We start from the raw sequence: 57671 nt of genomic DNA, 5'->3' as shown, positions 1-57671 counted from the left end.
TCCAGCAGCGCACTGTGCAGCTTGCCGCCGAGCAGCTCGGTGTGGGGCAGGGCGCGGCGGTAAAAAATCGCGTTGCCTTCGCGACGGGTGGCCACCAGGTCGGCCTGGGCCAGGACCTTCAAGTGATGGCTCATGCCCGACTGACCAATGGCGAAGATCTGCGCCAGTTCCAGCACGCCGAAGGAATCGTTGGCCAGCACCCGCAGTACGTTCAGGCGCAACGGGTCGCCAGCGGCCTTGCATAAGGCAGCCAGTTCATCGCCATCGTCGGGACGCAGGGAGGGCACGGGTAGGTTCATAAGGCCAGCAGTCTAGTGATGGGTGGAAATCATCGCAAGGTCAATATCAAAAAGTTTTGATATTGGTCGATAAGTGGCGGTTATAAGCGAGCGCTATCCCTCTTAGACGAAGGGGCGGCCGAGTTCTGCAGGCGATTGCCGCGCAAACCACAGGAAAAACACCCTCAAGTGACTATCTGTCATTGCCCGCAGGCGGTGGCTGAGGGAAAATGCCGGTCCTTTTTTCCGTTTCTTTTATTCAACCCTCAGGAGAACAGCGATGCCCAGCCGTCGTGAGCGTGCCAACGCCATTCGTGCCCTCAGCATGGATGCCGTGCAAAAAGCCAACAGCGGCCATCCCGGTGCCCCGATGGGCATGGCGGATATCGCCGAGGTCCTTTGGCGTGACTACCTGAAACACAACCCGAGCAACCCAGCGTTCGCCGACCGTGACCGCTTCGTGCTGTCCAACGGCCACGGCTCGATGCTGATCTACTCGCTGCTGCACCTGACCGGCTACGATCTCACTATCGACGATCTGAAGAGCTTCCGTCAGCTGCACAGCCGCACCCCGGGCCACCCGGAATTCGGCTACACCCCAGGCGTCGAGACCACCACCGGTCCCCTGGGCCAAGGCCTGGCCAACGCCGTCGGTTTCGCGCTGGCTGAAAAAGTCCTGGGCGCGCAGTTCAACCGCCCCGGCCACGACATCGTCGACCACCACACCTACGTATTCCTGGGTGATGGCTGCATGATGGAAGGCATTTCCCACGAAGTTTCCTCCCTGGCCGGCACCCTGGGCCTGGGCAAGCTGATTGCCTTCTACGACGACAACGGCATCTCCATCGACGGCGAAGTCGAAGGCTGGTTCACCGATGACACCCCTAAGCGTTTCGAAGCCTACAACTGGCAAGTGATCCGCAACGTCGACGGCCACGACCCGGAAGAAATCAAGACCGCCATCGACACCGCCCGCAAGAGCGAGCAGCCGACCCTGATCTGCTGCAAGACCACCATCGGTTTCGGCTCGCCGAACAAGCAAGGTAAAGAAGACTGCCACGGCGCCCCACTGGGTGACGCGGAAATCGCCCTGACCCGTGAAGCGCTGAAGTGGAACTACGGCCCGTTCGAAATCCCGGCCGACATCTACGCCGAATGGGATGCCAAGGAAAAAGGCCTGGCCGCCGAAGCCGAGTGGGACCAGCGTTTCGCCGCCTACTCCGCCGAATTCCCTGCGCTTGCCAATGAGCTGGTGCGCCGTCTCGCCGGTGACCTGCCTGCCGACTTCTCGGAGAAAGCCTCGGCCTACATCGCCGAAGTCGCGGCCAAGGGCGAGACCATCGCCAGCCGTAAAGCCAGCCAGAACACCCTGAACGCCTTTGGCCCGCTGCTGCCTGAGTTCCTCGGCGGTTCGGCCGACCTGGCCGGTTCCAACCTGACCCTGTGGAAAGGTTGCAAAGGTGTTTCGGCCGAAGACGCCAGCGGCAACTACATGTACTACGGCGTGCGCGAGTTCGGCATGAGCGCCATCATGAACGGCGTGTCCCTGCACGGCGGCCTGGTGCCTTACGGCGCGACCTTCCTGATGTTCATGGAATACGCGCGCAACGCCGTGCGCATGGCCGCGCTGATGAAGAAACGCGTGATCCACGTGTACACCCACGACTCCATCGGCCTGGGCGAAGACGGTCCGACCCACCAGCCGGTCGAGCAACTGACCAGCCTGCGCACTACGCCGAACCTCGATTGCTGGCGCCCAGCCGACGCGGTCGAATCCGCCGTGGCCTGGAAGCACGCGATCGAGCGCAAGGACGGCCCTTCGGCGCTGATCTTCTCGCGTCAGAACCTGCAACATCAGGTGCGCACCGACGCGCAGATCGCCGACATCAGCCGTGGTGGCTACGTGCTCAAGGACTGCATCGGCGAGCCGGAGCTGATCCTGATCTCCACCGGTTCCGAAGTCGGCCTGACCGTTCAGGCCTACGACAAGCTGACTGCCCAAGGCCATAACGTGCGCGTGGTGTCCATGCCATGCACCAGCGTGTTTGAAGCTCAGGACGCTGACTACAAGCAATCGGTATTGCCGTTGCAGGTCAGTGCGCGTATCGCCATCGAAGCGGCTCACGCCGACTACTGGTACAAGTACGTGGGCCTGGAAGGCCGCGTGATCGGCATGACCACCTACGGTGAGTCGGCGCCGGCGCCAGCCTTGTTCGAAGAGTTCGGTTTCACCCTGGAAAACATCCTGGGTCAGGCTGAAGAGCTGCTGGAAGACTAAGGCTGTAAATTGCGGTGGCTGTACTGACGCCTTCGCGAGCAAGCCCGCTCCCACATTTGGAATGCATTTCAAATGTGGGAGCGGGCTTGCTCGCGAAGGCGGTGGCACATTCACCCTGTTACCCAAGGTAATCGAGAACCCCATGCCCCAACCGCGTCCCTACAAAGTTGCACTCAACGGCTACGGCCGCATTGGTCGTTGCGTCTTGCGTGCTCTGTTCGAGCGAGGGCCGGCGGCCGGGTTTGAGATTGTTGCGATCAACGATTTGGCCGACATGGCCAGCATCGAATACCTGACACGCTTTGACTCCACCCACGGCCGGTTCCCCGGCGAAGTACGGGTCGACGGCGATTGTCTGCATATCAAGGGCGACTGCGTGAAAGTGTTGCGCAGTGCCACCCCCGAGGGCATCGACTGGGCGGCGCTGGGCGTCGACCTGGTATTGGAATGCTCCGGTGCCTATAACACCCGTGCCGACGGCCAGCGTTTTCTCGACGCCGGCGCACCCCGCGTGCTGTTTTCCCAGCCGATGGCCAGCGAGGCGGATGTCGACGCCACCATCGTCTACGGCATCAATCAGGATTGCCTGACCGGCGATGAGCGGCTGGTGTCCAACGCCTCCTGCACCACCAACTGCAGCGTGCCGCTGTTGCGCCTGCTGGATCAGGCGATCGGCGTGGACTACGTGTCGATTACCACTATCCACTCGGCCATGAACGACCAGCCGGTGATCGACGCTTATCACCACGAAGACCTGCGTCGCACGCGTTCGGCGTTTCAGTCGGTGATTCCGGTGTCCACTGGCCTTGCGCGTGGCATCGAACGACTGTTGCCGGAACTTGCCGGGAGAATTCAGGCCAAAGCCGTGCGGGTGCCGACGGTGAACGTGTCCTGTCTGGACATCACCATGCAAACCGTCAGCGACACCGATGCCGTGGAGGTCAACCGGATTCTGCGCGACGCCGCCGCCAGCGGCCCGCTCAAAGGCTTGTTGGCCTACACTGAATTGCCTCACGCCAGTTGTGATTTCAACCATGACCCGCATTCGGCGATTGTCGATGCCAGCCAGACCCGCGTTTCCGGCCCGAGGCTGGTGAACATCCTGGCCTGGTTCGACAACGAATGGGGGTTTGCCAACCGAATGCTGGACGTTGCAGAGCACTATCTGCAAATAGCCGCCCCAAAATCCGTTCTCTAATTCAAAGACTCTCAGGAATTGCCACCCATGACCGTGTTGAAGATGACCGACCTCGATCTGCAAGGTAAACGCGTACTGATTCGCGAAGACCTCAACGTCCCAATCAAGGACGGTGTTGTCACCAGCGATGCGCGAATCCTGGCCTCGCTGCCGACCATCAAGCTGGCCCTGGAAAAAGGCGCAGCCGTGATGGTTTGCTCCCACCTGGGTCGTCCGACCGAAGGTGAGTTCTCGGCTGAAAACAGCCTCAAGCCTGTGGCCGATTACCTGAGCAAGGCCCTGGGCCGCGACGTGCCGCTGGTAGCTGACTACCTGGGCGGCGTCGACGTGAAGGCCGGCGACATCGTGCTGTTCGAAAACGTGCGCTTCAACAAGGGCGAGAAAAAGAACAGTGACGAACTGGCCCAGCAATACGCCGCCCTGTGCGACGTGTTCGTGATGGACGCATTCGGCACCGCTCACCGTGCCGAAGGCTCGACCCACGGCGTGGCCAAGTTCGCCAAGGTCGCGGCTGCTGGCCCGTTGCTGGCTGCCGAGCTGGACGCACTGGGCAAGGCCCTGGGTGCGCCGGCCCAGCCAATGGCCGCCATCGTGGCCGGCTCCAAAGTCTCCACCAAGCTGGACGTGCTCAACAGCCTGAGCCAGATCTGCAACCAACTGATCGTCGGCGGCGGCATTGCCAACACGTTCCTGGCGGCAGCCGGCCACCCGGTGGGCAAGTCGCTGTACGAGCCGGACCTGCTGGACACCGCGCGTGCCATCGCCGCCAAGGTCAGCGTGCCGCTGCCGGTGGACGTGGTCGTGGCCAAGGAATTCGCCGAAAGCGCCGAAGCCACGGTCAAACTCATCGATGACGTGGAGGCCGATGACATGATCCTGGACATCGGCCCGCAAACTGCGGCCAACTTCGCAGAGCTGCTGAAAGCCTCCCGGACCATCCTGTGGAACGGCCCGGTCGGCGTGTTCGAGTTCGACCAGTTCGGCAACGGCACCAAAGTGCTGGCCAAAGCCATCGCCGAAAGCTCGGCATTCTCCATCGCCGGCGGCGGCGACACCCTGGCGGCCATCGATAAATATGGCGTTGCCGACCAGATCTCCTACATTTCCACCGGTGGCGGCGCGTTCCTTGAATTTGTCGAAGGCAAAGTCCTGCCTGCCGTTGAAGTCCTGGAAAGCCGAGCCAAAGGCTGAGGCAGATCAGGAAAAGGAGCATTCCCATGATCAAGTCGTTGGCACTGGTGATTGCAGCGGGCCTGTTGGCCGGCTGCGGCAGCACGCCGAGCGCGGCGCCGGCGCCTGGAAAAGCGCTGCCTGTGCAGAAAAAAAACTGCAACCAGGCCGATTGGCAAGCCGAGACCATGCCGGTGATCAACAAGCGCCTGGGCAACGAACGGCTGGAGAAATACGACTCTGCGCCCAACGGTCAGGAACAGGGTTGCCCTTGACGGGTCTGATCAACTAACCGACTGCAACGCAGCCCTTGGGCCTGCGTGCGAGGATTGGCAATGAAAGGCGTTTTCGCCCTGGCAGCACTGGCCCTACTGGCCGGTTGCAGCAGCATGAACATGTTCAACAAGGCAGAGCCTGCCGACAAATGGACGACCTGGACCTGCGACAGCAAGGCCGAGGTCAACTGGCGCTTTGCCAACCCGGCCCGCACCGAAGTGGACGTCCGTCTCGGCGGCTCGCCCCAGGTTTACCGCCTCAAGCAGGACGTGGCGGCGTCGGGCGTGTTGTACAGCAACGACCAGTTGGCGTTTCACACAAAAGGTGAGGAAGGCCTGGTTTACTGGGTTGCCACCGACGATTTGATCGGGCGCGGCTGCAAGGCCCAGTAAACAGAACACGGTCTCAACATTAATGAGACCAAAATGTGGGAGGGGCGGTGCGACGATTCGACTTGCCCCCGATAGCGTTGGGTCAGCCACCCGCGATGTCGACAGGTAAATCGCCGTCGCGGGCAAGTCGAATCGTCGCACTGCCCCTCCCACATTGATACGGTTTCAAAGTGATGTCGGCGTTGAGTCCGGCTCACAAAAAACGATTCAGCCAGCCAGGCATGCAAAGCCTGACCGGCAATAACTTGAATAGCAGCCGCCGCTACGGCAGGCTTGCACGATTAACGACCCTCGACCGGGAGAGACAACACAATGGCACTTATCAGCATGCGTCAAATGCTGGACCACGCAGCCGAGTTCGGCTATGGCGTCCCAGCTTTTAACGTCAACAACCTTGAGCAGATGCGCGCCATCATGGAAGCCGCTGACAAGACCGACTCTCCAGTGATCGTCCAGGCCTCGGCCGGTGCGCGCAAATATGCCGGCGCCCCGTTCCTGCGTCACCTGATCCTCGCTGCGATCGAAGAGTTCCCGCACATCCCGGTGTGCATGCACCAGGACCACGGCACCAGCCCAGACGTGTGCCAGCGTTCCATCCAACTGGGCTTCAGCTCGGTGATGATGGATGGCTCCCTCGGCGAAGACGGCAAGACCCCGACCGACTACGAGTACAACGTGCGCGTCACCCAACAAACCGTGGCCATGGCTCACGCCTGCGGCGTATCGGTTGAAGGCGAGCTGGGCTGCCTGGGTTCCCTGGAAACCGGCATGGCCGGCGAAGAAGACGGCATCGGCGCCGAAGGCGTGCTGGATCACAGCCAGATGCTGACCGACCCGGAAGAAGCTGCCGACTTCGTCAAGAAGACTCAGGTCGACGCCCTGGCCATCGCCATCGGCACCAGCCACGGCGCCTACAAGTTCACCAAGCCGCCTACCGGCGACGTGCTGGCCATCGACCGCATCAAGGAAATCCACAAGCGCATCCCCAACACCCACCTGGTGATGCACGGTTCCTCCTCGGTGCCGCAAGAGTGGCTGGCGATCATCAACCAGTACGGCGGCGACATCAAAGAAACCTACGGCGTACCGGTTGAAGAAATCGTCGAAGGCATCAAGTACGGCGTGCGCAAGGTCAACATCGACACCGACCTGCGCCTGGCGTCCACCGGCGCGATGCGTCGCCTGATGGCCACCAACCCGAGCGAATTCGACCCACGTAAATTCTTCGGCGCGACCGTGACGGCGATGCGCGATGTGTGTATCGCACGTTATGAAGCGTTTGGTACTGCGGGCAATGCTTCGAAGATCAAGCCGATCTCGTTGGAAGCGATGTACCAGCGTTACCTGAAAGGTGAGTTGAACGCCAAGGTGAACTGAGCCTCAGGCGTTTAAAAAGAAGCCCGCAGCGATGCGGGCTTTTTTTTGGCCGGGATTTGATCCGCTTGCAGGTCGCGCTCGGCGAATCGTGTAGGACAGACCCTTAACCCTCAATCGACGTAGGGCACATGTGGGAGCCGGGCTTGCCCGCGATGGCGGACGGTCAAACAGCTTATCCGGTCACTGACCCACCGCCATCGCGGACAGCGCCGACTTAAAGATCAAACAAGCCATCGTTCACTCATGATCAATATCCAGCTTGGCAAACGTCACCCGTGCACCTTCCTTGCTGTCGCCACTGTTGTCCTGCACATACGTCCCCGCCTTGAAATACAGCAGCTTGCTGCCCCATGCCGCGCCAATGCGTTCGTTCCACTCATCGTCGGCGGCGTACACGCTGAGCAAGCCGGCTTTATTGAGGTTGATGGTGTACGTAAAGCTCTTCTCCAGCGGCACATTGGAGGCGACGATGATCACCCGGCTTTCGTCCTCGTCCGGGCGCATGCGGACCTTGGCGACGATGTTGCCGGTCTGGGTTTTTTCCTTGAACTGGTATTCCAGCTTGATCAGCGGTTTTTGGCTGTCATAGGCGTGGATCTGGCCGATGACGATTTTCCCGGAGGAGGGCACCTGATTGACGGTCAATGTGGCGTGTAGATAATTGTCGGCTTCGGGGTAGGTCCAGTTGCGCAGGCGACCATCGGCGTAGGTTTCGCGCAGTTCGCTGCGGGGGTAAATGGCGTTTTCGGTGCGGGTGCCGGTGACGGGTGTCCAGAATTGCACGTTGCTGCCTTCGGCCTGGAAATATTGGTCGTTGAAGCCATTCATCAGCTTTGGGGTGTCGATCGTCGTGGGGGGCGAGCCGACCGGAATGCTTAGGTTCCAGGTGGAAAGATCAATCATGGCGTAGGCCTTTTTACAGATAGGTGTAGGCTTTGGCCCTTGGGCCAGACAGCATCTTTATAGGCGGTAGCCCACCGCTTGTTAATCAATGGCTGGCAAGTTATTGGCGCCAAGGGAATGTCAAAAAGCCATGTTCCGCATGAAACGTGGGCTGTAGAGGTTGACCGTTAGTCGGCTTAGCAGTTTTTGGCGCAATGATGGCACCCTCGTCACTTCTGATTTTCGGGAACCAAGGCTAGAGTGAGACCTCAGTGCTTGCCTGGTTTTTCTGTCAGAACTGACCGGTGCGGCACCTTAAGGAAGAGACGTAGCATGGAATGCGCTCCACACCCAGGCGATGGTGGTTCGGTTCTTCTGGTGGTCGATGACTACCCGGAAAACCTGATCAGCATGCGTGCCCTTTTGCAGCGTGATGACTGGCGGGTGGTGACCGCCGGTTCCGGCCTGGAGGCTCTGGAGCTGTTGCTCCAGCACGAAGTCGACTTGGTGCTGCTCGACGTAATGATGCCCGGCATGGACGGTTTTGAAGTCGCCCGCCTGATGCGCGGCAGCCAGCGCACACGCATGACGCCGATCATCTTTCTGAGCGCCAATGCGCAATCGCCGGCCGCTGTGCTGGAGGGCTATGCCAGCGGCGCCATCGACTACATGTTCAAACCCTTCGACCCGCATATTCTCAAGCCCAAGGTTCAGGCGTTGCTGGAGCACCAGCGCAATCGCCGGGCCTTGCAGCGCCTGAGCCATGACCTGGAATCCGCCCGCGCCTTCAACGCCTCGGTGCTGGATAACGCCGCCGAAGGCATCCTGGTGGTCAGCGAGGCGGGCGTGATCGAGTACGCCAACCCGGCGATTTCGCGTCTGCTCAATGCCACGCTCCATGAACTCAACGGCCAGGATTTCCTGGGTTTCCTGCAAAAACCCCATGTGCCGGCCTGGCTTGAGTCGCAGATGTGCGCCAGTTACCGCCGGGGCGAAACCTGGCGCTTGCACGATGCGATCTTGCGCACCGGCCGTGGTCAGCAGGTGCCGGTGGCGCTGTCCTGTGCGCCATTACCTGCCGAGCGAAAGGCGATGGTGGTGACCGTGTTGGACATGTCCGAAGTTCGCCATTTGCATCAACAACTGGAATTCCAGGCGGTGACCGACCCGCTGACCGGCTTGTTGAACCGCCGTGGTTTTTACCAGGCGGTGGAAAACTCCTTGCTGCGCAGTGATCGGACCGAGCAGTCCTTGGTCTTGCTGTACCTGGACCTCGACGGCTTCAAGCGGGTCAACGACTCGCTGGGGCATGACGCCGGTGATCGGGTGCTGCGCTGGGTCTCGGAACAGTTGCAGAGTTGCCTGCGTTCCTACGACATTCTCGGACGCATGGGCGGGGATGAGTTCACGGCGTTGCTGGAGCTGGAGTTCCCCGAGCAGGCAGCGAAGATTGCCGAGAAACTGATCGAGCGCGTGTCTGTTGGCCAGCAGGTTGACGGTTTGGAGGTGATGCTCGGGGTCAGCATCGGCATCGCCACGTTCCCGGATTGCGGGTCGGACTTGAGTGGCCTGTTGCGTGCGGCTGACATCGCGATGTATGAAGCCAAGCGTGCGGGGCGTCAGCAATATCGCTATTACGATCAGGAAATGAACGGCCGTGCGCGCTCGCGGCTGATGCTCGAAGACAGCGTGCGCAGCGCCATCCAGAACAAGGATTTCACCCTGGTGTACCAGCCCCAGGTGTCCCTGGAGGATGGCCATCTGCGCGGCGTCGAGGCATTGTTGCGCTGGCAGCACCCGAGTGTCGGCGATGTACCGCCGGGGCTGTTTTTGCCGCTGCTGGAAGAGGCCCGGCTGATCAGTCAGTTGAGCGCCTGGATCTACCACCAGGTCGCGTCCCAGCGCCAAGCGTGGCAAGCCACGTTCGAGGATGCGCTGGTGTTGAGCGTGAGCTTGAGCGGCAGCCAGTTCAACATGCCCAACTTGGCGAGCCAACTGCAGCAGGTGCTCGACCGACACGGGCTGCAGGGGCGCCAGTTGGAAGTGGAGATCGGTGAGGACAGCCTGATGCATAACCTCGAAGAGTCCGCCAAGCAGCTCAAGTTGCTGCGCGCGGTCGGGGTGCGCATCGCCCTGGATGACTTCGGTTCCGGCCACTGTTCCCTGGCCCACCTGCGCGACCTGGAATTCGACACGCTCAAGCTCGACCGCCAATTGATCGCGTGCCTGCCGGGCTCGGCGCGGGATGCGGCGATGGCCCGCAGCATTATCGAGTTGTGCGGGCATTTCGGCGTGCTGGTGGTCGCCGAGGGTGTAGAGACGCAGGAGCAAGCTCATTGGCTCAAGGCCAATGGTTGCGCGTTTGTCCAGGGACCGTGGGCGGCGCAGCCGTTGATGGCCGAGGCGGTGGTCGACTGGTCGCGCGCCCGTTCCGGTTGAATTCGCTACACTGGCGCCCATTCGAACCCTGTTGCAGACCTCAATGACCGCACTGAAATACCTCCAGGCCTACCCCGCAGCCCTCCAGGAGCAAGTGCGCCAACTGATCGCCAAGGACCAGTTGGGCGCCTACCTGGAACAGCGTTACCCCGAACGTCACGCCGTGCAGAGCGACAAAGCCCTGTACGCCTACGCGCTGGCCTTGAAGCAGGAGCACCTGCGCAACGCGCCGGCCATCGACAAAGTGCTGTTCGATAACCGTCTTGATCTGACGCACCGCGCCCTCGGCCTGCACACCACGATCTCGCGGGTTCAGGGCGGCAATCTGAAGTCCAAGAAAGAAATCCGCATCGCCGCGCTGTTCAAGGAGGCTGCCCCGGAGTTTCTGCGCATGATCGTGGTACACGAGCTGGCGCACTTCAAGGAATCGGACCACAACAAAGCGTTCTACAAACTCTGTGAGTACATGATGCCGGGCTACCATCAGGTGGAATTCGACCTGCGTGTGTACCTCACGTATCGCGATCTGCAGGGCAAACCCTGACTTTCCAAGGCGGTTGACCATGGATGTGAGCAAGACCAAAAGCAGCTTCTACCGCCGCCTGTACGTGGCGTATTTGATCGACAGCCAGCAGGCCAGCAGCGTGCCGGCGCTGACCGAGGTGACGGGCATGCCCCGGCGCACCGCGCAGGACACGATTGCGGCGTTGGCGGATCTGGATATCGTCTGCGAGTTCGAGCAGGAAGACGGCGCGCGCAATCATGCGGGGCATTATCGGATTCGCGATTGGGGCGCGATTGATCGGGGGTGGATCGAGGCGAATCTTGCGTCGATCAAACAGGTATTGGGTTATCCCTGAGCCTTGGCGGTCGCTGGGCTGACGCTTTCGTGAGCAAGCCCGCTCCCACATTTAACCGCGTACACCGTTTGGAATGCGCGCGAATGTGGGAGCGGGCTTGCTCACGATGGGGCCATCAGGCGCGCCGCATGCCGATGTGGGGAATATCGTCTTCAAGGTATTGCTCGCCCGCCACCAAAAAACCATACCGCGCGTAATAACCCTGCAAATGTGCCTGGGCTGACAGAAAGATCGGCGTCTCTGGCCAGATATCGTCAATCTGCTTGAGCGCTTCTTCCATCATCAGATGCCCCAGCCCGGTGCCGCGTGTCATCGGTGCCACGATCACCCGGCCGATCACCACATCCCCGGCCTGGGTCTCCGGGTCCAGCAGGCGCAGGTAGGCCACCAGTTCATCGTCTTTCCAGGCCATCAGGTGGTGGGTATCGCCTTGCAGGTCCTGCCCGTCGATGTCCTGATAGAGGCACTTTTGCTCGACGACGAAGACCTCGCTGCGCAGGCGCAGAATGGCGTACAGCTGTTCCTTGCCCAGCTCGGTGTGATGTTTACAGACCCATTCGACTGTCATAGTGCGGTTCTCTTGGAAGTGACTGTCCCGGATAGTAAGCGCGGTAGGCACTTCTGTCTAAATCAGCTATTTTTTTCAGTGCCGTCAATCTGCCATCATTGTGTGCATTCAGCGTCGGGTTCTTTGTGTAATCTGAGCTACTGTTAGATCCTCAGGCACTGCCTGAGCCAAGGCCACCACCTGCCCGCCAAGGACTTTAAGCATGCCGCGATTCTCTCGTGCCCTTGCTTTGATTGGAATGTTGTTGATGGCCCCGCCGGCGTTCGCGCAGCGTCTGCGCTTGGTGGCGGATGCCTGGCCACCCTTTACCGATGCCAACTTGGTCAATGGCGGGCTGGCTACCGATATTGTCAGCACGGCCTTGGCCCGCGCCGGTTATGCCAGTGATTTCGAGCAGGTGCCCTGGGCCCGCGCGTTGATGGGCGTCGGCGATGGGCGCTACGACGTGTTGGTCAACGCCTGGTACGACGACGCTCGCACGCATCTGGGGCAGTTTTCCGCTGGATACCTGATCAACCGCTTGGTGTTTATCAAGCGCCGCGACGATCCCATCGAGTTTCAGAACCTTGAGCAATTGCACGACTACCCCATCGCCGTGGTGCGTGGGTATGCGTATTCAGCGGCGTTTGACCAAGACCCCCAGTTACAGAAAATCCCGGTGCATAACTTCGCCATGGCGGTGCGCATGCTCGTCGCGCGTCGGGTACGCCTGACGGTGGAGGACGAATACGTCGCCCGCTATTACCTGGCACAGGAGTCGGCGCGGGTGCGTAGCTCGGTGGAGTTTTTGCCGCAGCCGTTGAGTGAAAACAGCCTGCATATTCTGGTCAGCCTGAAGAACCCCGAGCATGAGCAGATCGTTGCCAGCTTTGACCGCGAGATTGCCAAGATGAAGACTGATGGCAGCTATGCGCGGTTGATGAAGCAGCACGGGATGTAGGGGCCTACGCCGCGCTGGTGTCTTTGATCAGGTGCGCGGCCAGGGTGCGCAATGGCCCCAACTGCCGGCAAATCAACGCCAGTTGCGTCTGCACCAAGCGCTGCCCCTCATCGATCTCATCCGGCATCTGTTCCAGCTCGGCGGCCAACGCTTCCTCGGCATCGCTCTGAATCGCGATCGGCTGTTTATTGGCCAGCCCCGTGGCGATTTCGTCGATGCTCGCCGCCAGGGTTTTCCCCGCGCCGTCGATCAAGTGCTCGCGCACGTCGGCCGGCAGTTGGGTTTCGCGGTGCGCGCCGAGCCCCGACAGGTAGCTGAGCAAGGTGTGGGACAGCACCAGGAAGCGGAAGCCCACATCGGCTTCCTTTCGGAAGTGCCCCGGCTCCATCAGCATATTCGCCAGGGTGGTGGACAGCGCCGCATCGGCGTTGTGAGCGTTGCGTCTGGCCAGGCGATAGGCGAGGTCGTCGCGTTTGCCGGCGGCGTATTGCTGCATGATCTGGCGCAGGTAGATGCTGTTGCAGGTCAGGGTGTTCGCCAGCACTTTGTTCAGGCGCCGGCCTTGCCAGTCCGGCAGGAACAGGAACACGGTCAGGCCGGCAATCACGCTGCCGATCAAGGTGTCGAACAGCCGTGGCAGGAACAGCCCGTAGCCATCGCCCACCTGGTTGAAGCAGAACAGCACCATCAAGGTGATCGCCGCCGTGGCCAGGGTGTAGCGGGTGGTGCGGTTGATAAAGAACACCAGGCCTGCAGCGATGGCGAACATCGATTGCACCAGGGCGCTGGGGAACAGGTCGAACAACGCCCAGGCCACGGTGAGGCCGATGGCCGTGCCGATGATCCGCTGGCCGAGCTTGCGCCGGGTGGCGCCGTAGTTGGGCTGGCAGACGAATAGGGTGGTGAGGATGATCCAGTAGCCCTGGGAGGCGTGGATCGCATGCAGGGTGCCATAGCCGATGGTCAACGCCAGCGCCAGACGCAAGGCGTGGCGGAACAGCAGCGAGGTCGGCGTGAGTTGGGTGCGCAGGCGCGTCCACATTTCTTTGAGGTTGCGCGGGGCGCGATCGAGCAGGTTGCTATCAGTAGCGTCGGCCAGCGCGTCAGGGTTGCTGGCGTCACCCAGCAGGCGGTCGAGGGTCGACAGGTTGGCCGCCAGCGCACGCAAGGAGCGCAGCAGGCCGCGCCAGGCCGGGTTGCTCTGGATGCGCAGGTGTTCCATGGACGCGTTCAGGTCGCCCAGGGCTTCGGCGAAGCTGGCGTCATAGATGAACGGCTGGCGCAGTTGGATCGATTCGGCCAGGGCCTGGCAGGCCTTGCCTTGCTGGCGCAGCAGGCGCTGGCAGCGGAATAGCACGTCGCTATGGAAGAAGGCCTCGGCCAGGGCGTTGTAGGGGTAGTGGGACGAACTGGCGCGTTCGTGGATGTCCTGGGCCAGGAAGTACAGCTTGAGGTAACGACTGACCTTCGAGCCCGGCCGCCCATTGCCGACGCGGTGCAGGATAATTTCCTTCGCCGCATTCAGCGCGGCCACCACGCGGCCGTTTTGCTGGGCCAGCTCCAGGCGTCGCGCCTCCACATCCAACTGGCGGATCGGTTCGAACAGCGACGATTTGAGCTTGAGGTAATGCCCCAATTCGCGAAACAACCGCGCCAGGCTCTGCTGCACCGGCTGGTTGGAAAACAGCACCTGCCACAGCACTGACAGCGCCCCGTACCAGGCGGCCCCGGCCACCAGCAGCAGCGGTTCATGCCAGAAGTCCGTGACGGCGCCGCCGCGTTGGTCCACGCCGATCATGGTGTAGACCGACAGGATCAAGGTGGCCGAAGCAATCGCGCCATACCGTTCGCCAAGGGCGCCGAGCATGGTCAGGCCAAAACTCGCCAGGGCCAGGGCGACGGCAAAGGCCCAGGGATAGGGGAACAGCAACTCCACCGACAGCGCGGCAATGCTGAAACACACCAGCGTCACCGCCAGGGCATTGAGGCGGCCTTGCCAACTGTCGTCGGTCTCGGCCAGGGCGCTGGCGATAATTCCCAGGAACAGCGGGATCAGCAGCGTCATTTCATCTTGGTACCAGCACAGCGCCATGCTGCCGGTGAGGGCGATGAAGACCCGAACGCTGTAACTGAATTTATCCAGCGCCCACAGGCGCCGCATGGATTGGTTGAACGAGGTCGATGACATGAAGGCTGGAGTCTTCCGGGACGATGCCGCTAAATTGGGCCAGTAATGACGCCACGGCAAGCGTGGCGATCACATCTGACAGCAAAATTTATTCCGGCCACAGCATTCTCAATGTGCAATGCAGTCAATGTGGGAGGGGGCTTGCCCCCGATGGCGGCGTGTCAGTCACCTGATGAGTTGACTGGTCCACTGCCATCGGGGGCAAGCCCCCTCCCACATTTGTACTGCGTTGTGTCAGGCGTACTGCGCGGCGGCGTAGCCGGAAGCCCAGGCCCACTGGAAGTTGAAACCACCGAGGTGGCCGGTCACATCCAGTACTTCACCGATAAAGTACAAGCCTGGGCTTTTCAGCGATTCCATGGTCTTGGACGACACTTCTCGCGTATCCACGCCGCCCAGCGTCACTTCGGCGGTGCGGTAGCCCTCGGTGCCTGCCGGCACGAGTTGCCAGCTCGCCAGTTTTTGCGCGATGTCGGCCAGTTCGGCGTGGGTGTACTGCTTCATCGGCTTGGACACGAACCAGGTTTCCGCCAGTAGGTTGGCCATCTTTTTGGTGAAGATCTCACCCAGCAGGGTTTTCAGCTCGCTGTTGGGGCGCTCGGCCTGTTGCTGTTGCAGCCAGGCGTGGGCGTCGTGGTCGGGTAGCAGGTTGATCTCGACCGTGTCACCGGATTCCCAGTAGGAGGAAATCTGCAAAATCGCCGGCCCGCTCAGGCCGCGATGGGTAAACAGGAGGTTCTCGCGAAAGCTCTGGCCGTTGCAGTTGACCAGGCAGTCCACCGAGGTGCCGGACAACTCGCCGCACAAATCCTTGAGCTGGTCGGTGATGGTGAACGGCACCAGCCCGGCGCGGGTCGGCAGCAGTTCGTGGCCGAACTGCTTGGCCACCTGATAACCAAACCCGGTTGCGCCCAGCGTCGGAATCGACAAACCGCCGGTGGCGATCACCAGGGACTCGCAGTGCAGCTCGCCCAACGTGGTCTGCAACTGGTAGCCACTGTCGAGTTTGGCAATCTCTTGAATCGAAGTGTCCAGGTGCAGGCTCACGCCGGTCTGGATGCACTCGTCGAGCAGCATGCCGAGGATGTCGCTGGATTTGTTATCGCAGAACAACTGGCCGAGTTTCTTCTCGTGGTACGGCACGCCGTGCTTGGCCACCAGCCCGATGAAATCCCATTGGGTGTAGCGGGCCAGGGCGGATTTGCAGAAGTGTGCGTTGTGCGAGAGGAAATTGGCCGGCTCGGTGTACATATTGGTGAAATTGCAGCGGCCACCGCCGGACATCAGGATCTTCTTGCCGGCCTTGTTCGCGTGGTCGATCAGCATCACCTTGCGCCCACGCCCGGCGGCGGTCAGTGCGCACATCAAGCCTGCGGCGCCGGCGCCAATGATCACAACTTCGGTCGAGCGCACAGCAATGTCCTCACAAAATATTGATCTGAAATGCAATCAAAACTGTGGGAGGGGGCTTGCCCCCGATGGCGGTGGTCCAGTCAATTAATCAGGTGACTGATACACCGCCATCGGGGGCAAGCCCCCTCCCACATTAGATCTCCATGGGGTGGGAGATCGTTTACAAGATCCGCACGCGCAACGAACGGCCCTTGATCTTGCCGTCATTCAAACGCTGCAACGCCTGCTTGGCGACGCCGCGTTCCACGGCGACGAAGGCCTGGAAATCAAAGATCGCGATCTTGCCGACCTGGGCGCCGGGGATGCCGGCGTCACCGGTCAGTGCGCCGAGGATGTCGCCCGGGCGTACCTTGTCTTTACGGCCGGCGGCGATGCACAGGGTGCTCATCTGCGGCAGCAGCGGGCCACCGCTCTGCGGCTTGAGGTTGTCCAACTGGTCCCAGTTCAGCGGCGATTTCTGCAACTGCTCGATGGCTTGGGCACGGTGCGCTTCGGACGGCGCCACCAGGCTGATGGCGATCCCGGTCTCACCGGCACGGCCGGTGCGGCCGACGCGGTGGATGTGGATTTCCGAGTCGCGGGCCAGTTCGACGTTGATCACCATGTCCAGCGAGTCGATGTCCAGGCCTCGGGCGGCAACGTCGGTGGCGACGAGTACCGAGGTGCTGCGGTTGGCGAACATCGCCAGCACCTGGTCACGGTCACGCTGTTCCAGGTCGCCATGCAGGCCGACGGCGGAGATGCCCTTGGAGGTCAGGTGATCGACGGTTTCCTGCACTTGCTGCTTGGTGAAGCAGAACGCCACGCACGAGGCCGGGCGGAAGTGCGCGAGCACCTTGGTCACCGCGTCCATGCGTTCTTCCGGCGAGATCTCGTAGAAGCGCTGCTCGATCTGGTCATCGGAGTGGAAGGCTTCGGCCTTCACTTGCTGCGGCGCGCGCATGAATTTGGAGGCCAACTGCTTGATGCTCACCGGGTAGGTGGCCGAAAACAGCAGGGTCTGGCGGCGGGCCGGGGTCTTGCTGATGATGTCTTCGATGGCGTCGTAGAAGCCCATGTCGAGCATGCGGTCGGCTTCGTCGAGGATCAGCGTGTTCAAGCCGTCCAGCACCAGCGAACCCTTGCGCAGGTGTTGCTGGATGCGGCCCGGGGTGCCGACGATGACGTGGGCGCCATGCTCCAGCGAGGCGATCTGCGGGCCGAGGGACACGCCGCCACACAGGGTCAGCACCTTGATGTTGTCTTCGGCGCGGGCCAGGCGGCGGATTTCCTTAGCCACTTGGTCGGCCAGCTCGCGGGTCGGGCACATCACCAGGGCCTGGCAGCCAAAGTAGCGCGGGTTGATCGGGTTCAGCAGGCCGATGCCGAACGCAGCCGTCTTGCCGCTGCCGGTCTTGGCCTGGGCAATCAGGTCCAGCCCCTTGAGGATCACCGGCAAGCTCTGCGCCTGGATCTGCGTCATCTCGGCATAACCCAGCGAGTCGAGGTTAGCCAGCATGGCGGCGGAGAGCGGCAACGTATTAAAAGCGGTGGCGATGGTGGTCACGGGACTGGCTCTGCAAAACAAAATGTCGCGCAGTGTACCAGCCCCGTGGGATTTTCCCTGCAAGTTCTCGACGAGACGCCTGCTAGTGTTCGATGTCGTGCTCGCGGCTGACCCTACGTTTGCCGTCTTTTGGCGACAGTTGCAGGAAAATCGCCGCCGCCAGCATCGCCATGATGCCCACGGTGAGGAAGGTCAACTGGAAGGCACCGAGTACGGTGCTCACGCCGTCGTTGCCCGATTCGGCGGTAAACCCGCCAAGCAACGCACCGGCGCAGGCCACGCCGAGGCTCAGGGACAGTTGCGCTACCACCGACAGCAAGCTGTTGCCGCTGCTGGCCTGGGCGTCGTCGAGGTCGATCAGGGTGACGGTGTTCATCGCGGTGAACTGCAAGGAGTTGATCGCCCCCAGTACCGCCAGCATGCCCAGCAGCAGCGGGTAGGGGGTCTGCTCGCTGACCAGGCCCATGCTCGCCAGCATCAGGCCCAAGGCCAGGGTGTTGCCGGTCAACACCACGCGGTAGCCCAGGCGTTCGATCAACGGCCGCGCGATGGACTTGGCCAACATCGCCGCCGCCGCCAGCGGCAGCATGCTCATCCCGGCCTGGGACGGTGAATAGCCCAAAGCCACCTGCAGCAGCAACGGCACCAGAAACGGCAAGGCGCCGCTGCCCAGGCGCGCGAACAGGTTGCCCAGGATGCCCACCGCAAAGGTGCGGGTCTTGAACAGCGCCGGCGAAAACAGCGGGTTATCGATATGCCCCGCGCGCAGCCAGTAGGCCGCCAGGCACGCCAGCCCGCCAAACAGCAGCAACATCACCCGCAGGTGCGGCAGGTGCAATTCGCCCAGACCTTCCATAGCGATGGTGATCAGCACCATCGCCGCGCCGAACAGCAGGAAGCCGCTCCCATCGAAACGCGTGCGTTCGCTGCCGCGCAGGTCGGGGATGAACTTCCACACGGCGTAGCAGCCGATCATGCCCACCGGCAGGTTGATCAGGAAAATCCAGTGCCACGTCAGGTATTGCACCATCCAGCCGCCCATGGTCGGCCCGAGCAGCGGGCCGAGTAGGCCGGGGATGGTGATGAAACCCATGATCCGCACCAGCTCGGAGCGCGGATAAGCGCGCAGCACCACGAGCCGGCCGACCGGCAGCATCAGCGCACCGCCCAGGCCCTGGACCACCCGCGCGCCGACCAGCATGGTCAAGCTGCTGGACAGCGCACACAGCAGCGAGCCAATGCTGAATAGCATGATTGCGCCAAAGAAGATTTTCTTGGTGCCGAAGCGGTCGGCGATCCAGCCCGACGCCGGGATCAGCAAGGCGACGGTGAGCATGTAGGCGATCACCACCCCTTGCATGCGCAGCGGGTTCTCTGCGAGGTCCCGGGCCATGGCCGGCAGTGCCGTGTTGAGAATCGTCCCATCCAGCGATTGCATGAAGAAGGCAATCGCGACCACCCAGGGTAGCCAGCGGGCGGTCTTGGCATCGAGAGGGGCACGATTCGGCATGGGATCCCTTTTTGTTAGGAGGCTATGTGTCGGCGATTATGCGCCATCCGTCGCTCCTTTTCCCACTGGTGGTTCGTCTAAATCCGACAGCGGCGCGTGCTCGCCCACCAGGAAATCCAGCAGCGCCCGGTGGACCGCCAGCGCCGCTTCGCGGGACTCCAGATCGAGCAAATGCCCGGTATGTTCGGCGACGGCAAAGCTGCTGCGGCCCACGTATTGCTTGAACAGTCGGGCCTCGGTGGCCGGGGTGTATTCGTCCAGCGTGCCGTTGAGGAAGTGCACCGGTGTTTCGATCCGGGTGAGCTGCGGCAGGTAGTTGCCATCGCCCATCGCCAGCACCTGGTGGATATGAAAGCGCGCCTGGCGGTATTCGGTGGTGGCCATGTTCGACAGGTGCCGATGGTTGTTGCGCTTGAGCCGCGGCGACAAGTATTTGCCCACCGTTTCGTTGAGCAAATGGCCGACGGCGGACTTGTCATCGGCCTCGATCAGCACGCGCACCCGCTCGACATAGTCGAGCATCGCCGGGTTGAGGTTGGGTGCCAGCGCCATCACTACTGAGCTTTCGATGGAGGGCGGGTTGTGCGCCAGGGTCAGCAGCGTGGAGATGCCGCCCCACGAGGCCGACACCAAGTGGTTGACCTGGAAGCGCTCCACCAGCGCGCGCAGGATTTGTACCTCGTCGTCCTTGGTCACCAGGTCCAGGTCAGTATTGTGTTCGCGCGAATAGCCGGAGAACGGCAGGTCGAACAGCAGCACATTGAAATGTTCGGCGAGGCACTTGCTGGTGCGCGCAAACGAGCGGGTGGTGGACAGCGCTCCATTGACCAACAGCACGGTTTTCCTTTGCGGATGTTTCTGTGGATCGAAACCCAACTGTTCTACGTGGACGTTGTAGTGCTTGAACAGCTTTTCTATGACAAAACTTCCATGGTTCATGTCAACGCTCCAGCTTGCCCTATCCCGGGCAAGGTCATACATCACGTGCGGGCACGTGGGTGGATGGCAGGGTGCCACCAACCGTTATAACGAGGTTTTTTGCAGGCGACAACCGGCCTTGGGCGGGCGGTGAGAGGGGTCTGATTTAGCTGTAGGACATGTCGAAACAAGACGTCTGAAATCAACACAAAACAATGTGGGAGGGGGCTTGCTCCCGATAGCGGTGTGTCAGTCAGTCCATCGAATACTGACACACCGCTATCGGGAGCAAGCCCCCTCCCACAAGGAGATTGCTGTTGGTTAGAGGGTCAGGGTCAGGCGCTTGACCAACGCCCCCGGCAACAGATTGGACGCGGTATTGCGCTGGCTGTAGGTGCTGGCTGACAGCAGCAATTCGCGCTCCGCGGTCAGCGCTTCGAGCTGTGAGCCGAGCAGGCTGTAGACGCTGTCATCGAAGCGCATGGTACTGACCGGCGCCTTGATCTCGCCGTCTTCCACCCAGAACGTGGCGAACCGGGTCATGCCGGTCAGGCGCGCCGCCGGCAGGTCGGAGTAGTTCAGGTACCACAGGTTGCTGATGTACAGCCCGGTGCCCAATTGCTTGAGGATATCGGCCTGGGCCAGGCTGCCCGCCGCCATCTGCAAGGCGCTGGGGGATTCGTCGCTGCTGGCGCCGTTGGCGCCGAGGCCGTATTCGGCGGCGCTGCGCGAATTGACCAGTTGGCCGTCGGCCTGGCCGGCGTTGATCAGCGTGACGTCACTGCGCGGGTAGCCTTCGCTGGAGAACGCCTCGCTCAGGGAGCCGCTGATGTGCTCATCCACCGTCACCAACGGGCTTAACGCCTGCTCTCCGGCATACAGGCGTTGCAGCGAGCTGCCTTTGCTGGCGATGGCCTGCGCGGAAAAACCGCCCCACGTGATGATGCTGATGATTTCTTCCAGCGCCGCCGGGGCCAGGTAGGCGCGGTATTGTCCTGGCGCCAGTGTGTGCAACGGGCGGCCGAGAAATTCCAGCTGATCGCGGGCTTGCTGGAAGCGCGCGGCGAACTCGGCGCTGTTCCAGGTGTGCCCGGCGTAACTGGCTTTCACCGCTTCGCCGTTGGCGTGGAACAGGCTGAAGTCGAAGTTGAAGCTATTGGCCTGGTGCCAGCCGAACGCCCCGTCGGAACTGGCGAAGCCACGGCTGATCGGGCCGGCGGCGTAGAAGCCGACCAGGTCGACCCCGTGTGCCGCCTGGCTGATGTCTTCGAGCACCTGGCCCAGCTGGGGCAGCGGCCGGGCCTGTTCGTTGTGGCTTTGCCAGGCGTTGTGGTTCAGCAACAGGTAAGGGTCATGCGGCAGCAACGGCAAGGTTTCGCGCAGTTGTTGCAGGCCATCGGCGAGGCGTTGGCGATCCAGCGCCGGTTCGCCGCCGAGGGTGATGCCGAGGTCGGCATGGCGACCGTCGTTGATCAGTTTGAGGTTGAGGCTGGCCTGTTGCACCTGGCCGGCCTGACGCACCTTGGCGTGGTTGAAACGCACGAATTCGGACGACTCTGCGGCATAGCCCAGGTGAAATTGTTCTTTGTCGGTGAGGGCTTGCTTGAGCCACTCCACCAATGCCTTGAAGTGGTTCATCAGGCATCTCCCCCGAATACATCAACGTTGCTGAACACACAGGCCGGCGACGCATGGCCGACGCGGATGACTTGGTTGGGTTCACCCTTGCCGCAGTTCGGCGTGCCCAGGACCTTGAAGGTGCTGGCGTCGCCCACGGCGCTGAGGTTGCGCCAGAACTGCGCGGAAATGGCGCGGTAGTTGGGGTTTTTTACCACGCCCTTGAGTTCACCGTTTTCGATCAACTGGCCCCACTCGCAGCCGAACTGGAATTTGTTGCGTGCATCGTCGATGGACCACGAACGGTTGGTCGACATCAGGATGCCGTGTTCGATGCCGCCAATCAGTTGCGCCAGGCTCTGGTCGCCGGCTTCGATATTCAGGTTGGCCATGCGGTCGATCGGCGGGCGGTTCCAACTGCTGGCACGGCTGTTGGCCACGCCGCCCATGCCGGAACGGAACTGCGACAGCGCGCCGCCCAGTGGCTTGAGCAGCAACCCTTCACGGATCAGGAATTGCTTGCTGGCGGCGGTGCCGTCGTCGTCATGGCTGTAGCTGGCCAGTTGCTCGGGAATGTCCGGGTCGAAGGTCACGTTGAGCAAGGGCGAGCCGTATTGCAGGCGGCCGAAGTCCTCGGCCTTGACGAAGCTGGTGCCGGCGTAATTGCGCTCGTCGCCCAGGATGCGGTCGAGCTCCAGCGGGTGGCCGATCGATTCGTGGATCTGCAGGATCATCTGGTCGGGCATCAGCAACAGGTCGCGCGGGCCCTGGGGCGTGTTCGGTGCCAGCAGCAACTGCAGGGCTTCGTCGGCAATGCGCGGCGCGGCGCCGACCAGGCCGAAGCGGTCGATCACATCGAAGCCACCCTGCTGGCCGAAGTTGCTGCCACCGAAGGTGCGCGACTGGCTGTCGTTGCCGTCGTAGGCGGTGACGTTCACGCCGGGGAATACAAAACGCTGGGCCTGGCGCAGCTCGGCACCGGCACTGTTGAGGTAGATCTGCTCGACGTGGGTCAAGCCGAGGCTGACTTCCCAGTTCACCAGGCGCTCGTCCTGGGGCACGGCAGCGGATTCATCGCCGAGCAACTGGTAGCAGTCGCTCAGGGACGGAAAGGCCTGGGCAAGGTTGGGTGACAGGTAGTCGGCGACATCGCTGGATACGTGTTGATCGCGCAGGTCGAGCAGGGCATGGGGCTTGATCAGGCGTGCTTGCTGTTCGGCACGCTCAAGCGCGGCTTGCAGGCCGGGCAGGGAAATATCGTGGGTCGCGGCGTAGGCTTCGACCCCGTTGACGCGCACGGTGAGCATGGCGCCTTCGTCGTGGTTCAGGTGCGGCGGTGCGGCGACGTTCTTGCGCACCGACAGGTAGTGGCCGGATTCGCGCACGTAACGCAGGGAGAAGAAGTCGGCGGTGGTGCGCAGGGCACTGAAATGCTTTTTGAGTGTGGCGTGGTGGTCGAACATGGGGCCTTCCTTGTGGGCGGCTCAGCGCGGGCAGGGGAACAGAGTAGGCCTGGGCTGGGGGGCGATCAAGGAAAGTGTAGGCGTAAGGTTTGCGGTGTTGGGTCGGGCCTCATCGGGAGCAAGCCCCCTCCCACATTCTGACCGTGTGAACCCGATCAAATGTGGGAGGGGGCTTGCCCCCGATGGCCGCGACACGGTCTTTCAGTTACTGCGCGGTCGGCCCCACTTCACGCATCGGCTTGCCCCGCACTGGCGCATCGCCGGCCACGTAGTAGTCGGCGGTGCTGCGCGGCAGCGGCTGGCGGCCACGGATCTTGTCGGCGATTTTCTCGGCGAGCATGATCGTCGGCGCGTTCAGGTTGCCGGTGGTGATGATCGGCATGATCGACGCATCGACCACGCGCAGGCCTTGCATGCCATGCACGCGGCCTTCGCCATCTACAACCGCCATTTCATCGGTGCCCATCTTGCACGAGCAGGACGGGTGGAACGCCGTTTCGGCGTGCTCGCGGATGAACGTGTCCAACTGCTCATCGGTTTGCACGTCGATACCCGGGCTGATTTCGCGGCCACGGAAGGCGTCGAGTGCGGGCTGCTGCATGATTTCACGGGTCAGGCGGATGCCATCGCGAAATTCCTGCCAGTCCTGCTCGGTGGCCATGTAGTTGAAGAGGATGCTCGGGTAGTCCCGTGGGTTCTTCGATTTCAACTGCACGCGGCCACGGCTCGGCGAACGCATGGAGCCCATGTGCGCCTGGAAGCCGTGTTCTTTCACGCCGTTGCTGCCGTTGTAGTTAATCGCCACCGGCAGGAAGTGGTACTGGATGTTCGGCCAATCGAAGTCTTCACGGGTACGGATAAAACCGCCCGCTTCGAACTGGTTGCTAGCGCCGATGCCGGTGCCGTTGAACAGCCACTCGGCACCGATCGCCGGTTGGTTGTACCAGAGCAGCGACGGGTACAGCGACACCGGTTGGGTGCAGGCGTATTGCAGGTACAGCTCAAGGTGGTCCTGCAGGTTTTCACCGACGCCGGGCAGGTCGTGGACCACCGGGATGTCGAGGCTTTCGAGCAGTTTGGCCGGGCCGACGCCGGAGCGTTGCAGCAGTTGCGGCGAGGCGATGGCGCCGCTGCACACCAGCACTTCTTTACGGGCGCGGGCTTCCACGCGTTCTTCGGCGGCACCGATCAGGTAACGCACGCCAACGGCACGCTTGCCGTCGAACAACACTTTGTCGGTCAGCGCGTGGGTGACGATGGTCAGGGTGGAGCGCTTTTTAGCCGTGTCCAGGTAACCGCGTGCGGTGCTGGCGCGACGGCCGTTTGGCGTGACGGTCCGGTCCATCGGGCCGAAGCCTTCCTGCTGGTAGCCGTTCAGGTCTTCGGTGCGCGGGTAACCGGCCTGCACGCCAGCTTCGACCATGGCGTGGAACAGCGGGTTGTTGCCGGCTTTGGGCGTGGTCACGCTGACCGGACCGTCGCCACCGTGGTAGTCGTTGGGGCCGATGTCGCGGGTTTCGGCCTTACGGAAATACGGCAGGCAGTCCAGGTACGCCCAGTCTTCAAGACCGGGCAGTTTCGACCAGTTGTCGTAGTCCATGGCGTTGCCACGGATGTAGCACATGCCGTTGATCAGGGAAGAGCCACCCAGGCCCTTGCCGCGCCCGCATTCCATGCGGCGGCCGTCCATGTGTGGCTCTGGATCGGTCTCGTAGGCCCAGTTGTAGCGGCGGCCTTGCAGCGGGAACGCCAGGGCGGCGGGCATCTGGGTACGGAAGTCGAGACGGTAGTCAGGACCGCCAGCTTCCAGCAGCAGGACGGTGACGCCTTCGTCTTCGGTCAGACGGGTCGCCAGGGTGTTACCGGCGGAGCCGGCACCCACAATGATGTAGTCGTATTCTTGGGACATGAATGCACCCTCTTTGAAGTGTGGTCAGGTCGGGCCTCATCGGGGGCAAGCCCCCTCCCACCTTTGACTGTGTAAACCCGATCAAATGTGGGAGGGGGCTTGCCCCCGATAGCGGCCTCAAAGGCAATACAAATCTCGGCTTTAGAACACCGAGGCGTAATCGCCCAGCTCAACCTGTACCGATTTGATGCGGGTGAAGTTGTTCAGCGAGCTGATCCCGTTTTCACGGCCCACGCCCGACTGCTTGTAGCCGCCGACCGGCATTTTTGCGTCGGACTCGCCCCAGGCGTTGATCCAGCAGATACCCGCTTCCAACTGATGAATGACGCGGTGGGCGCGGTTCAGGTCCTTGGTCACCAGGCCGGCGGCGAGGCCGAAGTCGGTGTCGTTGGCGCGGCGGATCACTTCTTCTTCCGTCTCATAGGTGAGGATGCTCATCACCGGGCCAAAGATTTCTTCACGGACGATGGTCATCTCGTCGGTGCAGTCGGTGAACACGGTCGGGGCAACAAAGGCGCCTTTGGCGAAGTCGCCCTCGGTCAGGCGGTCGCCGCCGCACAGCACGCGAGCGCCTTCTTCCTTACCTTTGGCGATGTAGCCCAGCACGCTTTCCATGTGGGCGAAACTGACCAGTGGGCCGAAGTTGGTGTTGTCATCTTGCGGGTCGCCAATGCGGATGCGCGCAACACGCTCGGCGATCTTGGCTTCGAACGCGGCTTGCAGGTGCTTGGGTACGAACACGCGCGTGCCGTTGGTGCAGACCTGACCGGAGCTGTAGAAGTTGGCCATCATCGCGATGTCGGCGGCACGATCCAGGTCGGCGTCCTCGAACACGATCAGCGGCGATTTGCCGCCCAGTTCCATGGTCACTTCTTTGAGCGAGGAGCTGGAAGCGCTGGCCATGACTTTCTTGCCGGTGTCGGTGCCGCCGGTGAACGAGACTTTCTCGATGCGCGGGTGCTCGGTCAGCCAGGTGCCGACTTCACGGCCGCTGCCGGTCAAGACGTTGAACACACCGGCTGGAACGCCGGCTTCGGTGTAGATCTCGGCCAGTTTCAGGGTGGTCAGCGAGGTGACTTCGCTGGGCTTGAAGATCATCGCGTTACCGGCAGCCAGGGCCGGTGCGGATTTCCACAGGGCGATCTGGATCGGGTAGTTCCACGCGCCGATACCGGCGACCACGCCCAGCGGCTCGCGGCGGGTGTAGACGAAGGAGGTGTCGCGCAGCGGGATCTGCTCGCCTTCGATGGCCGGCACCAGGCCTGCGTAATATTCCAGCACGTCGGCGCCGGTGACGATGTCGACGTACTTGGTTTCGGAGAAGGATTTACCGGTGTCCAGGGTTTCCAGGGCGGCCAGTTCATCGTTGCGCTCGCGCAGGATGTCGACGGCACGACGCAGGATGCGCGAACGCTCCATGGCGGTCATGGCGGCCCAGATTTTCTGGCCTTTTTCCGCGCTGACCACGGCACGTTCAACGTCATCTTTCGTGGCGCGTTGCACGTTGGCGAGAACTTCACCGTTAGCCGGGTTGATGGCTTCGAAGGTGGCATCGCTGCCGGCATCGCTGTAGCCGCCGTCAATGTAGAGTTTTTGCAGGTCGAAACGGGCCATAAAGTCCTCGCAAGTGCATAAGTGGTTGGCGTTACCCGCCGCAAAGTGGGCCATAGGGGTGTGGCAACACTGAGCGGCAGACGTTCAGGGGTTGAGCGTTTATGTGTGCTCTAACTCACCTGCTTGGCCAATTGGAAATCCATGTATTCGTAAGCGATCCGTTGCGCTTGCGCCGTGTCGAAAGCGTCTCCCGACAGGGCGCCGCGTAGCCACAAACCGTCGATCAAAGCCGCCAGGCCCCGGGCTGCACTGCGCGCTTCAGGCAACGGCAGCTCACGGCGGAACTGGCAGCACAGGTTGGAATACAGACGTTGATCGTTGATCCGCTGCAACCTGTGCAAAGACGGGTGGTGCATGCTGGCGGCCCAGAAGGCCAGCCAGGTTTTCATTGCCGGTCCATTGACCTGGCTGGCATCGAAGTTGCCCCCGATGATTACCTGAATGTGTGCCCGCGGGCTGTCATCGTTCAGCGCCAGCCTGCGTTCATGGACGTTATCGATCAGCACATTCATCAGGTAGCGCATCGTCGCGGCGATCAGGCCGTTCTTGTCCTTGAAGTAGTGACTGATGATGCCGTTCGAAACGCCGGCCAAACGGGCGATCAGCGCAATGCTGGCATCTCCCATTCCGACTTGATCGATGGCCGTCAGCGTGGCTTCGATCAGTTGTTGGCGGCGTATGGGTTGCATACCGACCTTGGGCATGGAGTACCTCTCCTCAGGCCTGTCGGCGGGCGATAACGTCCGTCGACTTGATGGCCAGTCTATTTTGTTTTGATTGAACGTTCAATCAACAAAGAATAAGCTCTGCGACAAATTGCCGCTGCCTGCCGGTATTTCCTACGGGTAGGTGGCGACATCTGACACCTGCAAAAACCCTTGAAACAGGCCATTTCAGAGCCTGAACACCGCCTCGGCGGCCTCAAGAATTTTCGGGGTGTCTTTATAACACCCGTCCGTCGACTGCCGAAAAATCGATGAGCACGGGATCACCGTTGCCTTGTGTTTCTCTCTCGCACTGCCTGGAGCATCTGCGCCATGAGTTCTGCCTCTCTAATAAAGACCTCACCGGAAAAGGTGCGGGTCAACGGTTGGGTGTTCTACACCTCCACCGCGCTGATTCTGTTGTTGACCGCCATTTTGATCATCGCCCCGCAAGAGGCCGGCCGGGTGCTCGGCGTGGCGCAGGCATGGTTATCGAAAAGTTTCGGCTGGTACTACATGCTGGTGATCGCCGCCTACCTGGTGTTCGTGGTCGGCCTGGCGTTTTCGTCCTACGGCAAGTTGAAACTGGGCAGCAAGGACGACACCCCGGACTTCAGCTACGGCGCCTGGGCCGGCATGCTGTTCTCGTCGGGTATCGGCATTTCGCTGCTGTACTTCGGCGCCTCGGAGCCGTTGGACCATTACTTCAACCCGCCTGAAGGCGCGGCCGCCAGCAACGGTGCGGCGCGCCAGGCGCTGCAATTGACCTTCCTGCACTGGGGCCTGCACGGCTGGGCGATCTATGCCCTGGTCGGCCTGGCCGTGGCGTACTTCGCCTATCGGCACAACCAGCCGCTGGCCCTGCGTTCGGCGTTGTACCCGCTGGTGGGCGAGCGTTGGGTCAAAGGCGCGGCCGGCCACGCGGTGGACGGGTTCGGCATGTTCGTGACCCTGCTGGGCCTGGTGACCAACCTCGGTATCGGCGCGATGCAGGTATCGTCCGGCCTGGAAAACCTGTTCGGCATGCAGCACAACAACACCAACCTGCTGATCGTGATCATCGTGATGAGCACCGTGGCGACCATTGCCGCCGTGTCGGGGGTGGAAAACGGCATTCGTCGCCTGTCCAACCTCAACATCGTGTTGTTCAGCGGCTTGCTGATCTTCGTGCTGTTGTTCGGCCCGACCTTGCACCTGCTCAACGGCCTGGTGCAGAACACCGGTGACTACCTCGACGGCATCATCCTGAAAACCTTCGACCTGTACGTGTACGCCGGCGACGCCGACAAGACCGAACGCTGGATGGGCCTGTGGACTCTGTTCTATTGGGCTTGGTGGATTTCCTGGGCGCCATTCGTGGGCATGTTCATCGCGCGGATTTCCCGTGGTCGCACGGTGCGTGAACTGGTGGCCGGGGTGCTGCTGATTCCGCTGGGCTTCACCCTGGCGTGGTTGTCGATCTTCGGTAACTCGGCCCTGGACCTGGTGTTGAACCAGGGGGCGGTGGAGTTGGGCAAGACGGCGCTGGAACAACCGTCGATGGCCATCTACCAGTTGCTGGAGCATTACCCCGCGTCGAAAATCGTCATCGGTGTGTCTATTTTCGTGGGTTTTGTGCTGTTCCTGACCCCGGCGGATTCCGGCGCGGTGATGATGGCCAACCTTTCCTGCACAGGCGGCAACGTGGACGAAGATGCGCCGCACTGGCTGCGGATCTTCTGGTCGGCGGTGATCACCCTGGTGACCATCGGCCTGCTGTTTGCGGGTAACTTCGAAGCCATGCAGACCATGGTGGTGCTGGCGGGGCTGCCGTTCTCGGTGGTGCTGATTGTGTTTATGTTCGGTTTGCACAAAGCGATGCGCCAGGACGCGGCGACGGAGCTGGAGCAGGCGCAATTGGCCGAGCGTGGCCGTCGTGGTTTCAGCGAGCGCTTGACCGCCCTGGACCTGCAACCGAGCCAGTCCACCGTGCAACGCTTTATGGACAAGCACGTCACGCCGGCGCTGGAACACGCGGCGACGGCGTTGCGCGACCAGGGGCTGGAGGTGCAGACGCTGTTGGGCAAATCCAAGCGTTGCATCGGCGTGCGCATCGAGATGGAAGAGGGCAACCCGTTTGTCTACGAAGTGAGCCTGGACGGCTACGCGGTGGCGTCGGACGAGCCGCCCGAGGCAGAGCGCACCCGTTACTACCGTGCCGAGGTGTACCTGCACAACGGGCCTCAGGAATACGACCTGATGGGCTTCGCCCAGGAACAGATCACCCGGGACGTGCTCGATCAGTTTGAAAGCCATCGGCAGCTCCTTGGCCGTGTCTATAGCTGATAGGTAAAAACGGGTGGCGTCGTCACTGACACCATCTGGTCAAAATGTGGGAGGGGGCTTGCCCCCGATAGCAGTGTGTCAGTCAGTTCATCTGTTACTGATACACCGCTATCGGGGGCAAGCCCCCTCCCACATTTTGACCCTGTTTCTTCAATGGCTTTTGCGGTGTCTGTTAACCGAGGTTTTTGCCTAATAACGCGTGGTACAACTCGCTGTCGCCAAGAATCCCCACCACCTTGTTGTTGTCATGCAACACCAGCTTGTTCCCCGTCTGGTAGCGAATCTGCAACGCATCGCGCATGCCGATGTTCGAATCCACCAGTGTCGGCACGCGGCCCAGGCCTTCCACGGGTTGCCCCGGTGCCCAGTTCTGCAGGTTCATCACCACGCCATTCTGGCGCGCGCCCTGGAGGGTGTTGCCTTCGGCCAGGTCCAGCCACGAGTCGCCGCTCGGATCAAGACACACCGAACCGTTGACGCGTTTGCAGTTGTCCAGCGTGCGCATCAGGCTGCGCCCGCATAGCACGTTCAGCGGGTTGGTATGGGCGACGAAGGTGCGCACATAGTCATCCGCCGGGTTCAGCACGATCTCTTCCGGCACGCTGTACTGGATGATCTTGCCGTCTTTCATGATCGCGATGCGGCTGCCGAGCTTGAGGGCTTCGTCAAGGTCGTGGCTGACGAACACGATGGTCTTGCTCAGCTTGCGTTGCAGTTCCAGCAACTCGTCCTGCAGGCCTTGGCGGATCAGCGGGTCGAGGGCGGAGAAGGGTTCGTCCATCAGCAGGATGTCGGCGTCCATCGCCAACGCGCGGGCCAGGCCGACGCGCTGCTGCATACCGCCGGAGAGTTCGTCGGGCTTCTTGTTGCGCCATTGGGTCAGGCCCACCAGTTCGAGCTTTTCGTCCACCAGCTTGCGCCGGTCTTTCTCCGGGAGGCCCTGCATTTCGAGGCCGAAGCTGATGTTCTCGCGCACCGTCAGCCAGGGCATCAGGGCGAACTTCTGGAACACCATGGCGATGCGTTTGGTGCGCATCATTTTCAGCTCGGCCGGGGTGCAGGAGGCGATGTCGATCTGGCGCCCTTCATGCTCGACGAACAACTGGCCACGGCTGACGGTGTTGAGGCCGTTGATGCAGCGCAGCAGGCTCGACTTGCCAGAGCCCGACAGGCCCATCAGCACACAGATCTCGCCTTTTTCTACATCCAGGCTGGCTTTTTCAACACCGACGATCTGGCCGGTCTTTTTCAGGATCTCGTTACGGCTCATGCCCTGGTCCAGCAGCTTGAGCGCTTCGCGTGGGTCTTTGGAGAAGATCACGTCGACATTGTCGAATCGGATAATGCTCATGCATCACCCCCTACTTTCTTGGCGTCGGGTTGTTTGCAGATGCGGTCGAGCATGATGGCCAGCAGCACGATCGCCAGGCCGGCTTCAAAGCCCAGGGCGATGTCGGCGGTGTTCAGTGCGTTGACCACCGGCTTGCCGAGGCCGTCGGCACCCACCAGGGCGGCGATCACCACCATCGACAGCGACAGCATGATGCATTGGGTAATGCCGGCAGCAATACTCGGCATGGCGTAGGGCAGTTCAATGCGCGAGAGCAACTGACGGCGCGAGCAGCCGAAGGCCTTGCCGGCGTCCATCAACTCTTGCGGGACATCACGGATACCCAGGTAGGTCAGACGGATCGGCGCGGCAATCGCGAACACCACCGTGGAAATCAACCCGGGCACCACACCCAGCCCGAAGAGGGTCAGGGTAGGGATGAGGTAGACGAAGGTCGGTACGGTCTGCATCAGATCGAGCACCGGCCGCATCAGGGTGTAGAACAGCGGTTTGTGCGCGGCAACAATGCCCAGCGGCACACCGATGACCACGCAGACCAGGGTGGCGAACAGCACCTGCGCCAGGGTCTCCATGGTTTCCTGCCAGTACCCCAGGTTGAGGATCAGCAGGAAGGAGGCGATGACAAACACCGTCAGGCCCCATTTACGTTGAATAAAGTGAGCGAGTAGCGCAATCAGACCGATCAATGCCAGCGGATTGAACCAGGTCAGCGCGAACGTCACGCCGTGGATCATCGTTTCCAGTGCCGATGCGATTGCGTCGAAGTAGTTGGCGCCATGTTGGGTCAACCATTCGACGAAGGCAGCGATGTACTGGCCTAGTGGGATTTTCTGTTCAGTCAGCATGGTAGTGAATGTCCACATGCGAAGGGGGAAAACATCCCGGGGCAGCGCACCGCCCCGGGGTCAGCGGTGCTACTGGGCTAGGTAGGCTTTCACGGCGTCGAGTCCAGGTTTGCCATCAACGGTGGTGACACCGGCGAGCCAGGTGTCGAGCACTTGCGGGTTCTTCTTCAGCCAGGCTTTCGCTGCGGCGTCGGGTTTCATCTTGTCGTCCAGGACGTTACCCATCAGGGTGCTTTCCATGTTCAGCGTGAACGACAGGTTTTTCAGCAACTGGCCGACGTTGCTGCATTCCTGGGTGTAGCCCTTGCGCACGTTGGTGTAGATGGTGGCCTGGCCGTAGTTGGGGCCGAACGAATCGTCACCACCGGTCAGGTACTTCATCTTGAAGCGGGTGTTCATCGGGTGTGGTTCCCAGCCGAGGAACACGATGGCCTTGCCGCGCTTGGTGGCGCGTTCGACCTGCGAGAGCATCCCGGCTTCGCTGGACTCGACCACTTTGAAACCGGCCGACTTCAAGCCAAACGCGTCTTTGTCGATCAGCGTTTGAATGGTGCGGTTGCCGTCGTTGCCGGGTTCGATGCCGTAGATTTTGCCTTCCAGCTCATCCTTGAATTTGGCGATATCGGCGAAGTCTTTCAGGCCTTTGTCATACAGCGCCTCAGGGACGGCCAGGGTGTACTTGGCGTTCTCCAGGTTGGCGCGCACGGTTTCCACGGTGCCGGCATCACGGTACTGCTTGATGTCGTTTTCCATGGTCGGCATCCAGTTGCCGAGGAAGATGTCCATGTTCTTACCGTCGGCCAGCGACTTGTAGGTCACGGGTACCGAAATCATCGTGGTGCGCGGCTTGTAGCCGAGGCCCTTGAGGATTTCGCTGGTGGTCGCGGTCGTCACGGTGATGTCGGTCCAGCCGACATCGGAGAAGTTAACGGTTTGACATTGTGCCGGTTCTGCAGCGTGCGCCAGGACTGGCAGACTCAGCATGGCGGCCAACAACAACGAGGGTGAACCTTTCATGGGGCTAGACTCCTGTGTGTTTTGTGGCGGCATTCGCCGCGCTTTATAAGTGTTGCGGTTGGAACGTGCTTTGAAACGGCGGCACGGTGCCTTGCAAACGAGTCGAGACTGATCATGTACCAGTGAAAATCTGACGCCTACAGGGGGCGTCGTATCCAGTACAGGCAGGGTCGCATCCAGTGTCGGTGACGTCGTTTACAGGTTTTTCCCACGGCTAAACGGCTGTTTTTGCCCATCTGCACCGCTAAAAACGCCCAAAACAGGCCATTGCTCGTGAGCGACGCTGGTGAGCATGGTTGCGTCGGTGTGAGACGCCGTGATGACGGATAAAAGCCTGATGATGCCGCCATCTGGGCCGTCTGGGCGATCTGAGCGTAGCAGCTCGTTCAAGCCTGGCCTGTGCTTATCGAGGAGTTTCACGGCAATGGCTATCAGCGTTTTCGACCTGTTCAAGATCGGCATCGGGCCTTCGAGTTCTCACACCGTCGGCCCCATGCGCGCCGCAGCGTTGTTCGTTCAACGGTTGCGTGAACGTGAACTGTTGGAGCAGGTGCGGCGCGTCGAAGTTCAGCTTTACGGCTCACTATCGGCCACCGGCATCGGCCACGGCAGCGATACCGCGACGATAATGGGCCTGATGGGCGAGTGGCCGGACGCAATCGATCCGGCGCAGATCGGCCTGCGTATCCAAACCCTGCGCGAGACCGACACGCTGCTGTTGGACGGGCGTTTGCCGGTGCCTTTCGTCTGGGCACGGGACATGCGCCTGCTCGACGAAAACCTGCCGTTCCATCCCAATGCCATGACCCTGGTGGTGTTCGGCGACGACGGCGAGTTGCATCGCAATACCTACTACTCGGTCGGCGGCGGTTTTGTGGTGGATGAAGCCCAGGCCCAAAGCGGCGTGGCGGATCTGGATCGCACCGAGTTGCCCTATGAGTTTTCCAGCGCGGTGGAGCTGTTGCAGTTGTGCAACAGCCACAATCTGCGCGTCTGCGAGCTGATGCTGGCCAACGAAAAAGTCTGGCGCAGCGAAGATGAAATCCGCAGCGGCCTGATGACGCTCTGGCGCGCCATGCAGGCGTGCGTGGAGCAGGGCCTCAAGCACGAAGGTATCCTGCCCGGCGGCCTGAATGTGCGCCGTCGCGCCGCCAAGTTGCACCGCAGTTTGCAGGAGCTGGGCAAGCCCAACGTGATCGGCTCGACCTTGAGCGCGATGGAGTGGGTCAACCTGTTCGCCCTGGCGGTCAACGAAGAAAACGCCGCCGGTGGGCGCATGGTCACCGCACCGACCAATGGTGCGGCGGGGATCATCCCGGCGGTGCTGCACTACTTTATGAAGTTCAGCGACGAAGTCACCGAAGCCAACGTGGTCGACTATCTGCTCAGCGCGGCGGCGGTCGGGATTCTGTGCAAGAAGAACGCGTCGATCTCCGGGGCCGAAGTCGGTTGCCAGGGCGAGGTCGGCTCAGCCTGCGCCATGGCGGCGGCGGGGTTGGCAGAGATTCTCGGCGCCACCCCGGAGCAACTGTGCAACGCCGCCGAAATCGGCCTGGAACACAACCTCGGCCTGACCTGCGACCCGGTGGGCGGGCTGGTGCAAGTGCCGTGTATCGAGCGCAATGCGATTGCCGCAGTGAAGGCGATCAACGCGGCGCAGATGGCCCTGCGCGGCGATGGCCAGCACTTCATCTCCCTGGACCGGGTGATCCGCACCATGCGCGATACCGGGGCGGACATGCATGACAAGTACAAAGAGACGTCGCGCGGTGGGTTGGCGGTCAGTGCGGTTGAGTGCTGAGACCGCGTCGCCTGCATCGGGAGCAAGCCCCCTCCCACACTCGACTGCATTCCAAAGGTGGAACTCGGTCGAGTGTGGGAGGGGGCTTGCCCCCGATAGCGCCAGTCCAAACAACCCTGCTCATAAAGTGAACACCAGAACCAAAAGCGCCACCTTTTAGCGCGTCGCAAACAGATAAGTACCCCCCACACACTTTCCCCTTCGACCAGCCGTCACCCGTGCTTGTGGTGACAGGCGCCGCCCTCACCCTCAAAGCGCCTACCCACAAGTGCTACCGATCTGCTCACGGCCCTTGAACGGAGCCGCTTCGGCGTTCGATTCGGGGCATATCCCGCACTTCGCACAGGGGCTTGTCTAGACACATCAAGAGGTCGTTTTCAGGAGTTATTGAATGGCCATTCAATTTTAGGCATGGCATTTGCTCTATCCATTCAAAGCCTCTCTCCGCGCTGGAGCAGAACGCAATAACAAGAGCCTCGCCTGAGGCCATCACCCGCTTTGTGTGAGGAGATACCGCGATGACGTCGTTCAACTCCGGGGCCCAACCCCAGAACCGTGCGCCTCAATCCATCGGCTTTTTGCTGCTGGACAATTTCACGCTGATTTCCCTGGCTTCGGCAGTGGAACCGCTGCGCATGGCCAACCAGTTGTCCGGCCGCGAGTTGTATCGCTGGACCACCCTGAGTGTCGACGGTAACCAGGTATGGGCCAGCGACGGTCTGCAAATCACGCCCGATGCCTCCATGCACAAAGCCCCGGCCCTGGACACTGTCATCGTGTGCGGCGGCGTGGGTATCCAGCGCACCGTCACCCGTGAACATGTGTCGTGGCTGCAAAGCCAGGCGCGCCAGTCGCGTCGCCTTGGCGCGGTGTGTACCGGCAGTTGGGCCCTGGCCTGCGCCGGGTTGCTCGATGGCTTCGATTGCAGCGTTCACTGGGAATGCCTGGCGTCGATGCAGGAAGCCTTCCCGCGTGTGTCGATGAGCACGCGCCTGTTCACCCTCGACCGCAACCGCTTCACCAGCTCCGGCGGCACCGCGCCGCTGGACATGATGCTGCACCTGATCAGCCGCGACCACGGCCGTGAACTGTCGGCGGCGATCTCCGAGATGTTCGTGTACGAGCGCATCCGCAATGAACAGGATCACCAGCGTGTGCCGCTCAAGCACATGCTCGGCACCAACCAGCCGAAGTTGCAGGAAATCGTCGCGCTGATGGAAGCCAACCTCGAAGAGCCGATCGACCTGGATGAGCTGGCGGTGTACGTCGCCGTTTCGCGGCGCCAGTTGGAGCGGCTGTTCCAGAAATACCTGCACTGCTCGCCGTCGCGCTACTACCTCAAGCTGCGCCTGATTCGCGCACGGCAGTTGCTCAAGCAAACGCCGATGTCGATCATCGAAGTGGCGTCGGTATGCGGGTTCGTGTCCACGCCGCACTTCTCCAAGTGCTACCGCGAATACTTCGGTATTCCGCCACGGGATGAGCGCGTCGGCTCCAACACCACCCAGCAAGTGGCGATGATGCCGATTCCGCCAGCGCTGGTGTTGTCACCGTTGTCGGGGCCGATGTCGGCGTTGAGCCAGGCGCGGAACGAGTCGACGTTTGCCAGTGTAAGGCTCTAAACCGAGTCGCCTGCATCGGGGGCAAGCCCCCTCCCACATTTGAATTGTGAATACCTTCGAAGGTGGGAGGGGGCTTGCCCCCGATAGCGGTCTGTCAGGCGCCAGATTTCTGTTTGAACTGCATCAGCGCCGGCAACAACTGCTTATCGATCGCCTGCCGCACCGCCGGCAAAATCGTCGCGCTGCCGCTGTACATCTGCTCAACCATCTTCTTGAGCGCCTTGGCCCGTGCCTCGCTCAAACCGCGTACCGCACATTCACAGGCCTGCTCGGCGCTGGCGCCGCTGGACACCTCGAAACCCAGCGAGCGCAGTTGGTTCAGCAGGTCATCCTGGTCAATCAAATCCGCGTGCATCATGACGTTTATCCTGGTGAAGGGAGCGGGGGGATTGATTTGGATTCTGGTAGCCGCCCAAGCGGTCGGCAAGGGCAGAATGCACGAATGGCTCAGATGGCTATGAACAGGTCGTTTTCGGGCTATTGGGCGCGGGCAGGCCAATGACGCGGCCGAGGAGGGCGGGCCTGGGCAGGTCGACTTGCGCGGCGCGGATGGCCGCGAGTCGTTCCAGCGTCGCCTCGGTGAACGGCGCCGAGCGCGGCCCGGCGAGGTCGACGTGCAGCAGCATCTGTTCGTTGCCCGCCAGTTCCTTGTCGTCGCTCACCCAGTGCAGGCTGTGATAAAGGTGCAGGCGCTTGGCATCGTGCGCGATCAGTTGGGTGCGCACCTCGACCTCGGCGCCGAGTTTCACTTCGTGCAGGTAGTTCAGGTGCAGCTCCAGGGTGAACAGCGAATGGCCGCTGGCGGCGCGGTTTTCGCTGTCCAGGCCCAGGGTGTCCATCAACGCGTCGGTGGCGTAGCTGAAGATCAGCAGGTAGAACGCGTCGCGCAGGTGGCCGTTGTAGTCCACCCAGTCGGGGTGGACCTGTGTGGTGTAGGTGGTCAGTGCGGGCATGCTGGGGTTTCCCTTATTCGGCGAAGGTCATGCCGTGCTTGGCTTTGGTGGTCTTCACCGCTTCCAGTACCGCCAGCAGGCAATCATCACGATAGCGCTCCAGCGCCGAAATGCTGTGTTGGCCCAACTGAGCGCGGGTGCCGTCGACCACATCGTCGATCAACTTGTCGGTCAGCTCCGGTGCCGGCAGGTAGGTCCACGGCAACTGCAACGCCGGGCCGAACTGCGCCATGAAGTGGCGCATCCCGGCATCGCCGCCGGCCAGGGTGTAGGTCAGGAACGTGCCCATGAACGACCAGCGCAAGCCGGCGCCAAAACGGATCGCGTCATCGATCTCGCCGGTGGTGGCGACGCCATCGTTGACCAGGTGCAGCGCCTCACGCCACAAGGCTTCGAGCAGGCGGTCGGCGATAAAGCCGGGGACTTCCTTGCGCACATGCAACGGGCGCATGCCCAGGGATTGATACACCTTGATCGCCGCCTGGATTGCCTCGGGCGCGGTGTTTTTGCCGCCCACCACTTCCACCAGCGGCAGCAGGTACACCGGGTTGAACGGGTGGCCGACCACGCAGCGTTCAGGGTGGGTCGAGCCCTCGTAGAATTCGCTGGGCAACAGGCCCGAGGTGCTCGAACCGATCAGTGCATTGGGCTTGGCCGCCGCGCTGATTTTGCCGTGCAGCTCCAGTTTCAGCGCCAGGCGTTCCGGGGCGCTTTCCTGGATGAAGTCGGCGTCTTTCACGCAGGCTTCGATGGTGCTGACAAAGCGCAGGCGCTGCTGGGAGGCGCCGGGAGCCAGGCCTTGTTTCTCCAGGGCGCCCCAGGCATTGGCGACGCGTTGGCGCAGCGCGGCTTCGGCGCCGGGCGCGGGGTCCCAGGCCACCACATCGAGGCCGTGGGCGAGGGCGCGGGACACCCAGCCGCTGCCGATCACACCGCTGCCGAGGGCGGCGAAGGTTTTGATATCTGTAATAAAGCGCATGGCGACATTCCTGAATAGTGTGATGTACCCCTGTGGGAGGGGGCTTGCCCCCGATAGCGGTGGATCAGCAGCGAATGCATCGACTGGTACACCGCTATCGGGAGCAAGTCGAATCGTCGCACCGCCCCTCCCACAGGTTTTGATCCGGTTTGGGCAGGGGGGTTAACCGCGTTTTTTGAGGCCCATTTTTATGCGCCCTTCGGCCGGGGTCATGACCCGCGCGCCCAGGCGGCTGAGGATTTCACTGGCGCGTTCCACCAGTTGACCGTTGGTTGCCAGTACGCCCTTGTCCAGCCACAGGTTGTCTTCCAGGCCGACCCGCACGTTGCCGCCCAGCAGCACCGCCTGCGCCGCCATCGGCATTTGCATGCGGCCGATGCCGAAGCCGGCCCACACCGCGTCGGCGGGCAGGTTGTCGACCATGGCTTTCATGGTGGTGGTGTCGGCCGGCGCGCCCCACGGGATGCCCAGGCACAGTTGGAACAGCGGGTCGTCGAGCAGGCCTTCCTTGATCATCTGCTTGGCGAACCACAGGTGGCCGGTGTCGAAGATTTCCAGCTCGGCTTTTACGCCCAGTTCCTGGATACGTTTGGCGCCGGCCCGCAACTGGGCCGGGGTGGACACGTAAATGGTGTCGCCATCGCCGAAGTTCAGCGTGCCGCAGTCCAGCGTGCAGATTTCCGGCAGCAGCGCTTCCACATGGGCCAGGCGGGTCAGCGGGCCGACCAGGTCGGTGTTGCTGCCGAATTCCATCGGGTTTTCGCCGCCGCCGATCTCCAGGTCGCCGCCCATGCCGGCGGTGAGGTTGACGATGATGTCGACGTCGGCCTCACGGATGCGCTCCATCACTTCGCGGTACAAGGCGACGTCGCGGCTGAACTTACCGGTCTCGGGGTTGCGCACATGGCAATGCACTACGGTGGCGCCGGCCTTGGCGGCTTCCACGGCGGCGGCGGCGATTTGTTTGGGGGTGACCGGCACATGGGGGCTTCTGGCGCTCGTGTCGCCAGCACCGGTGAGTGCGCAGGTGATGATGACGTCATGGTTCATCGGGGAGGTTCCTTACAGGCGTGTGATTTCAAGGCGTAGGGCGCCGTTCGCGGTCAGGGACGACCGCGAAACGGTGAGTCAAATACAGTTATTTGCCGGTCAGTTGCAGGTTGGCGGCGGCCGGTTTGCCGTCGAAGGTGGTCACGCCTTCGAGCCAGCGCTGCTGGTCTTGCGGGTGGTCCTTGAGCCACTGCTTGGCGGACTCGAATGCGTCTTTGTGATCCAGCAACGGCTGCATCATTCGGCTCTCGTCGGCGGCGGTGAAGGTCAGGTTGGTCAGCAGCTTGTGGACGTTGGGGCACTGCTCGGCATAGGTCGGCGAGGTGACGCTCCACACGGTGGCCATGCCTTCGTTCGGGCCCAGGGCGTCTTCGCTGCCGGTGAGGTAGGTCATCGCCACATTGACGTTCATCGGGTGCGGCGCCCAGCCGAAGAACACCACGGCTTCCTTGCGGCGCACCGCGCGGTCGACGGCGGCGAGCATGCCGGCTTCGCTGGACTCCACCAGCTGGAATTTGCCCAGGCCGAACTGGTTCTTGGCGATCATCGCTTTGATCTGGGTGTTGGCGCCCGAACCCGGCTCGATACCGTAGAGCTTGCCGCCCAGTTCTTTCTCGAACTTGGCGATGTCGGCGAAGGTTTTCAGGCCTTTGTCCGCCAGATACGTCGGCACCGCCAGCGTTGCGCGTGCGTCTTCCAGGCTCGGTTTGTCGAGGACCTTGACCTGCTTGGCGTCGACGAACGGGGCGATGGTCTGGGTCATCAGCGGGTTCCAGTAGCCGAGGAACAGGTCCAGGCGCTGGTCGCGGATACCGGCGAAGATGATTTGCTGGGACGCGCTGGTTTGTTTGGTCTTGTAGCCGAGGCCGTCGAGCAACACTTGGGTCATGGCGCTGGTGGCGATGACGTCGGTCCAGTTCACCACGCCCATGCGCACGTTCTGGCAGGAGGGTGCGTCGGCCGCGAGGACGCTGGTGCTCAAGATGGCGCTGGCGCTGAATGCGAGCACGCAGCGGCTGATCAGTCGGTTCATGGTGGTTCCCTCGGCAGGTCGTTATTGTGGGGGCCGGCGTCTTTATGCGCCGTGCGATCACGTTACGCAGCTTGAGGGGCGACAAAACGCACGGCGGCGACCGGCTCTTGCACTGCGGCGACCTGTGCTCTTGAATGGGCCGTTGAACTGGCGTATCACAGTGACCACGCTGGCGGTCCGACGAGAGCGCACCATGTCCCAGGATTTCTACTTTCTGCTGATGCCGGGGTTCTCGGCCATCGGCTTTATCTCTGCGCTCGAACCGCTGCGGGTGGCCAACCGCTTTCGTGGCGAGTTGTACCGCTGGCATGTATTGAGCGCCGATGGCGGCGCGGTGCTGGCGAGCAATGGCATGTCGGTCAACGCCGACGCCGCGCTGGAGCCGCTGAAAAAGGGCGCGACGCTGATGGTGGTCGCCGGTTTCGAACCGCTCAAATTCGCCACCCCGGCCCTCGAACACTGGCTGCGCCGCCTCGACTATGACGGCGTGACCCTTGGCGCCATCGACACCGGCGCCTGCATCCTGGCCGAAGCCGGGCTGCTCGACGGCCACCGTCTGACCCTGCACTGGGAAGCCATCGACGCGTTCAAGGAAGCGTATCCACAGCTGACGGTGACCCAGGAACTCTTCGAGATCGACCGCCGCCGCATCACCTGCGCCGGCGGCACCGCCTCCATCGACCTAATGCTCGACCTGATCAGCCAGGCCCATGGGCCCGAGTTGGCGATCCAGGTGTCCGAACAATTCGTGCTCGGGCGCATCCGCCCACGCAAAGACCACCAGCGCATGCAGATCGTCACGCGCTACGGCATCAACAACAAGAAGTTGGTGCAGGTGATCGGCGAGATGGAACAACACACCGAGCCGCCGCTGAGCACCCTGGCCCTGGCCGAGGCGATCAAAGTGACGCGACGCCAATTGGAGCGGCTGTTTCGCCTGCATCTGAACGACACACCGAGCAAATTCTACCTCGGCCTGCGCCTGGAAAAAGCCCGGCAACTGCTGCGCCAGAGCGACATGAGCGTGCTGGAGGTGAGCCTTGCCTGCGGGTTTGAGTCGCCGTCGTATTTCACCCGCCGTTATCGGGCGCGGTTTGCCAAGTGTCCGCGGGAGGATCGGCGACGGGAGGTGGTTTGAACGTAGTTCCTACACGCGACAACGATCAAATGTGGGAGGGGGCTTGCTCTCGATAGCGCAGTGTCAGCTACTCATGTGCTGCTGATCCACCGTCATCGGGAGCAAGCCCCCTCCCACATTGGGTTTTCGGTGTGGCTTATTTCTTTACCAGGGCCGAACACGCCGCCTTGAAGGCTTCGAGCAACTGAAACACCGCTTCTCCTGTCAGCGACAACGATCAAATGTGGGAGGGGGCTTGCTCTCGATAGCGCAGTGTCAGCCACTCATGTGCTGCTGATCCACCGTCATCGGGAGCAAGCCCCCTCCCACATTGGGTTTTCGGTGTGGCTTATTTCTTTACCAGGGCCGCACACGCCGCCTTGAAGGCTTCGAGCAACTGAAACACCCCTTCTCCTGTCAGCGACAACGATCAAATGTGGGAGGGGGCTTGCTCTCGATAGCGCAGTGTCAGCCACTCATGTGCTGCTGATCCACCGTCATCGGGAGTAAGCCCCCTCCCACATTGGGTTTTCGGTGTGGCTTATTTCTTTACCAGGGCCGCACACGCCGCCTTGAAGGCTTCGAGCAACTGAAACACCCCTTCTCCTGTCAGCGACAACGATCAAATGTGGGAGGGGGCTTGCTCTCGATAGCGCAGTGTCAGCCACTCATGTGCTGCTGATCCACCGTCATCGGGAGTAAGCCCCCTCCCACATTGGGTTTTCGGTGTGGCTTATTTCTTTACCAGGGCCGCACACGCCGCCTTGAAGGCTTCGAGCAACTGAAACACCCCTTCTCCTGTCAGCGACAACGATCAAATGTGGGAGGGGGCTTGCTCCCGATGACGGTGTGTCAGCCACTCATGTGCCGCTGATCCACCGCCATCGGGAGCAAGCCCCCTCCCACAGTAAATTGTCGGTGTGGCCTATTTCTTTACCAGGGCCGAACACGTCGCTTTGAAGGCTTCATGCTGGTACTTGTTCAGCGTCGTCGGCAGCTCAAAATTGTGCTTCTTGTTCTGCGCATTGAGGGTCTGCGGCGACAGCAGCGTCATGAAACACCCCTTCTCCTGTCAGCGACAACGATCAAATGTGGGAGGGGGCTTGCTCCCGATGACGGTGTGTCAGCCACTCATGTGCCGCTGATCCACCGCCATCGGGAGCAAGCCCCCTCCCACAGTAAATTGTCGGTGTGGCCTATTTCTTTACCAGGGCCGAACACGTCGCTTTGAAGGCTTCATGCTGGTACTTGTTCAGCGTCGTCGGCAGCTCAAAATTGTGCTTCTTGTTCTGCGCATTGAGGGTCTGCGGCGACAGCAGCGTCACTTCAACGCCGTCGAGCAACTGAAACACCCCTTCAATCTTGAACGTGGTCGGGCCACCGGCGAACTCGCCTTTCTTGCTGCGCTTCTTGATGGCGATGCGTTCGATGGCGTTGTCCTGCACGAACGCCTTCACCTGGGCCGCGAAGGCTTTGACGTTGGCCGCTTCATCGTCGTCTTCAAGGGCGATTTTCTTGGTGGCCAGGGCGACGTGGGTCAGTGTCTGGTCGTCCAGTGAGGCAACGGCGAAGATGGCTTCGCTGCCTTTGATTTCGATGCCGCAGGTTTTCATGAATGGCCTTGGTTCAGATTGAAAGTGGCAAGGATTGTCGCTTATTCCTGCCCAATCGACTCCAAAAACTCCGACCGCTCATCACTCATCCGCGCCAGGCAATCGTTCAGCTCGATCGCATAGGGTTTGGTGCCGGTCACCGCCGGGAAGGTGTCCACTGCGCAATCGGCGTCGCGCAATTTTTCCCACTTCTGCTGGGCATCCTTCAGACGAGCGGTAATGTCCGCCAGTTGCGTCTTGTTGTTGCCATAGGTCGAACCCATGCGTTCCAGCAGCCCTTGATAGTTATCCTTGAGCAGTTGTTCGGCGGTGGTTTTGTTGTAGGTGGCGCATTCCAGGGTTTGCTTGTCGTTTTCGATGCCATCGCACGGCGTGCTGTCGGTGTCTTCGGCCGCGTGGACGCCGGTTGCGATGAGTGCCAAAGCCAGGAAAATTGATTTCATTGCGCCGTCTCATATCGGTTGATGCGCGAATTCTGGCCCAAGCGTAAGACAAAGAACAGCCGTCAGACAGACCTGTCATAGCGACCTTCGTCGCGGATTGACGCTTTCGGCAATTCCCCTGTCGTTTTTGCACCCGGTCCGGTCGGCCCCTCGGCATATGCTGACCCCAAAGCGCCGGCAGACGATTCGGCGCACGAATCGCCAATAAGGGGACGCCTGATGAGCCCAGCGCAATTACACGCCGACAGCATCGTTATCGACGGGCTGATCATTGCCAAGTGGAACCGCGAGCTGTTCGAGGACATGCGCAAGGGCGGCCTGACCGCTGCCAACTGCACCGTGTCGGTGTGGGAAGGGTTCCAGGCCACGATCAATAACATCGTCGCCAGCCAGACCCTGATCCGCGAGAACAGCGACTTGGTGATCCCGGTGAAAACCACCGCCGACATCCGCAAAGCCAAGGAACAGGGCAAGACCGGCATCATCTTCGGCTTCCAGAATGCCCATGCGTTTGAAGACCAACTCGGCTACGTCGAGATCTTCAAGCAGCTCGGCGTCGGTGTGGTGCAGATGTGCTACAACACCCAAAATCTGGTCGGCACCGGTTGCTACGAGCGCGATGGCGGGCTGTCGGGCTTCGGTCGCGAGATCGTCGGCGAGATGAACCGCGTCGGCATCATGTGCGACCTGTCCCACGTCGGCTCCAAGACCAGCGAAGAAGTCATCCTCGAATCGAAAAAACCGGTGTGCTACTCCCACTGCCTGCCCTCCGGGCTCAAGGAGCACCCGCGCAACAAGTCCGATGAAGAGCTGAAGTTCATTGCCGACCATGGCGGTTTTGTCGGCGTGACCATGTTCGCGCCGTTCCTCGCCAAGGGCATCGATTCGACCATCGACGACTATGCCGAAGCCATCGAATACACCATGAACATCGTCGGCGAAGACGCCATTGGCATCGGCACCGACTTCACCCAGGGCCATGGCCAGGATTTCTTCGAGATGCTGACCCATGACAAGGGCTACGCCCGCCGCCTGACCAGCTTCGGCAAGATCATCAACCCGCTGGGCATCCGCACCGTGGGCGAGTTCCCCAACCTCACCGAGACCCTGCTCAAGCGCGGCCACAGCGAACGCGTGGTGCGCAAGATCATGGGCGAGAACTGGGTCAACGTCTTGAAGGACGTTTGGGGCGAATAAGCCAAACACCCACGGGCAACACCACTACGAATTTTCTGGAGTTAAGTTTCCATGGCCAAGATCGCCCCGCAATTGCCTATCGAAGTCGACAGCGAAACCGGTGTCTGGACCTCCGACGCCTTGCCGATGCTGTACGTACCGCGCCATTTCTTCGTCAACAACCACATGGGCATCGAAGAAGTCCTCGGTGCCGAGGCCTACGCCGCGATCCTCTACAAGGCTGGCTACAAATCCGCCTGGCACTGGTGTGAAAAAGAAGCCGAATGCCACGGCCTCGAAGGTGTGGCGGTGTTCGAGCACTACATGAAGCGCCTGTCGCAACGCGGCTGGGGCCTGTTCAAGATCCAGGACATCGACCTGGATAAAGGCACCGCCAGCGTCAAGCTCGAACACTCGGCGTTCGTCTACGTGTACGGCAAGGTCGGGCGCAAGGTCGACTACATGTTCACCGGCTGGTTTGCCGGCGCCATGGACCAGATTCTGCAAGCACGCGGCAGCCAGATTCGCACCGTGGCCGAACAAGTTTACGGCGGCTCCGAAGAGGGCTTTGATTCCGGCCTGTTCACCGTCAAGCCGTTGTAAGTCGAGGAACCCTGCCATGGCTTTCGAAGCAATGTTCGCGCCGATCCAGATCGGCAAACTGACCATCCGCAACCGCGTGCTCAGTACTGCCCACGCCGAGGTGTATGCCACCGACGGCGGCATGACCACCGACCGCTATGTGAAGTACTACGAAGAGAAAGCCAAGGGCGGGATCGGCCTGGCCATCTGCGGCGGCTCTTCCAGCGTGGCGATCGACAGCCCGCAAGGCTGGTGGAAGTCGGTGAACCTGGCCGACGACCGGATCATCCCGCACTTCCAGAACCTGGCCGATGCCATGCACAAGCATGGCGCCAAGATCATGATCCAGATTACCCACATGGGCCGCCGCTCGCGCTGGGACGGCGAGCATTGGCCAACCCTGCTGTCGCCCTCGGGCATCCGCGAGCCGGTACACCGTGCGACCTGCAAGACCATCGAGCCGGAAGAGATCTGGCGCGTGATCGGCAACTACGCCAGCGCGGCAGCGCGTGCGAAAGCCGGTGGCCTGGACGGCGTGGAATTGTCGGCGGTGCACCAGCACATGATCGACCAGTTCTGGAGCCCGCGCGTCAACAAGCGTACCGACGAATGGGGCGGCAGCTTTGAAAACCGCATGCGTTTCGGCCTTGAAGTGCTCAAGGCGGTGCGTGCCGAGGTGGGCCCGGACTTCTGCGTCGGTATCCGCCTGTGCGGCGATGAATTCCACCCGGACGGCTTGTCCCACGAGGACATGAAGCAGATCGCCAAGTACTACGACGACACCGGCATGCTCGACTTTATCGGCGTGGTCGGCTCGGGTTGCGATACGCACAACACCCTGGCCAACGTCATCCCGAACATGAGTTATCCACCGGAGCCGTTCCTGCATTTGGCGGCCGGGATCAAGGAAGTGGTCAAGGCCCCGGTGCTGCACGCGCAGAACATCAAGGACCCGAACCAGGCCACGCGCATCCTCGAAGGCGGCTATGTGGACATGGTCGGCATGACCCGCGCCCACATCGCCGACCCGCACCTGATCGCCAAGATCAAGATGGGCCAGATCGACCAGATCAAGCAGTGCGTCGGCGCCAACTATTGCATCGACCGCCAGTACCAGGGCCTGGATGTGCTGTGCATCCAGAACGCCGCCACTTCCCGTGAATACATGGGCGTGCCGCACATTATCGAAAAATCCACCGGGCCCAAGCGTAAGGTGGTGGTGGTCGGTGCCGGTCCCGCCGGGATGGAAGCCGCGCGCGTTGCCGCTGAACGTGGCCACGACGTGACCCTGTTCGAGAAAAAAGCCTTTATCGGTGGGCAAATCACCACCGCGTCCAAAGCGCCGCAGCGCGACCAGATCGCCGGGATCACCCGCTGGTTCCAACTGGAACTGGCGCGTTTGAACGTCGACCTGCGCCTGGGCGTGGCGGCGAATGCCGAAGCGATCCTCGACCTGCGCCCGGACGTGGTGGTGCTGGCGGTGGGCGGGCATCCGTTCCTGGAACAGAACGAACACTGGGGCGCGGCCGAAGGCCTGGTGGTCAGCAGTTGGGACGTGCTCGACGGCAAAGTGGCGCCGGGCAAGAACGTGCTGGTCTACGACACCATCTGCGAATTCACCGGCATGTCGGTGGCGGACTTCCTCGCGGACAAGGGCAGCCAGGTCGAGATCGTCACCGACGACATCAAGCCGGGCGTGGCCATCGGCGGTACGTCGTTCCCGACTTACTACCGCAGCATGTACCCCAAGGAAGTGATCATGACCGGCGACATGATGCTGGAAAAGGTCTACCGCGAAGGCGACAAGCTGGTGGCAGTGCTGGAGAACGAATACACCGGCGCCAAAGAGGAGCGGGTGGTCGATCAGGTGGTCGTCGAGAACGGCGTGCGCCCGGATGAAGAGATCTACTACGCCCTCAAGCCCGGCTCGCGCAACAAGGGCCAGATGGACATCGAAGCGCTGTTCGCGATCAAGCCGCAACCGTGCCTGAGCGAAGCGGGCGAGGGCTATTTGCTGTTCCGCATCGGTGACTGTGTGGCGCAGCGCAATACCCACGCTGCGATCTATGACGCCCTGCGCTTGTGCAAGGATTTCTGACCCGACACCGAACCAATGTGGACTTGGTCTGAAAATGTGGGAGGGGGCTTGCCCCCGATAGCGGTGGGTCAGCTACAGCTGTATCAACTGACAGTCCGCCATCGGGAGCAAGCCCCCTCCCACATTTAGGGCCCGGTTTCACACTAGATCTGTGTGGTCTGTGGGAGCTTCACCATGTTGAATACTCTTCTTCCGATTCTGCTGTTTGCGGCGCTGGGCCTTGCCGTCCTGGGCGCACTGCGGCGGGCCGCCATGTGGCGTCGTGGCCGTGCGTCCAAGGTCGACCTGCTGGGCGGTCTGCTGGCCATGCCCAAGCGCTACATGGTCGACTTGCACCACGTGGTCGCCCGCGACAAATACATCGCCAACACCCACGTCGCCACGGCGTTGGGTTTTGTGCTGTCGGCGCTGCTGGCGATCCTGGTGCACGGTTTCGGCCTGCATAACCGCATCCTCGGCTATGCGTTGTTGCTGGCGTCGGTGCTGATGTTTGTCGGCGCCACGTTTGTGTATCTGCGTCGGCGTAATCCTCCAGCGCGCCTGTCGAAAGGCCCGTGGATGCGCCTGCCGAAAAGCCTGATGGCGTTTTCGCTGAGCTTCTTCCTGGTGACCTTGCCGGTGGCCGGGATTCTGCCGGCGGACTTCGGTGGTTGGTTGCTGGCTGCGCTGCTGAGCGTGGGCGTGCTGTGGGGCGTGTCGGAAATGTTCTTCGGCATGACCTGGGGCGGGCCGATGAAGCACGCCTTCGCCGGTGCCTTGCACCTGGCCTGGCACCGCCGCGCCGAGCGCTTCGGCGGTGGCCGTTCCACCGGCTTGAAGCCGTTGGACCTGAACGATAAAAACGCGCCCCTGGGCGTGGAAAAACCCAAGGATTTCACCTGGAACCAATTGCTCGGTTTTGACGCCTGCGTGCAGTGCGGCAAGTGCGAAGCGGCTTGCCCGGCGTTCGCCGCCGGCCAGCCGCTGAACCCGAAAAAGCTGATTCAGGACATGGTCGTCGGCCTGGCCGGCGGCACCGATGCCAAGTTCGCCGGCAGCCCGTATCCTGGAAAAGCGATCGGCGAACACAGCGGCAACCCGCACCAGCCAATCGTCAACGGCCTGGTGGACGCCGACACCCTCTGGTCCTGCACCACCTGCCGCGCCTGCGTGGAAGAGTGCCCGATGATGATCGAGCACGTGGACGCCATCGTCGACATGCGCCGCCACCTCACCCTGGAAAAAGGTGCCACGCCGAACAAGGGCGCCGAAGTCCTCGAAAACCTGATCGCCACCGACAACCCCGGCGGCTTCGCACCGGGCGGTCGCCTGAACTGGGCGGCGGATTTGAACCTGCCGTTGCTCAGCGAAAAGGGCAGTTGCGAGGTACTGTTCTGGGTCGGCGACGGCGCCTTCGACATGCGCAACCAACGCACCCTGCGCGCCTTCGTCAAAGTGCTGAAAGCGGCCAAGGTCGACTTCGCGGTGCTCGGCCTGGAAGAGCGCGACAGCGGCGACGTCGCCCGCCGTTTGGGCGATGAAGCGACCTTCCAATTGTTGGCCACGCGCAATATCCAGACCCTGGCCAAGTACAGCTTCACGCGCATCGTCACCTGCGACCCGCACAGTTTCCATGTGCTGAAAAACGAATACGGCGCCTTCAACGGTGACTATGTCGTACAGCACCACAGCACCTTTATGGCCGAGCTGATCGGCGACGGCGCGTTGAACCTGGGCCAGTACAAAGGCAACAGCGTGACCTATCACGACCCGTGCTACCTGGGCCGCTACAACGGCGAATACGAGGCGCCGCGCCAAGTGCTGCGTGCGTTGGGTATCGAGGTCAAGGAAATGCAGCGCTCGGGCTTCCGTTCACGCTGCTGTGGCGGCGGCGGCGGCGCGCCGATCACCGACATTCCCGGCAAGCAACGTATCCCCGATATGCGCATGGACGACATCCGCGAAACCGGCGCCGAGCTGGTGGCCGTGGGCTGCCCGCAATGCACCGCGATGCTCGAAGGCGTGGTCGAACCGCGCCCACTGATCAAAGACATCGCCGAGCTGGTGGCCGATGCGTTGCTCGACGACGCCGTGCCCGCCAAATCACCGATCAAACGTGAACCCGCGGAGGTGCATTGATGAGCGACATTATCCGCCGCGACCCACGCGCGCAATGGATCGCCCGTAACCGCCTGCACCCGCTGCATGCTGCGATGCAACCGGCGCAACACAGCTGGATGGGGCCCAACGGCGTCATCCGCAAAAACGTCCACGGTGTCGGTTTTATCGGCCCCAACGGCATCAAACGCATCGACCGCAGCGGCGCCCAACAAGGCGGCGCGGCGAAGCGCACGGCGGCAGTGGACGTGCAGTTGCCGCTGCATCAGGTGGCGGCCCCTGCGTTCTACATCAACGTGGTGCCGGACATGGTCGGCGGCCGCCTGAGCAGCCACGACCGTGACCTGCTCGGCCTGGCCCGGCAACTCGCCGGCAGTGACGGTGCGGTGCTGGCGGTGGTGTTTGGTGAACACAAAGAAAACGCGTTTGCCACGGCCGGTGTCGACCGCCTGCTGGTGCTGGAAGGTCACGCCTTCGACGGTTATTCACCGGAGCAACGCGTGCAGGGCCTGCGGGCTGTGGATAACCAGTTCAACCCGCGCCATTGGTTGCTGCCGGACAGCCGCAGCGGTGGCGGTGAACTGGGCCGGCGTTTTGCTGCCAGTCTCAAAGAGCGCCCGGCCACGCGGGTCTGGCAGATCAAGGGCGAGCAGTGCATCGGCCGTGCCGGTGCCGGTCAGCAAGATTTGGCGCGGCCGCTGCCGCGGCTGATCCTGGCCGCCGCTGAATGCGCCGATCCGGTCAGCGAGACCCGTCATGAAGTGCTGCCCGTGGAGTTATCCACAGCCCTGGCGCGGCGCCTGCCGCGCATCGAAGACCTCGGCGCGGTGGCGGTGGACCCGGCGGCGATTCCGATGGCCGAGGCCGAGTTCATTTTCTCTGGCGGCAACGGCGTGAAGGACTGGGCGCTGTTCCACCAGGCCGCCGCCGCCCTGGGCGCTACCGAAGGCGCCTCGCGGGTTGCGGTGGACGATGGCTTCATGGCGCGTGATCGCCAGGTCGGCGCGAGCGGCACCTGGGTCACGGCGCGGGTGTATGTGGCGGTCGGTATCTCCGGGGCGATCCAGCACCTGCAAGGCATCGGCGCCTGCGACAAGGTGGTGGCGATCAACCTCGACCCTGGCTGCGACATGATCAAGCGTGCCGACCTGTCGGTGATCGGCGACAGCGCCGCGATTCTGCAAGCCTTGATCGCTGCGGTCGAGGCCTTCCGCAACGGCGCCAAGCGCGATGCGGCTTAAGCAAAGGATAGGGCCATGAACACGTATGTAATCAGTCTGGTTTCCATCGGCGCCCACCCCACTTCCGGGCGCCCGCGCCGCGCCGAGCAGGACGCGCGCGCGGTCGAGCTGGGCCTGCAGATGGCTGGGGATAAGTTGCAGGTGCTGCATGCCGGCAACATCGCCGAGCCCACGCTGCGCAGCTACCTGGGCATGGGGCTGGCGCAATTGCATGTCCTCGAACAACCGGCCGGCGCGGATGCCTTGCCGGTGCTCAGCGAGTATCTGCGCGACGCCGGTGCCCAGGTGGTGCTCACCGGCAGCCAGGCCGAAACCGGCGAAGGTTCGGGGATGCTGCCGTTCCTGCTCGCCGAACACCTGGGCTGGCCGCTGATTGTCGGGCTGGCGCAGGTGGAGTCCATCGACAGCGGCGTGGCCCACGTGCTGCAAGCCTTGCCACGCGGGCAGCGGCGGCGCTTGAAGGTGCGCCTGCCGTTTCTGGCCACAGTGGATAACGCTGCGCCCAAGCCTCGGCAAAGCGCGTATGGCCCGGCGCAACGCGGCGAACTGGCGGCCCACGAAGTCGAGGTTGCAGAGGATGAGTTATTCACAGGTGCCGTGCTGCAACCGGCCAAGCCCCGGCCCAAGCGGCTGAAGGTGATCAAGGCCAAGAGCGGCGCGGATCGGATGAAGGCGGCCACGGCCAAGGCCAGTGGCGGCGGTGGGCAGGTGCTCAAGGGCCTCAACCCGGAAGCGGGCGCTGAAGCCATTCTCAAACTGCTGGTTGAGGAAGGCGTGGTTCGCTGATCCTGGACGGGGAGTGTGGTTACCCACAATCCCTGTTGACCCGTCTGTGGATAACCTGTTCGCGGCTGTCCACACCCCCTGTAAATCAAGCCCTGCAGCCCTCTGTACGAAAAACAACCAGGGTAACTTGCGGTTTTTCCTTGGGTTTTTCTGTGTTCAAGGTGATTGTCCTGTGCAGACTTGCCCCCAAAGTCTGTTGGCGCTTCTGTGGATAAGATGTTCGCTTTCCTCTGTAGCCCTTATAAATAAAGGCCTGCGCTGATCTGGTTGAAATATGATCAATTGCCGCCTTTTCCGCTCTGAAACGCTTGGATAGCCCGGTTTATGAAGGTTTTAGCGGGTTTTCCACAGCCTGGTCAAAGTTGCCCCCAAAGTCTGTTGGTGCTTCTGTGGATAAGGTGTTCGCGTACCGCTGCAGGGCACGTTTTATATGGCTTGCGCAGAGTTGTTCAAAAATTGACCAGTTGCGTCTTAAAACGCCCAAGTCAAATAAGTCACGGATTTTCTTGATTTATTTTCGGGTCAAAAGCGCACTTGCCCACAATTGCTGTGGGTGGCTCTGTGGATAAGTTGTTAGGCAAAGGCTGGAGGGCAGGCGGCGAGAGGGGTTTAGCGGGCCTGATCAAGTTTTGATCAGTGCGCCACCCGATGCGGGAGCGAGCAAGCCCGCTCCCACTGGGTCGGTTACTGGGCGGCCACGCCTTTGAGGTAGGGCGCCGGCGCTGCGCCGAGGTTGCTCAGCATGCGCTCGCTGTACCAGTCCACGAAGTTCACCACGCCAAACTCATAGGTCTTGGAGTAAGGGCCCGGCTGGTAAGCAGTGGAGTTGATCCCGCGCTGGTTCTCTTCGGCCAGGCGACGGTCCTGGTCGTTGGTGGCGTCCCATACTTGACGCATGCGCTCCACGTCGTAGTCCACGCCTTCGACCGCGTCCTTGTGGACCAGCCACTTGGTGGTGACCATGGTTTCCTGGGCGCTGATTGGCCACACGGTGAACACGATGACGTGGTCGCCCATGCAGTGGTTCCACGAATGCGGCAGGTGCAGGATGCGCATCGAGCCCAGGTCCGGGTTCTTGATGCGGCCCATCAACTTTTTGCAGCCCTGTTTGCCGTCCAGGGTCATCGACACGGTGCCCTTGAGCAGTGGCATGCGCACGATGCGGTTGCGCAGGCCGAAGCTGGCGTGGGCGTAAGGGATCTTCTCGGCGTCCCAGGCAGCGGCGGAAGCAGCCACGTGGTCTTTGAAGGCCTGGTCAGCACGCGGGTCGGTGACGTCGTCCCATTCGAGCAGGGTTTTCAACAGCTCCGGGTGCGAGGCGTTGCAGTGGTAGCACTCGCGGTTGTTTTCCAGCACCAGCTTCCAGTTGGCCTTTTCCATCAAGGTGGTTTGCACCGCCACCTTGGTGTTCTCCATGTCGTAGGGTTCCATGTAGTGGTTCAGGGTCGACAGGAAGTCATCGATGGCCGGCGGGTTTTGCGCCAGGCTGATGAAGATGTAGCCGCCGGCCGTCTTCACGTTGACCGGCTTGAGGCCATACTGCTTCATGTCGAAGTCGGCGCCCATCTCGGTGCCGGCGAACAGCAGGCGGCCGTCCAGTTCGTAGGTCCACTGGTGGTAATGGCAGACCAGCTTGGCGACCTTGCCTTTGTCGCTGGTACACAAGCGCGAACCGCGGTGGCGGCAGACGTTGTGGAACGCATGCACCACGCCCTCGGCGCCACGGATCACGATAATCGGGTTCTTGCCCACTTGCAGGGTCAGGTAGTTGCCCTTGGTGGGGATCTCGCAGGTCATGCCAGCGATCAACCACTCTTTCTGGAAGATCTCCTGCATGTCGATATCAAACAACCGTTCATCAGAGTAGAACGGCTGTGGCAGCGAGAATGTACGCTCGCGCTCTTGCAGCATCTGCGCGGTGGCCTTGCGTGCGGGTTCCAGCGGATCGCCCAAGCTTAAGGTTGCGGTGACGTCCATCGTATGTGTCCTCATGGCCATTCTGTGTGGCCGGCGAAAAGTGGCTACGGTTAGTGCAGTGCAAGGCGTAAAGAAAGCGTCGTTGTTGGCAGCGAGTGTGGGGCCGCTGTTGCGGTGAACCTTATCCATGGGCGACATGGCCCAATCTGTTCCCGACGCGCAACCCTATGTCGTTGGGGGCTGGTCGCGATAAGTATGTGAATGTCGCAGATAGGTAAATGGGTGGTTCTCGCGTTACGCAGAATCGCCACTATAAGGCCGAGCCTCGGCGGTGGAGAACAGCATGTCCAGCAACTTCCTGAATCCGGTAACCACCCAGACCTGGGCCAATGGTCGGCACATCGTCCGTTGCGTCAAAGTCATCCAGGAAACCTGGGACGTGCGCACCTTCTGCTTTATGGCCGACCAGCCGATCCTGTTCTTTTTCAAGCCGGGGCAGTTCGTCACCCTAGAGCTGGAAATCGACGGTCAGCCGATCATGCGTTCCTACACCATCTCCAGCTCACCGTCGGTGCCTTACAGCTTCTCTGTGACGATCAAGCGCGTACCCGGCGGCAAGGTCTCCAACTGGCTGCACGACACCCTGCACGAGGGCCAGGAGCTGGCGGTACACGGGCCGGTCGGGCTGTTCAATGCCATCGATTTCAGCAATCCCAAGGTGCTGTACCTCAGCGGCGGCGTCGGCATCACCCCGGTGATGTCCATGGCGCGCTGGTATTACGACACCAACGCCAACGTCGACATGACGTTTATCCACAGTGCGCGCTCACCCAAAGACATCATCTATCACCGCGAGCTGGAACATATGGCCTCGCGGATCGACAACTTCAGCCTGCACCTGATCTGCGAGAAACACGGCCTGGGCGAACCCTGGGCCGGGTATCGCGGCTACCTGAACCACAAGATGCTCGAATTGATGGTGCCGGACTTCCTGGAGCGCGAAGTGTTCTGCTGCGGCCCTACGCCTTACATGACGGCGGTGAAGCGCTTGCTCGAAGCCGCTGGTTTCGACATGGCGCGTTATCACGAAGAGTCGTTCGGCGCGACGCCAGCAGAGGCCCGCGCCGACGCGGTGGAACAGGCCGAACAAGCCGCCGACGCGCCGGAAGTCGACCTGGCGGATCTGCATCAGGTCGAGTTCATCGCCTCGGGCAAGAGCATTCGCGTGGCGCCGGGTGAAACCGTCCACGCCGCCGCCGCCAAGCTCGGCCTGCTGATTCCCAAGGCCTGCGGCATGGGGATTTGCGGTACGTGCAAGGTGCTCAAGCTGGGCGGGGAGGTCGAGATGGACCACAACGGCGGGATTACCGAGGAAGACGAAGCCGAAGGCTACATCCTGTCGTGCTGCAGCGTGCCGAAGGGCGACGTGCGGATCGAGTTCTAGGCGCGCTCGTGCGCCCTGCGCGGGCGCCAGGCGTTTCAGTACAGCCCTGGGCGGCGGTCCAGATGAACGTGGTTATGCTCGCTAATGTGTTTGTTCCGCGCCTGTAGCAGCGGCAGGTCGGCGACCAGGCGCTGTTCTTGTTGCTGGGAGACCCCGCCGGCCAGCGGATAGCCGTCCGCATCGACAATGACTGAGCCGCCCACCCAATTCACACCGCGCTCCTCACCGTATCGATCACACGCGGCGATAAACATCCGATTGACCGCCGCATTGGCCTGCACGCGGACGATTTCGCCTGGGCGCTCTGCGGCGGGCCGTGGGCTGTCCGGCCAATTCACTGGCGCACACAGCAGGTCGGTACCGGCCAGGGCCGCCAGGCGGACCCACTCGGGCAGCTCGAGGTCGTAGCAGATCACCACGCCAATGCGCCCGACCGCCGTTTCCACCAGTGGCGGCGGGGCAGTGCCGGCAGTGAAGATGAGTTTTTCGCGGTCCCACAGATGCGCCTTGCGGTACACCGTCAGCCTACCGTCGGGCTCAATCAGCGCGGCGCTGTTGGCCACTCGGCCGGCACTCAGGCGCTCGCAGAAGCCCGCGACGACGATCAAGCCCAATTCGATAGCCAGGGCTCTCCACAGACTCAGCGTCGGGCCATCGAGCGGCTCCGACACCGCTCTGGCTTCTGCCAGGTCATTGAACGCGTAGCCGCTTTGCATGAGTTCGGGCAGCACCACCACGTGGGCACCCAGGGTGGCCGCGCTGCGGATCGCCGTTTCGCTCAGGCGACGGTTGTCGTCGGCGTCGCCCAGGCGCGGTGCCAATTGATGGCAGACAACGCGTATCGGTGTCATGACTCATCGCCTTCAAACAGGCGTTCGCTGGCTTCAATGGCGCGTTGCTCAGCGCTCAGGTCACGCGTACACGACAGCAGGCAGTAGGCAATCGCAGAAACTGCCAGGCCTACCACGAATGCAATATCCGCCCCGTCCAAGGCCTTCGCGATGGGCCCTTGGTAAAACCCCAGCGAGATGAACGGTGTCATCGCCCCCAGGCCGAGGAAGTAGGAAACAAGCCCGGCACCCGACCAGCGGCCGTAGATCCCGTCCGGGTTGAAGATGTCGCTGATTGCGTATTGCCCCTTGCGGACAACATAGAAGTCCGCGAGGTTGACGGCGGTCCAGGGCACCAGGAAATACAGCATCAGCAAGACGAAGGTATTGAAACTCTGCAGGTAGCTCTGCGGGATACTCAAGGCGATGGCAAAAATCACCCCGCCCACCAGGCTGATCCCCACGATGCGCGCCTTGATGCCCGGTTTGATCGAGATGAAGCCGTCAATCGCGCTGATACCGGTCAGCATCGCGCCGTAGCAGTTGACCGCCATGATGCCAACCAGTGCGGGTACGGCGATCAACACGGTAAAGGTGCCAAACCCCGGAAGCAGTTGGTTGCCCACCGCCTGCACGCTGCCGATGGCGTCGGGTGAGGGCAGCGCCGAGGCGAGAAACGCCCCCAGCGACATCAGCCACAGCGCCGAACTCGCTGCCCCCAGGTACGTCCAGGTGATGACCCTGCGCGACGGCGTTTCATGGGGCAGGTAGCGCGAATAATCCGAGACGTAGACGGCGTAGCTGATCTGGTAACCCGCGGCGGCTGAAAGCTGGATCAGAAAGGCCGACCAGGAAAAATGCGCAGTCGGCCACTGCCGTGTCGGCCTGCAGATTGATCACGGCCGCGACCGTGAGGACCGCGAACACACTGATCATCACGTAGGTCAGCCAGCGTTGCACGGTGTGCAGGAGGTTGTGGCCGATCACGGCAATCACCACGGCCAGGATGATCATCAAGGCGTACCACGGCGCGCGGTTGCCGGGCAGCACGGTATTGATGGCGTCGGTCGCCAGAATCACGTTGAACACGTTGAAGCCGATGTACACGAACACCACCGCGATAAAGGGCACGATTGCCCCGCGCAGGCCAAACTGTGCCCGCGACTGGATCATCTGCGGCAAACCCATGCGCGGCCCTTGGTTGGCGTGGAACGCCATGGCGAACGTGCCCAGGCACACGCCGATGACAATCGCCAGGATCGCGTACACCAGGCTCAGCCCCAACGCTGCGCCGGTAAACCCGGTGACCAGGGTGGTCAGTACGAAGTTACCGGTGAACCAGAACGGCGCCTGATGCCAGACTTTGCCGTGGCGTTCATTGCGCGGCACGTAGTCAATGGAGCGGGTTTCGATTTTCAGCGCGCTGGATGGCGCAGCCGCCGATCGGTGGGAGGGCGTGTTCATAGGCATCACGGTCTGTTTTTATTGAGTGAGGCTACGAAGAGTCTTGTAACTAAATAAATTATTGAATCGGTATTCGCAAATAGTCACTTCAGGATTTTCTGAACTGATTGCCTAAACCCCCCCTGACAAGGGGTTTGCATTACGAATCAGTTTTTTATTCCTAAGCGATATAGAGACATTTCCTACAAGTATCTACGCTGAGCAGCGCACCCGTCGTATTCGCCCTTCGCAGTTAAGCAGTAGGTGGACGTCCTCATTACATGCCAAGGATGATTGCCATGTCTGCTATTCCCTCCCGCAGTAAAGGCGCCGCGCGCTTGCTTGCCAACGATGTCACTGCACTTGTT

The 57671-nt window shown here is 61.7% G+C and carries 47 protein-coding genes and 2 pseudogenes (2 of these 49 running past the window's edge); 22 read left to right on the top strand and 27 right to left on the bottom strand.

The window, feature by feature from the left end; genetic code table 11:
- Nucleotides 1–299: the beginning of a metalloregulator ArsR/SmtB family transcription factor gene (locus P3S72_RS28335; protein ID WP_276195251.1), read on the bottom strand. The gene continues 697 nt to the left of window position 1, outside the view; 299 of the gene's 996 nt are visible here — the first part of the coding sequence; it begins with the start codon at nucleotides 297–299; its stop codon lies off the left edge, out of view.
- A 259-nt stretch (nucleotides 300–558) separates the two neighbouring features.
- Between P3S72_RS28335 and tkt the strand changes: the two genes are divergently transcribed.
- The 6 genes from tkt to fba all read left to right on the top strand — a co-directional run bounded on the left by tkt (nucleotide 559) and on the right by fba (nucleotide 6969).
- Nucleotides 559–2556, top strand: a complete 1998-nt coding sequence (gene tkt / locus P3S72_RS28330; RefSeq protein WP_276195250.1) for a transketolase — start codon at nucleotides 559–561, stop codon at nucleotides 2554–2556.
- Between the two features lie 142 nt (nucleotides 2557–2698).
- Complete coding sequence (epd, locus tag P3S72_RS28325; protein WP_276195249.1) at nucleotides 2699–3754, top strand: erythrose-4-phosphate dehydrogenase; 1056 nt, start codon at nucleotides 2699–2701, stop codon at nucleotides 3752–3754.
- 27 nt (nucleotides 3755–3781) lie between these two features.
- Nucleotides 3782–4945 (top strand): phosphoglycerate kinase, encoded by a 1164-nt coding sequence (locus P3S72_RS28320; protein WP_276195248.1) that lies wholly within the window; start codon nucleotides 3782–3784, stop codon nucleotides 4943–4945.
- A gap of 26 nt (nucleotides 4946–4971) precedes the next feature.
- The gene (locus P3S72_RS28315; protein ID WP_276195247.1) at nucleotides 4972–5199 is read left to right on the top strand and encodes a hypothetical protein; all 228 of its coding nucleotides are present in this window, start codon (nucleotides 4972–4974) and stop codon (nucleotides 5197–5199) included.
- A gap of 60 nt (nucleotides 5200–5259) precedes the next feature.
- Nucleotides 5260–5592, top strand: coding sequence for an MliC family protein (locus P3S72_RS28310; protein ID WP_247404051.1), 333 nt, complete (start codon nucleotides 5260–5262; stop codon nucleotides 5590–5592).
- A gap of 312 nt (nucleotides 5593–5904) precedes the next feature.
- Complete coding sequence (fba, locus tag P3S72_RS28305; RefSeq protein ID WP_003177554.1) at nucleotides 5905–6969, top strand: class II fructose-bisphosphate aldolase; 1065 nt, start codon at nucleotides 5905–5907, stop codon at nucleotides 6967–6969.
- Between the two features lie 237 nt (nucleotides 6970–7206).
- Here the strand turns inward: fba and P3S72_RS28300 are convergent, their stop codons facing one another.
- Nucleotides 7207–7872 (bottom strand): polysaccharide lyase family 7 protein, encoded by a 666-nt coding sequence (locus P3S72_RS28300; protein ID WP_276195245.1) that lies wholly within the window; start codon nucleotides 7870–7872, stop codon nucleotides 7207–7209.
- A gap of 312 nt (nucleotides 7873–8184) precedes the next feature.
- On the opposite strand from P3S72_RS28300, the gene P3S72_RS28295 reads away from it, so the two are divergent.
- The 3 genes from P3S72_RS28295 to P3S72_RS28285 are packed head-to-tail and all read left to right on the top strand — an operon-like array spanning nucleotide 8185 to nucleotide 11150.
- Nucleotides 8185–10290 carry an EAL domain-containing protein gene (locus P3S72_RS28295; RefSeq protein ID WP_276195244.1) on the top strand — a complete coding sequence of 702 codons (2106 nt, stop codon included), beginning with the start codon at nucleotides 8185–8187 and terminating at the stop codon, nucleotides 10288–10290.
- Between the two features lie 43 nt (nucleotides 10291–10333).
- A complete protein-coding gene (locus tag P3S72_RS28290; RefSeq protein ID WP_010207148.1) occupies nucleotides 10334–10834 on the top strand; it encodes a M48 family metallopeptidase in 501 nt (166 codons plus the stop codon).
- A 19-nt stretch (nucleotides 10835–10853) separates the two neighbouring features.
- Complete coding sequence (locus tag P3S72_RS28285) at nucleotides 10854–11150, top strand: winged helix-turn-helix domain-containing protein (protein ID WP_247404038.1); 297 nt, start codon at nucleotides 10854–10856, stop codon at nucleotides 11148–11150.
- 115 nt (nucleotides 11151–11265) lie between these two features.
- Here the strand turns inward: P3S72_RS28285 and P3S72_RS28280 are convergent, their stop codons facing one another.
- Nucleotides 11266–11718, bottom strand: coding sequence for a GNAT family N-acetyltransferase (locus P3S72_RS28280; RefSeq protein ID WP_276195243.1), 453 nt, complete (start codon nucleotides 11716–11718; stop codon nucleotides 11266–11268).
- Between the two features lie 202 nt (nucleotides 11719–11920).
- Here P3S72_RS28280 and P3S72_RS28275 point away from each other — a divergent pair, with 202 nt between their 5' ends.
- Complete coding sequence (locus tag P3S72_RS28275) at nucleotides 11921–12658, top strand: transporter substrate-binding domain-containing protein (RefSeq protein ID WP_276195242.1); 738 nt, start codon at nucleotides 11921–11923, stop codon at nucleotides 12656–12658.
- 4 nt (nucleotides 12659–12662) lie between these two features.
- Here the strand turns inward: P3S72_RS28275 and yccS are convergent, their stop codons facing one another.
- The 10 genes from yccS to betI form a co-directional block, all read right to left on the bottom strand.
- The gene (yccS, locus tag P3S72_RS28270) at nucleotides 12663–14846 is read right to left on the bottom strand and encodes a YccS family putative transporter (RefSeq protein WP_276195241.1); all 2184 of its coding nucleotides are present in this window, start codon (nucleotides 14844–14846) and stop codon (nucleotides 12663–12665) included.
- A 234-nt stretch (nucleotides 14847–15080) separates the two neighbouring features.
- Nucleotides 15081–16259, bottom strand: coding sequence for an NAD(P)/FAD-dependent oxidoreductase (locus P3S72_RS28265; RefSeq protein WP_276195240.1), 1179 nt, complete (start codon nucleotides 16257–16259; stop codon nucleotides 15081–15083).
- Nucleotides 16260–16419: 160 nt separating this feature from the next.
- Complete coding sequence (gene dbpA / locus P3S72_RS28260; RefSeq protein WP_247397788.1) at nucleotides 16420–17757, bottom strand: ATP-dependent RNA helicase DbpA; 1338 nt, start codon at nucleotides 17755–17757, stop codon at nucleotides 16420–16422.
- Between the two features lie 130 nt (nucleotides 17758–17887).
- Entirely contained in the window at nucleotides 17888–19315 is a 1428-nt protein-coding gene (gene mdtD / locus P3S72_RS28255; protein WP_276195239.1) for a multidrug transporter subunit MdtD, read from the bottom strand.
- A gap of 36 nt (nucleotides 19316–19351) precedes the next feature.
- Nucleotides 19352–20254: an alpha/beta hydrolase gene (locus tag P3S72_RS28250; RefSeq protein WP_276195238.1), complete on the bottom strand. Its 903-nt coding sequence runs from the start codon at nucleotides 20252–20254 to the stop codon at nucleotides 19352–19354.
- Between the two features lie 300 nt (nucleotides 20255–20554).
- On the bottom strand, nucleotides 20555–21871 hold the full coding sequence (locus P3S72_RS28245; protein ID WP_276195236.1) for a TldD/PmbA family protein: 1317 nt from the start codon (nucleotides 21869–21871) through the stop codon (nucleotides 20555–20557).
- Nucleotides 21871–23313 carry a TldD/PmbA family protein gene (locus tag P3S72_RS28240; RefSeq protein WP_276195235.1) on the bottom strand — a complete coding sequence of 481 codons (1443 nt, stop codon included), beginning with the start codon at nucleotides 23311–23313 and terminating at the stop codon, nucleotides 21871–21873. Before P3S72_RS28240 ends, P3S72_RS28245 begins: the two co-directional genes overlap by 1 nt.
- Nucleotides 23314–23518: 205 nt before the next feature.
- Nucleotides 23519–25222 (bottom strand): choline dehydrogenase, encoded by a 1704-nt coding sequence (betA, locus tag P3S72_RS28235; protein ID WP_247397767.1) that lies wholly within the window; start codon nucleotides 25220–25222, stop codon nucleotides 23519–23521.
- Between the two features lie 141 nt (nucleotides 25223–25363).
- Nucleotides 25364–26836: a betaine-aldehyde dehydrogenase gene (gene betB, locus P3S72_RS28230; protein ID WP_276195234.1), complete on the bottom strand. Its 1473-nt coding sequence runs from the start codon at nucleotides 26834–26836 to the stop codon at nucleotides 25364–25366.
- 110 nt (nucleotides 26837–26946) lie between these two features.
- Nucleotides 26947–27540, bottom strand: coding sequence for a transcriptional regulator BetI (gene betI, locus P3S72_RS28225; RefSeq protein WP_276195233.1), 594 nt, complete (start codon nucleotides 27538–27540; stop codon nucleotides 26947–26949).
- 390 nt (nucleotides 27541–27930) lie between these two features.
- On the opposite strand from betI, the gene P3S72_RS28220 reads away from it, so the two are divergent.
- Complete coding sequence (locus P3S72_RS28220; RefSeq protein ID WP_276198002.1) at nucleotides 27931–29865, top strand: BCCT family transporter; 1935 nt, start codon at nucleotides 27931–27933, stop codon at nucleotides 29863–29865.
- Between the two features lie 172 nt (nucleotides 29866–30037).
- Here P3S72_RS28220 and choV read toward each other — a convergent pair whose 3' ends face one another.
- The 3 genes from choV to P3S72_RS28205 all read right to left on the bottom strand — a co-directional run bounded on the left by choV (nucleotide 30038) and on the right by P3S72_RS28205 (nucleotide 33078).
- The gene (gene choV / locus P3S72_RS28215) at nucleotides 30038–31216 is read right to left on the bottom strand and encodes a choline ABC transporter ATP-binding protein (RefSeq protein WP_276195232.1); all 1179 of its coding nucleotides are present in this window, start codon (nucleotides 31214–31216) and stop codon (nucleotides 30038–30040) included.
- Nucleotides 31213–32061 carry a choline ABC transporter permease subunit gene (gene choW / locus P3S72_RS28210; protein WP_276195231.1) on the bottom strand — a complete coding sequence of 283 codons (849 nt, stop codon included), beginning with the start codon at nucleotides 32059–32061 and terminating at the stop codon, nucleotides 31213–31215. The genes choV and choW overlap by 4 nt, the downstream gene beginning before the upstream one ends.
- 69 nt (nucleotides 32062–32130) lie before the next feature.
- Entirely contained in the window at nucleotides 32131–33078 is a 948-nt protein-coding gene (locus tag P3S72_RS28205) for a choline ABC transporter substrate-binding protein (protein ID WP_276195230.1), read from the bottom strand.
- Nucleotides 33079–33502: 424 nt separating this feature from the next.
- Here P3S72_RS28205 and P3S72_RS28200 point away from each other — a divergent pair, with 424 nt between their 5' ends.
- Both P3S72_RS28200 and P3S72_RS28195 read left to right on the top strand, forming a co-directional pair.
- Entirely contained in the window at nucleotides 33503–34879 is a 1377-nt protein-coding gene (locus P3S72_RS28200; RefSeq protein ID WP_276195229.1) for an L-serine ammonia-lyase, read from the top strand.
- Between the two features lie 518 nt (nucleotides 34880–35397).
- Complete coding sequence (locus P3S72_RS28195; protein ID WP_247397746.1) at nucleotides 35398–36501, top strand: GlxA family transcriptional regulator; 1104 nt, start codon at nucleotides 35398–35400, stop codon at nucleotides 36499–36501.
- Between the two features lie 94 nt (nucleotides 36502–36595).
- Here P3S72_RS28195 and P3S72_RS28190 read toward each other — a convergent pair whose 3' ends face one another.
- The 5 genes from P3S72_RS28190 to P3S72_RS28170 form a co-directional block, all read right to left on the bottom strand.
- The gene (locus P3S72_RS28190; RefSeq protein WP_247397743.1) at nucleotides 36596–36859 is read right to left on the bottom strand and encodes a hypothetical protein; all 264 of its coding nucleotides are present in this window, start codon (nucleotides 36857–36859) and stop codon (nucleotides 36596–36598) included.
- 97 nt (nucleotides 36860–36956) lie between these two features.
- The gene (locus P3S72_RS28185; protein ID WP_276195228.1) at nucleotides 36957–37454 is read right to left on the bottom strand and encodes a thioesterase family protein; all 498 of its coding nucleotides are present in this window, start codon (nucleotides 37452–37454) and stop codon (nucleotides 36957–36959) included.
- Nucleotides 37455–37467: 13 nt separating this feature from the next.
- A complete protein-coding gene (locus P3S72_RS28180; protein WP_276195227.1) occupies nucleotides 37468–38433 on the bottom strand; it encodes an L-carnitine dehydrogenase in 966 nt (321 codons plus the stop codon).
- Nucleotides 38434–38595: 162 nt separating this feature from the next.
- A complete protein-coding gene (locus P3S72_RS28175; RefSeq protein ID WP_276195226.1) occupies nucleotides 38596–39483 on the bottom strand; it encodes a 3-keto-5-aminohexanoate cleavage protein in 888 nt (295 codons plus the stop codon).
- 88 nt (nucleotides 39484–39571) lie between these two features.
- Entirely contained in the window at nucleotides 39572–40516 is a 945-nt protein-coding gene (locus tag P3S72_RS28170) for a choline ABC transporter substrate-binding protein (protein WP_276195225.1), read from the bottom strand.
- A gap of 193 nt (nucleotides 40517–40709) precedes the next feature.
- Here P3S72_RS28170 and P3S72_RS28165 point away from each other — a divergent pair, with 193 nt between their 5' ends.
- Complete coding sequence (locus P3S72_RS28165) at nucleotides 40710–41654, top strand: GlxA family transcriptional regulator (protein WP_276195224.1); 945 nt, start codon at nucleotides 40710–40712, stop codon at nucleotides 41652–41654.
- 904 nt (nucleotides 41655–42558) lie between these two features.
- On the opposite strand, the pseudogene P3S72_RS28160 reads toward P3S72_RS28165, so the two are convergent.
- The 3 genes and pseudogenes from P3S72_RS28160 to P3S72_RS28150 form a co-directional block, all read right to left on the bottom strand.
- A pseudogene (locus P3S72_RS28160) lies at nucleotides 42559–42696 on the bottom strand (DUF3010 family protein); the annotation flags it as partial.
- A 133-nt stretch (nucleotides 42697–42829) separates the two neighbouring features.
- Entirely contained in the window at nucleotides 42830–43246 is a 417-nt protein-coding gene (locus P3S72_RS28155; RefSeq protein WP_276195223.1) for a DUF3010 family protein, read from the bottom strand.
- Nucleotides 43247–43287: 41 nt separating this feature from the next.
- Nucleotides 43288–43689 (bottom strand): lysozyme inhibitor LprI family protein, encoded by a 402-nt coding sequence (locus P3S72_RS28150; RefSeq protein WP_276195222.1) that lies wholly within the window; start codon nucleotides 43687–43689, stop codon nucleotides 43288–43290.
- 219 nt (nucleotides 43690–43908) lie between these two features.
- Between P3S72_RS28150 and P3S72_RS28145 the strand changes: the two genes are divergently transcribed.
- From P3S72_RS28145 to P3S72_RS28120, 6 genes are all read left to right on the top strand, one after another.
- Nucleotides 43909–44886 (top strand): dipeptidase, encoded by a 978-nt coding sequence (locus P3S72_RS28145; protein ID WP_017849539.1) that lies wholly within the window; start codon nucleotides 43909–43911, stop codon nucleotides 44884–44886.
- A gap of 51 nt (nucleotides 44887–44937) precedes the next feature.
- Nucleotides 44938–45468 (top strand): DUF5943 domain-containing protein, encoded by a 531-nt coding sequence (locus P3S72_RS28140; protein ID WP_276195221.1) that lies wholly within the window; start codon nucleotides 44938–44940, stop codon nucleotides 45466–45468.
- 16 nt (nucleotides 45469–45484) lie between these two features.
- A complete protein-coding gene (dgcA, locus tag P3S72_RS28135; RefSeq protein WP_276195220.1) occupies nucleotides 45485–47545 on the top strand; it encodes a dimethylglycine demethylation protein DgcA in 2061 nt (686 codons plus the stop codon).
- 174 nt (nucleotides 47546–47719) lie between these two features.
- On the top strand, nucleotides 47720–49663 hold the full coding sequence (gene dgcB, locus P3S72_RS28130; protein ID WP_276195219.1) for a dimethylglycine demethylation protein DgcB: 1944 nt from the start codon (nucleotides 47720–47722) through the stop codon (nucleotides 49661–49663).
- Nucleotides 49663–50883 (top strand): electron transfer flavoprotein subunit alpha/FixB family protein, encoded by a 1221-nt coding sequence (locus P3S72_RS28125; RefSeq protein WP_276195218.1) that lies wholly within the window; start codon nucleotides 49663–49665, stop codon nucleotides 50881–50883. Before dgcB ends, P3S72_RS28125 begins: the two co-directional genes overlap by 1 nt.
- 15 nt (nucleotides 50884–50898) lie before the next feature.
- On the top strand, nucleotides 50899–51669 hold the full coding sequence (locus P3S72_RS28120) for an electron transfer flavoprotein subunit beta (protein WP_276195217.1): 771 nt from the start codon (nucleotides 50899–50901) through the stop codon (nucleotides 51667–51669).
- 684 nt (nucleotides 51670–52353) lie between these two features.
- Here the strand turns inward: P3S72_RS28120 and gbcA are convergent.
- A complete protein-coding gene (gene gbcA, locus P3S72_RS28115) occupies nucleotides 52354–53646 on the bottom strand; it encodes a glycine-betaine demethylase subunit GbcA (protein WP_276195216.1) in 1293 nt (430 codons plus the stop codon).
- Nucleotides 53647–53929: 283 nt separating this feature from the next.
- Here gbcA and gbcB point away from each other — a divergent pair, with 283 nt between their 5' ends.
- Complete coding sequence (gene gbcB, locus P3S72_RS28110) at nucleotides 53930–55030, top strand: glycine-betaine demethylase subunit GbcB (protein WP_276195215.1); 1101 nt, start codon at nucleotides 53930–53932, stop codon at nucleotides 55028–55030.
- Nucleotides 55031–55065: 35 nt separating this feature from the next.
- On the opposite strand, the gene P3S72_RS28105 is transcribed toward gbcB, so the two are convergent.
- Together P3S72_RS28105 and P3S72_RS28100 are read right to left on the bottom strand one after the other, a co-directional pair.
- Complete coding sequence (locus P3S72_RS28105) at nucleotides 55066–55881, bottom strand: nitrilase-related carbon-nitrogen hydrolase (protein WP_276195214.1); 816 nt, start codon at nucleotides 55879–55881, stop codon at nucleotides 55066–55068.
- Nucleotides 55878–57324, bottom strand: a pseudogene (locus P3S72_RS28100) (cytosine permease). The gene P3S72_RS28105 and the pseudogene P3S72_RS28100 overlap by 4 nt, the downstream one beginning before the upstream one ends.
- 278 nt (nucleotides 57325–57602) lie before the next feature.
- Between P3S72_RS28100 and P3S72_RS28095 the strand changes: the two are divergent.
- Nucleotides 57603–57671 carry the 5' portion of an NAD(P)/FAD-dependent oxidoreductase gene (locus P3S72_RS28095; RefSeq protein ID WP_276195213.1) on the top strand. The gene runs 1749 nt beyond the window's last position, so 69 of the gene's 1818 nt are visible here — the first part of the coding sequence; its start codon is at nucleotides 57603–57605; its stop codon lies beyond the right edge, outside the window.

Origin of the sequence: Pseudomonas sp. D3 (assembly GCF_029320995.1) — a bacterium.
Classification (GTDB): domain Bacteria; phylum Pseudomonadota; class Gammaproteobacteria; order Pseudomonadales; family Pseudomonadaceae; genus Aquipseudomonas; species Aquipseudomonas paraveronii.
The sequence above is the reverse complement of the archived record's forward strand: the minus strand, read 5'-3'. Positions and strand labels throughout refer to the sequence as shown.

Bases quoted from the DNA above. Each gene is read 5' to 3' on its own strand.
- choV (WP_276195232.1), bottom strand. From the start codon at position 31,216: ATGAGCATTATCCGATTCGACAATGTCGACGTGATCTTCTCCAAAGAC.
- P3S72_RS28125 (WP_276195218.1), top strand. From the start codon at position 49,663: ATGAGCGACATTATCCGCCGCGACCCACGCGCGCAATGGATCGCCCGT.
- tkt (WP_276195250.1), top strand. From the start codon at position 559: ATGCCCAGCCGTCGTGAGCGTGCCAACGCCATTCGTGCCCTCAGCATG.
- P3S72_RS28300 (WP_276195245.1), bottom strand. From the start codon at position 7,872: ATGATTGATCTTTCCACCTGGAACCTAAGCATTCCGGTCGGCTCGCCC.
- P3S72_RS28190 (WP_247397743.1), bottom strand. From the start codon at position 36,859: ATGATGCACGCGGATTTGATTGACCAGGATGACCTGCTGAACCAACTG.
- P3S72_RS28315 (WP_276195247.1), top strand. From the start codon at position 4,972: ATGATCAAGTCGTTGGCACTGGTGATTGCAGCGGGCCTGTTGGCCGGC.
- dbpA (WP_247397788.1), bottom strand. From the start codon at position 17,757: ATGCTGGCTAACCTCGACTCGCTGGGTTATGCCGAGATGACGCAGATC.
- P3S72_RS28200 (WP_276195229.1), top strand. From the start codon at position 33,503: ATGGCTATCAGCGTTTTCGACCTGTTCAAGATCGGCATCGGGCCTTCG.
- P3S72_RS28165 (WP_276195224.1), top strand. From the start codon at position 40,710: ATGTCCCAGGATTTCTACTTTCTGCTGATGCCGGGGTTCTCGGCCATC.
- P3S72_RS28245 (WP_276195236.1), bottom strand. From the start codon at position 21,871: ATGAACCACTTCAAGGCATTGGTGGAGTGGCTCAAGCAAGCCCTCACC.
- P3S72_RS28240 (WP_276195235.1), bottom strand. From the start codon at position 23,313: ATGTTCGACCACCACGCCACACTCAAAAAGCATTTCAGTGCCCTGCGC.
- P3S72_RS28280 (WP_276195243.1), bottom strand. From the start codon at position 11,718: ATGACAGTCGAATGGGTCTGTAAACATCACACCGAGCTGGGCAAGGAA.
- dgcB (WP_276195219.1), top strand. From the start codon at position 47,720: ATGTTGAATACTCTTCTTCCGATTCTGCTGTTTGCGGCGCTGGGCCTT.
- P3S72_RS28150 (WP_276195222.1), bottom strand. From the start codon at position 43,689: ATGAAATCAATTTTCCTGGCTTTGGCACTCATCGCAACCGGCGTCCAC.
- P3S72_RS28250 (WP_276195238.1), bottom strand. From the start codon at position 20,254: ATGAACCATGGAAGTTTTGTCATAGAAAAGCTGTTCAAGCACTACAAC.
- choW (WP_276195231.1), bottom strand. From the start codon at position 32,061: ATGCTGACTGAACAGAAAATCCCACTAGGCCAGTACATCGCTGCCTTC.
- P3S72_RS28170 (WP_276195225.1), bottom strand. From the start codon at position 40,516: ATGAACCGACTGATCAGCCGCTGCGTGCTCGCATTCAGCGCCAGCGCC.
- P3S72_RS28310 (WP_247404051.1), top strand. From the start codon at position 5,260: ATGAAAGGCGTTTTCGCCCTGGCAGCACTGGCCCTACTGGCCGGTTGC.
- P3S72_RS28295 (WP_276195244.1), top strand. From the start codon at position 8,185: ATGGAATGCGCTCCACACCCAGGCGATGGTGGTTCGGTTCTTCTGGTG.
- gbcB (WP_276195215.1), top strand. From the start codon at position 53,930: ATGTCCAGCAACTTCCTGAATCCGGTAACCACCCAGACCTGGGCCAAT.
- dgcA (WP_276195220.1), top strand. From the start codon at position 45,485: ATGGCTTTCGAAGCAATGTTCGCGCCGATCCAGATCGGCAAACTGACC.
- P3S72_RS28180 (WP_276195227.1), bottom strand. From the start codon at position 38,433: ATGCGCTTTATTACAGATATCAAAACCTTCGCCGCCCTCGGCAGCGGT.
- P3S72_RS28205 (WP_276195230.1), bottom strand. From the start codon at position 33,078: ATGAAAGGTTCACCCTCGTTGTTGTTGGCCGCCATGCTGAGTCTGCCA.
- P3S72_RS28290 (WP_010207148.1), top strand. From the start codon at position 10,334: ATGACCGCACTGAAATACCTCCAGGCCTACCCCGCAGCCCTCCAGGAG.
- betI (WP_276195233.1), bottom strand. From the start codon at position 27,540: ATGCCCAAGGTCGGTATGCAACCCATACGCCGCCAACAACTGATCGAA.
- P3S72_RS28275 (WP_276195242.1), top strand. From the start codon at position 11,921: ATGCCGCGATTCTCTCGTGCCCTTGCTTTGATTGGAATGTTGTTGATG.
- P3S72_RS28155 (WP_276195223.1), bottom strand. From the start codon at position 43,246: ATGAAAACCTGCGGCATCGAAATCAAAGGCAGCGAAGCCATCTTCGCC.
- P3S72_RS28185 (WP_276195228.1), bottom strand. From the start codon at position 37,454: ATGCCCGCACTGACCACCTACACCACACAGGTCCACCCCGACTGGGTG.
- P3S72_RS28105 (WP_276195214.1), bottom strand. From the start codon at position 55,881: ATGACACCGATACGCGTTGTCTGCCATCAATTGGCACCGCGCCTGGGC.
- P3S72_RS28120 (WP_276195217.1), top strand. From the start codon at position 50,899: ATGAACACGTATGTAATCAGTCTGGTTTCCATCGGCGCCCACCCCACT.
- betA (WP_247397767.1), bottom strand. From the start codon at position 25,222: ATGTCCCAAGAATACGACTACATCATTGTGGGTGCCGGCTCCGCCGGT.
- P3S72_RS28320 (WP_276195248.1), top strand. From the start codon at position 3,782: ATGACCGTGTTGAAGATGACCGACCTCGATCTGCAAGGTAAACGCGTA.
- fba (WP_003177554.1), top strand. From the start codon at position 5,905: ATGGCACTTATCAGCATGCGTCAAATGCTGGACCACGCAGCCGAGTTC.
- P3S72_RS28285 (WP_247404038.1), top strand. From the start codon at position 10,854: ATGGATGTGAGCAAGACCAAAAGCAGCTTCTACCGCCGCCTGTACGTG.
- P3S72_RS28145 (WP_017849539.1), top strand. From the start codon at position 43,909: ATGAGCCCAGCGCAATTACACGCCGACAGCATCGTTATCGACGGGCTG.
- betB (WP_276195234.1), bottom strand. From the start codon at position 26,836: ATGGCCCGTTTCGACCTGCAAAAACTCTACATTGACGGCGGCTACAGC.
- P3S72_RS28195 (WP_247397746.1), top strand. From the start codon at position 35,398: ATGACGTCGTTCAACTCCGGGGCCCAACCCCAGAACCGTGCGCCTCAA.
- P3S72_RS28140 (WP_276195221.1), top strand. From the start codon at position 44,938: ATGGCCAAGATCGCCCCGCAATTGCCTATCGAAGTCGACAGCGAAACC.
- epd (WP_276195249.1), top strand. From the start codon at position 2,699: ATGCCCCAACCGCGTCCCTACAAAGTTGCACTCAACGGCTACGGCCGC.
- P3S72_RS28175 (WP_276195226.1), bottom strand. From the start codon at position 39,483: ATGAACCATGACGTCATCATCACCTGCGCACTCACCGGTGCTGGCGAC.
- gbcA (WP_276195216.1), bottom strand. From the start codon at position 53,646: ATGGACGTCACCGCAACCTTAAGCTTGGGCGATCCGCTGGAACCCGCA.
- mdtD (WP_276195239.1), bottom strand. From the start codon at position 19,315: ATGCCGAATCGTGCCCCTCTCGATGCCAAGACCGCCCGCTGGCTACCC.
- yccS (WP_276195241.1), bottom strand. From the start codon at position 14,846: ATGTCATCGACCTCGTTCAACCAATCCATGCGGCGCCTGTGGGCGCTG.